Origin of the sequence: Janthinobacterium breve (assembly GCF_051380895.1) — a bacterium.
Classification (GTDB): domain Bacteria; phylum Pseudomonadota; class Gammaproteobacteria; order Burkholderiales; family Burkholderiaceae_D; genus Janthinobacterium.
Genome location: NZ_JBNYXY010000019.1, coordinates 1 through 50246, shown reverse-complemented (window position 1 = coordinate 50246; position 50246 = coordinate 1). Strand labels below are relative to the sequence as shown.

General features: G+C 63.6%; 40 protein-coding genes. 11 read left to right on the top strand and 29 right to left on the bottom strand.

Features of this window, described 5'->3' with window-relative positions; genetic code table 11:
• Positions 1-134: 134 nt before the first annotated feature.
• Complete coding sequence (locus ACQ4W0_RS28890) at positions 135-1283, bottom strand: helix-turn-helix transcriptional regulator (protein ID WP_436579856.1); 1149 nt, start codon at positions 1281-1283, stop codon at positions 135-137.
• A gap of 163 nt (positions 1284-1446) precedes the next feature.
• Between ACQ4W0_RS28890 and ACQ4W0_RS28885 the strand changes: the two genes are divergently transcribed.
• Positions 1447-2667: a hypothetical protein gene (locus ACQ4W0_RS28885; protein ID WP_436579855.1), complete on the top strand. Its 1221-nt coding sequence runs from the start codon at positions 1447-1449 to the stop codon at positions 2665-2667.
• A gap of 163 nt (positions 2668-2830) precedes the next feature.
• Positions 2831-3049, top strand: coding sequence for a TOBE domain-containing protein (locus tag ACQ4W0_RS28880; protein WP_034757699.1), 219 nt, complete (start codon positions 2831-2833; stop codon positions 3047-3049).
• A gap of 52 nt (positions 3050-3101) precedes the next feature.
• Here ACQ4W0_RS28880 and ACQ4W0_RS28875 read toward each other — a convergent pair whose 3' ends face one another.
• From ACQ4W0_RS28875 to ACQ4W0_RS28865, 3 genes are read right to left on the bottom strand one after another with little or no spacing between them, the layout of a single operon-like run.
• Complete coding sequence (locus tag ACQ4W0_RS28875) at positions 3102-3530, bottom strand: DsrE family protein (protein WP_436579854.1); 429 nt, start codon at positions 3528-3530, stop codon at positions 3102-3104.
• Positions 3531-3572: 42 nt separating this feature from the next.
• Complete coding sequence (locus ACQ4W0_RS28870) at positions 3573-4322, bottom strand: LytR/AlgR family response regulator transcription factor (RefSeq protein ID WP_436579853.1); 750 nt, start codon at positions 4320-4322, stop codon at positions 3573-3575.
• Positions 4319-5566, bottom strand: a complete 1248-nt coding sequence (locus ACQ4W0_RS28865; RefSeq protein WP_436579852.1) for a sensor histidine kinase — start codon at positions 5564-5566, stop codon at positions 4319-4321. Before ACQ4W0_RS28865 ends, ACQ4W0_RS28870 begins: the two co-directional genes overlap by 4 nt.
• Positions 5567-5982: 416 nt before the next feature.
• Between ACQ4W0_RS28865 and ACQ4W0_RS28860 the strand changes: the two genes are divergently transcribed.
• Positions 5983-6861 carry a serine hydrolase gene (locus ACQ4W0_RS28860; RefSeq protein WP_035826880.1) on the top strand — a complete coding sequence of 293 codons (879 nt, stop codon included), beginning with the start codon at positions 5983-5985 and terminating at the stop codon, positions 6859-6861.
• On the opposite strand, the gene ACQ4W0_RS28855 is transcribed toward ACQ4W0_RS28860, so the two are convergent.
• Positions 6862-7794 (bottom strand): DMT family transporter, encoded by a 933-nt coding sequence (locus tag ACQ4W0_RS28855; RefSeq protein ID WP_436579851.1) that lies wholly within the window; start codon positions 7792-7794, stop codon positions 6862-6864. It abuts the gene before it with no gap.
• 109 nt (positions 7795-7903) lie between these two features.
• On the opposite strand from ACQ4W0_RS28855, the gene ACQ4W0_RS28850 reads away from it, so the two are divergent.
• Complete coding sequence (locus ACQ4W0_RS28850; protein WP_436579850.1) at positions 7904-8803, top strand: LysR family transcriptional regulator; 900 nt, start codon at positions 7904-7906, stop codon at positions 8801-8803.
• 12 nt (positions 8804-8815) lie between these two features.
• Here the strand turns inward: ACQ4W0_RS28850 and ACQ4W0_RS28845 are convergent, their stop codons facing one another.
• Positions 8816-10741 (bottom strand): methyl-accepting chemotaxis protein, encoded by a 1926-nt coding sequence (locus ACQ4W0_RS28845; RefSeq protein WP_436579849.1) that lies wholly within the window; start codon positions 10739-10741, stop codon positions 8816-8818.
• A 197-nt stretch (positions 10742-10938) separates the two neighbouring features.
• Between ACQ4W0_RS28845 and ACQ4W0_RS28840 the strand changes: the two genes are divergently transcribed.
• Complete coding sequence (locus tag ACQ4W0_RS28840) at positions 10939-11601, top strand: thiol:disulfide interchange protein DsbA/DsbL (protein ID WP_436579848.1); 663 nt, start codon at positions 10939-10941, stop codon at positions 11599-11601.
• A gap of 1 nt (position 11602) precedes the next feature.
• On the opposite strand, the gene recD is transcribed toward ACQ4W0_RS28840, so the two are convergent.
• The 5 genes from recD to ACQ4W0_RS28815 all read right to left on the bottom strand — a co-directional run bounded on the left by recD (position 11603) and on the right by ACQ4W0_RS28815 (position 24801).
• Positions 11603-13576 (bottom strand): exodeoxyribonuclease V subunit alpha, encoded by a 1974-nt coding sequence (recD, locus tag ACQ4W0_RS28835; RefSeq protein ID WP_436579847.1) that lies wholly within the window; start codon positions 13574-13576, stop codon positions 11603-11605.
• Entirely contained in the window at positions 13566-17225 is a 3660-nt protein-coding gene (gene recB / locus ACQ4W0_RS28830) for an exodeoxyribonuclease V subunit beta (RefSeq protein WP_436579846.1), read from the bottom strand. The genes recD and recB overlap by 11 nt, the downstream gene beginning before the upstream one ends.
• The gene (recC, locus tag ACQ4W0_RS28825; protein WP_436579845.1) at positions 17222-20656 is read right to left on the bottom strand and encodes an exodeoxyribonuclease V subunit gamma; all 3435 of its coding nucleotides are present in this window, start codon (positions 20654-20656) and stop codon (positions 17222-17224) included. The genes recB and recC overlap by 4 nt, the downstream gene beginning before the upstream one ends.
• A gap of 75 nt (positions 20657-20731) precedes the next feature.
• Complete coding sequence (locus ACQ4W0_RS28820; protein WP_436579844.1) at positions 20732-23770, bottom strand: CHASE domain-containing protein; 3039 nt, start codon at positions 23768-23770, stop codon at positions 20732-20734.
• Between the two features lie 140 nt (positions 23771-23910).
• Positions 23911-24801, bottom strand: a complete 891-nt coding sequence (locus ACQ4W0_RS28815; RefSeq protein WP_436579858.1) for a LysR family transcriptional regulator — start codon at positions 24799-24801, stop codon at positions 23911-23913.
• A 108-nt stretch (positions 24802-24909) separates the two neighbouring features.
• On the opposite strand from ACQ4W0_RS28815, the gene ACQ4W0_RS28810 reads away from it, so the two are divergent.
• A complete protein-coding gene (locus tag ACQ4W0_RS28810; RefSeq protein ID WP_436579843.1) occupies positions 24910-25911 on the top strand; it encodes a cyclase family protein in 1002 nt (333 codons plus the stop codon).
• Here the strand turns inward: ACQ4W0_RS28810 and cobA are convergent.
• The 11 genes from cobA to ACQ4W0_RS28755 form a co-directional block, all read right to left on the bottom strand.
• Positions 25908-26684 (bottom strand): uroporphyrinogen-III C-methyltransferase, encoded by a 777-nt coding sequence (gene cobA / locus ACQ4W0_RS28805; RefSeq protein ID WP_436579842.1) that lies wholly within the window; start codon positions 26682-26684, stop codon positions 25908-25910. The two genes, ACQ4W0_RS28810 and cobA, sit on opposite strands and share 4 nt — an antisense overlap.
• 26 nt (positions 26685-26710) lie before the next feature.
• A complete protein-coding gene (locus tag ACQ4W0_RS28800; protein WP_436579841.1) occupies positions 26711-27901 on the bottom strand; it encodes a CmpA/NrtA family ABC transporter substrate-binding protein in 1191 nt (396 codons plus the stop codon).
• 157 nt (positions 27902-28058) lie between these two features.
• A complete protein-coding gene (locus tag ACQ4W0_RS28795) occupies positions 28059-28697 on the bottom strand; it encodes an ANTAR domain-containing response regulator (RefSeq protein WP_426072990.1) in 639 nt (212 codons plus the stop codon).
• Between the two features lie 71 nt (positions 28698-28768).
• Positions 28769-30268, bottom strand: a complete 1500-nt coding sequence (locus tag ACQ4W0_RS28790; protein ID WP_436579840.1) for a CoA-acylating methylmalonate-semialdehyde dehydrogenase — start codon at positions 30266-30268, stop codon at positions 28769-28771.
• Positions 30269-30282: 14 nt separating this feature from the next.
• Positions 30283-31080 carry a 5-deoxy-glucuronate isomerase gene (iolB, locus tag ACQ4W0_RS28785; protein WP_436579839.1) on the bottom strand — a complete coding sequence of 266 codons (798 nt, stop codon included), beginning with the start codon at positions 31078-31080 and terminating at the stop codon, positions 30283-30285.
• Positions 31077-31991: a myo-inosose-2 dehydratase gene (gene iolE, locus ACQ4W0_RS28780; protein ID WP_436579838.1), complete on the bottom strand. Its 915-nt coding sequence runs from the start codon at positions 31989-31991 to the stop codon at positions 31077-31079. Before iolE ends, iolB begins: the two co-directional genes overlap by 4 nt.
• A 1-nt stretch (position 31992) precedes the next feature.
• Positions 31993-33834: a 3D-(3,5/4)-trihydroxycyclohexane-1,2-dione acylhydrolase (decyclizing) gene (gene iolD / locus ACQ4W0_RS28775; RefSeq protein ID WP_436579837.1), complete on the bottom strand. Its 1842-nt coding sequence runs from the start codon at positions 33832-33834 to the stop codon at positions 31993-31995.
• Entirely contained in the window at positions 33831-35777 is a 1947-nt protein-coding gene (locus ACQ4W0_RS28770; protein WP_436579836.1) for a bifunctional 5-dehydro-2-deoxygluconokinase/5-dehydro-2-deoxyphosphogluconate aldolase, read from the bottom strand. Before ACQ4W0_RS28770 ends, iolD begins: the two co-directional genes overlap by 4 nt.
• A gap of 8 nt (positions 35778-35785) precedes the next feature.
• A complete protein-coding gene (locus tag ACQ4W0_RS28765; protein WP_436523842.1) occupies positions 35786-36571 on the bottom strand; it encodes an ATP-binding cassette domain-containing protein in 786 nt (261 codons plus the stop codon).
• A gap of 3 nt (positions 36572-36574) precedes the next feature.
• Positions 36575-37696, bottom strand: a complete 1122-nt coding sequence (locus ACQ4W0_RS28760) for an ABC transporter permease (RefSeq protein ID WP_101484474.1) — start codon at positions 37694-37696, stop codon at positions 36575-36577.
• A 171-nt stretch (positions 37697-37867) separates the two neighbouring features.
• Positions 37868-38872 (bottom strand): sugar ABC transporter substrate-binding protein, encoded by a 1005-nt coding sequence (locus ACQ4W0_RS28755; RefSeq protein WP_495542779.1) that lies wholly within the window; start codon positions 38870-38872, stop codon positions 37868-37870.
• A 289-nt stretch (positions 38873-39161) separates the two neighbouring features.
• Between ACQ4W0_RS28755 and ACQ4W0_RS28750 the strand changes: the two genes are divergently transcribed.
• Genes ACQ4W0_RS28750 through ACQ4W0_RS28740 form a run of 3 tightly spaced genes read left to right on the top strand, consistent with a single transcriptional unit; the run spans position 39162 to position 42058 of the window.
• The gene (locus ACQ4W0_RS28750) at positions 39162-40028 is read left to right on the top strand and encodes a MurR/RpiR family transcriptional regulator (RefSeq protein ID WP_289948774.1); all 867 of its coding nucleotides are present in this window, start codon (positions 39162-39164) and stop codon (positions 40026-40028) included.
• A complete protein-coding gene (gene iolG, locus ACQ4W0_RS28745) occupies positions 40021-41007 on the top strand; it encodes an inositol 2-dehydrogenase (protein WP_436579857.1) in 987 nt (328 codons plus the stop codon). The genes ACQ4W0_RS28750 and iolG overlap by 8 nt, the downstream gene beginning before the upstream one ends.
• A gap of 28 nt (positions 41008-41035) precedes the next feature.
• Entirely contained in the window at positions 41036-42058 is a 1023-nt protein-coding gene (locus ACQ4W0_RS28740; RefSeq protein ID WP_436579834.1) for a Gfo/Idh/MocA family oxidoreductase, read from the top strand.
• 14 nt (positions 42059-42072) lie between these two features.
• On the opposite strand, the gene ACQ4W0_RS28735 is transcribed toward ACQ4W0_RS28740, so the two are convergent.
• Both ACQ4W0_RS28735 and ACQ4W0_RS28730 read right to left on the bottom strand, forming a co-directional pair.
• Positions 42073-42444: a helix-turn-helix domain-containing transcriptional regulator gene (locus ACQ4W0_RS28735; protein ID WP_436579833.1), complete on the bottom strand. Its 372-nt coding sequence runs from the start codon at positions 42442-42444 to the stop codon at positions 42073-42075.
• On the bottom strand, positions 42441-42842 hold the full coding sequence (locus ACQ4W0_RS28730) for a type II toxin-antitoxin system RelE/ParE family toxin (protein WP_436579832.1): 402 nt from the start codon (positions 42840-42842) through the stop codon (positions 42441-42443). The genes ACQ4W0_RS28735 and ACQ4W0_RS28730 overlap by 4 nt, the downstream gene beginning before the upstream one ends.
• A 174-nt stretch (positions 42843-43016) precedes the next feature.
• On the opposite strand from ACQ4W0_RS28730, the gene ACQ4W0_RS28725 reads away from it, so the two are divergent.
• Complete coding sequence (locus ACQ4W0_RS28725; protein ID WP_436579831.1) at positions 43017-44234, top strand: hypothetical protein; 1218 nt, start codon at positions 43017-43019, stop codon at positions 44232-44234.
• A gap of 25 nt (positions 44235-44259) precedes the next feature.
• Positions 44260-45288: a ParB/Srx family N-terminal domain-containing protein gene (locus ACQ4W0_RS28720; protein WP_436579830.1), complete on the top strand. Its 1029-nt coding sequence runs from the start codon at positions 44260-44262 to the stop codon at positions 45286-45288.
• 72 nt (positions 45289-45360) lie between these two features.
• On the opposite strand, the gene ACQ4W0_RS28715 is transcribed toward ACQ4W0_RS28720, so the two are convergent.
• The 5 genes from ACQ4W0_RS28715 to ACQ4W0_RS28695 form a co-directional block, all read right to left on the bottom strand.
• A complete protein-coding gene (locus ACQ4W0_RS28715) occupies positions 45361-46470 on the bottom strand; it encodes an ABC transporter ATP-binding protein (RefSeq protein WP_436579829.1) in 1110 nt (369 codons plus the stop codon).
• Positions 46471-46479: 9 nt separating this feature from the next.
• On the bottom strand, positions 46480-47355 hold the full coding sequence (locus ACQ4W0_RS28710) for a carbohydrate ABC transporter permease (RefSeq protein ID WP_071077886.1): 876 nt from the start codon (positions 47353-47355) through the stop codon (positions 46480-46482).
• On the bottom strand, positions 47352-48236 hold the full coding sequence (locus ACQ4W0_RS28705) for a carbohydrate ABC transporter permease (protein WP_071077887.1): 885 nt from the start codon (positions 48234-48236) through the stop codon (positions 47352-47354). The genes ACQ4W0_RS28710 and ACQ4W0_RS28705 overlap by 4 nt, the downstream gene beginning before the upstream one ends.
• 113 nt (positions 48237-48349) lie before the next feature.
• Complete coding sequence (locus tag ACQ4W0_RS28700; protein WP_436579828.1) at positions 48350-49603, bottom strand: ABC transporter substrate-binding protein; 1254 nt, start codon at positions 49601-49603, stop codon at positions 48350-48352.
• Between the two features lie 243 nt (positions 49604-49846).
• The coding region (locus ACQ4W0_RS28695; RefSeq protein ID WP_436579827.1) for a carbohydrate porin at positions 49847-50246 on the bottom strand (400 nt) is incomplete at its 5' end.

The window sequence follows — 50246 nt, the reverse complement described above, 5'->3', positions numbered from 1 at the left end:
AACCGACCTCCTGAATGAAGAACGGCCCGGTCGAAAATTCGACCGGGCCGTCAAAGCCGTGCCTCAGCGTTACACTGTCCGGGTCTTGAAACGAGACCTTAACTGAACGGCATTAGGGACATGTCCCGGTTTTTTTATGGCGGCGCACCAGCGTCCCACTCCAGTGCGCTGAACAGGCTGGCGATTTCGCTGCTGCGGTGCGTGCCCGTCTTGGCCAGGATCGCCTGGACCTGGCTGCGCACGGTGCTGATACGCACGCCCTGCCGTTGCGCGTACTCGGCAGGCTCCATGCCGTCCGCCAGCGCCAGCGCGAGCGACCACTCGGCGCCCGTCAAACCGCATGGCCGCTCGATCACCCCGGACCAGTGCCGCCGTCCTGCCCTGAACAGTGGCCGCAGGGACAGCATGATCATCACCGCCCCATCACCGACACCGTGCTGCCCGATGCGCACGGGCAGCGGCAAGATACCTATTTCCAACGCCGGCCGTCCATCCTCATCGGTGGTATATAAGGGCGCGGGACGCGGGCAGGCCAGTCCTGCGCACGCTTGCCGCACGCGATGCGCCAACTGCTGCTGCACCGAGCTGACGCGCACATCCACGCTACCACCACGTACGGCAATCAGGGACCGAGCCTGGGGCGTGGCAGCCAGCAGCCGCTGCGCCGCCATGTTCATGAAGACCACCCGCAGGCTGGCGTCGACCAGCAAGATGGCGCGGGGCAAGGCATCGAGCCCAGCCCAGCCCAGCGCGCCATGCGCCTGGGCCTGCTGCGCCGTATCGCGCAAACGCAGCACATTCGGCAAATGCGCGAGCACGCGCTGCAGTTGGCCATGCGTGCGCCGGTCAAATCGGCCCTGGCCGGCGGCGCGGTGCGCGGACAGTATGGTGAGCGCACCGTTGTCGCGCACGACGCCGCTGCACGAATAGCGCACGCCTGCGCGCAAATAGAAGTCCTGGAAATACTCGCTGCGCGCCACCGCCTGCTCGCTGAAATAATCTTGCATCAGATGCATGTGCCCGGGTGGTGCGCGCGTGAGAACCGCATAACCGGGATCGAGCGCGTGATAGTAACGGCGATAACCGTGCTCCCACGCTTGCTCGTCCAGGCCCGTGACACAAGCGCGCGAGGGCGCCGTTCCCGCTTCCGCTTTCAGGAAACAACAGGCTACGTCGCCACCAGCGAGACGCGCGAATCCCCGCAGGGCCGCGTCCCACTGCGCCGGCTCCAGTGCCGCCCGGTAAAAAGCGGCAATGACGGGATCGGCATCCTCCTTGTCCATCCGTTCCCCCTGCCTGAAAAAAAATCGGCAAACCGCTGCCACATCCTTCACTTGAAGGATGTGCGGAAGCAGCCCGGCACGCACCATGGCATGGATGTCGCCTGCCATGCGCACCGCCATCGCCCGTGCTTTCCCAACTTCGCCCTCACCAAGGAGTAACATCATGCTTACAATCGATACCGGTCGCCGCAAGCTCCCCCTGTTTCGCCCCTTGCACCTGGCAGTCGGCACCTCTGCCCTGCTGGCGCTGTCCGCATGCGCCAACCTGAACACCATCCACCGCACGACTGACTTGCCGAACGACGGCAAGGCCATCCACCTCGATGCGGCCCAGCGCGTGATCCATGTCACGAAAGACGGCAAGGCCTGCGCCGAACCCACGCCGGATGCCCTGCAATCGTACGCTTCCGCATTCGGCGGCACGCTCAGCGCCGGTCCCGATGGCGCCTCCATCTCGAATGCCCTGCGCGCCAATGCCGCCAGCGTGGGACTGCACTCCCAAAGCATTACCCTGATGCGTCAGCAACTGTTCAACATCTGCGAATACGCACAAAACAAATGGCTCAATGACGCAGACGTCATGCTGCTCATGGAGCGTTCGCAAGACCTCACGCTGGGTATCCTGGCCATCGAGCAACTGACTGGCGCCGTGGTAGCGCGCCAGCCTGTGCTGTCGGACCATGCCGACGTGGCCGCAGTGGCGAAACAGCGCCTGCAGGCATCCCAGGATGCCCTGGCAACGCAAGCCAAACTCGATCTTGCGATCAAGAAAGAACAATCCATGCAAACCAATGCCGATGCGCAAGCCATGTCAGCGCCCCCTGCAACGGCCGGCATGGCTACGTCGGCAAGCCAGGAAGTCCGCATGCTTAAGACAGCGCAGGATGGCGCAAGTTCTGCCGGCGTCAGCACGGCGTTGGCGCAGGCACGCGCCGAGCGGGCCGGACTCGAAGCGCAGCTGGCAGACCAGCTGGCGCAAAGCCAGGGTGGCGTGAACGCTGGCAACGACATGCCGGCGCCGCTGTCTGCCAGCACCATCAATGCCAGCACGGCAGCGCAGCTGGCCAAGGCCAGCACCGATATCGTCAGCATGATTTTGAAGAAGGGGCACTTGACCGATATGTGCATCACCTTCATCAATCATCCGAAGAAGTCCGTGGAGATGTGGGAGCACTACAAGGAAGTGATGAACCAATGCAAGGCGGTGCTGAAGGCGGACTTACTCCCCGGCACTACTCAGCCATATAGCGTCACCATGCGCGTGCCCACGGAAGACATGACACCCTTGCCTGATGCGGAGAACTGGACGCCCGTTCTTACTCCAAAGAATCGCAAGCCAGGCGCCGGTACGGCACTGTCCGAAAGCCGCCAGGCGAAAGACTAGGCACAGCTGGCGGCCACGCATAGGCGGATAATATGCTTGCATCAGCACTTTCGCACACGTTCCGCATATCGATATGCGCATCGATTCGTGGTCAAAAGCGTGCGCGCGCCGTACTCTGGCCTTGTCGCGCCGCATGGCGTATTACGGGCACAAAGGAACTATCATGGCTATCTCGGAAGTGAATGTACGCAACCAGTTTCGCGGCAAGATCAAGGAAATCATCTTTGGCCCCGTGGTGTCGGAAGTGGATGTGGAAACGCCGCACGGCATCGTCACCTCGGTGATCACCTCGCGCTCGATCAAGGACCTGGACCTGAAAGTGGGCAGCGAAGTCATCGCCCTCGTGAAATCGACGGAAGTGTCGATCGCCAAGATCCAGTAAGCATTGCGCTCACTGACGCCGCGCCCCTGGCCATCCGGCAGCGGCGCGGCCGTCAGGGCTTGATATACACATACCCTTCCTGCCACTGCAAGCGGCTCAGCTCGGCCACGCCCGACGGCACGATGACGGCTTCGGGCAGCACGCGCTGGCGGTCGATGTTGCGTCCTTGCAAGGTGTTGTTGCAGACACGAAAGCTCACGCCGCGCCTGGCCAGCTCGCGCACCACCACGTCATAGGGAGTGCCATTCTTGTCGATGGCGCCATCGAGCAGGAAATCGATGCCAGGGCCATGCGCCACGAGCACGATGGTGGCGTTGGGGCTGGCGTCCAGGTGATTGCGGATATTCTTCAGCGCAGCCGCGGCATTGCTGGCGTCATTGAGGTGATACACCACCTTTTCCTCCTTCTGCGCCGCGTTGGCGGCAGTGCAGGCGAGTAAGGAAAGAAGGATGGCGGCAAACCAGCGGCGCAAGATTGTCATGAGAGTTCCATAGGGTGGCAGATTAAAAACATTGCCATCATATCAATCCCTGAACAAATACGTAAACGTACGGCTGACGGGCAGCTTTTCCGTGCTGCCACGCAGCAACACCTGCATGCGCTCGGCGTCGATGCGTTCGGCCGCTTCGATGACTTTCACGTTGACCATGGTGCCGCGGCGGATTTGCCAGAATTGTTCCGGATCAAGCCCGCCCAGCAAATCCTTCAGAGGCGTGCGCACCAGCGCTTCCGAGCCGGCCAGCACCACGCGCGTGTACTTGGTATCGGCCTGGAAGAACAGCACGTCGTCGATGTCGATCAGGCGGATCTGCTTGCCCACGCTGGCCTTGATCCATTTCAGTTTTTCGCGCGGCGGCGCCGGCAGCGCGGCGCGCAACGACTGCAGCAGGTGGGCCATGTCGGCCGGCTGCGCACCCAGCTTGTCGTGCAGGCGGGCCAGCGCGCGCTGCAAGCGTTCGGCCTGTACGGGTTTCAACAGATAGTCGACGGCGCCCGCGTCGAAGGCATCGACGGCGTACTGGTCGTAGGCCGTGACGAACACGACGTGGGCACGCTTGCCGATGCGCTCGGCCACTTCCAGGCCCGACAGGCCAGGCATGCGGATGTCGAGGAAGACCACGTCCGGCTCGTGCTCGAGGAAACCGTCCCAGGCGTCGTTGCCGTTTTCCGCCGCCAGCACGATGCGCGCCTCGGGCCAGGCCAGCGCCAGCATCGTCTGCAAGCGTTCGCGCATCAGCGGCTCGTCTTCGGCGATCAGGATGGTGGCCTTCATGCGGCAAGTTCCATCGTATTCATCGGTAACACGATCTCGGCAAGCACGCCCTCCTCCTCGCCATTTTGCACGTGCAGGCTGGCTCCGGCCGTAGCCAGCTGCAGGCGGCGGCGCACATTCTCCAGGCCCAGGCCACCGCCGGGTGCACTGGCCGCGCCCGGGCTCAGGCCCACACCCGTATCCTGCACGCGCAAGCGCATGGCGCCGTCCACGTCCGGCACTGCCGAGACAACGATCTCGCCCCCGCGCAGCGATGGTTCGATACCATGCTTGATGGCGTTTTCCACCAGGGTCAGCAAAATCATGCTGGGCACCTGCGTCTGCGCCAGGCCCGGCGGCAAGTCGAGGCGGAAGGACAGGCGTGGGCCCATGCGTACCTGCATCACTTGCAGATACGCTTGCACCACGTCGAATTCCGTTTGCAAGGGCACCTGGTCGGCGCGCATCTCGGCCAGGCTGGCGCGCAGGAAGGCGATCAGGTTGGCCGTGAGCGCGGCGGCCTGCGCCGCCCCCTGGGCGCCCTGCTCGGCCAGTTGCTGCACGGCGCCCAGGGTATTGAACAGGAAATGCGGTTCGATCTGCGCGCGCAGCAGCCGCAGCTGGGATTCGCTCAGTTCGCGCGCCAGGCGGTCGCGCTCGGCATCCTGTTGCAGCTGCAGGGTCAGTGCTTCGTACTGGCGGTTGCGCCAGATGGCCACGATGGTCATCGGCACCATATAGACCAGCCCGGCCGTGAGCGCCGCCCAGCCGCCCACGCGCGCGCCCCGCTCCAGCGCCACGCCGATGGAACTATTACCTTCCAACATGGCGCGCAGCACGCCAATCGCCACACCTGCCAGGGCAGGAACCAGCAGCAGCAACAGCACCTTGAGCTTCCGCTGCGCCAGCTTGCGATAATTGAACCAGACGCCCAGCACGCCCCAGGCCATCGCCAGCCCAATGCCATTGCTGATGGCCAGGCCCTTGATCCAACCCAGCTTGTCGGGGAACACCAGATGCAGCGCGCCGCCGATCATGCTGAACAACAGCATCAGCTTGGCCAGCACGACATAAAAGCCGGCGCCGCGATATTTCAGCATAAAGTCATGAAACTGCTGGCGCTCGATCGGCGTCAGGGTGATCAGCCGCAACGCCACCCAGCGCCGCCAGCCAGGCGGCAACTGGGCCGCCGTGTCCGGATGCGCAAGCACCCTGAGGGTTTCATCGTCGTAACAGCGATACCATCCGGCAAATTTTTTCCACATGCTGCGTTTTCCCAGTCGTGTCAATCAGGCATGAACGCAGTCTACGGTGCCCCTCTTGCAGGGCATAGCGTGGGGCGACGAAGCACGAAGGGGCAGGCATCAACGACGAAGCGCGCGTTGCCTGCCAGACCATCGCTGCCAATCTTGCTGAAATAATACGAAGTTTCCATAACGAAATCAATAAATGCGCAACAATTTTCACTAGGGCAAGAATAGCCCCATTTATTTGCCAAATTGCCCGCAACGCCGCCTGTCGCGGGCCTATACCGTAGACATCGCTTGATCTTTAATGGTATTGTTTAAGCTTGGCAAATATTGCCTCCGAGATACACGCCGCGTCCCTGCGCGGCCCGCTTCCGGATTTTGCGCGCAGCGCCCTTGATGGCGCCCCAAAACTGCTTTCCAAATACAATCCCATGCTCAAAAAAATGTTCGCCGCAGTGCTGATGACGCTTTCGACAGCGGCCATCGCCGTGCCTTTCGGTTCCCAGTCGATACTGGTGGTCGAAGATGGCACAGGCAAAGTCTTGCTTGAAAAAAATTCCAACGTGGTGGTGCCCATCGCCTCGCTGACCAAGCTCATGACGGCCATGGTGGTGCTCGACTCCAAGGCCAACATGCAGGAAGAGATCAGCATCGACCGCGAGGATGTCGATACCTTGAAGCACAGCACCTCGCGCGTGCCCGTGGGCGCCACCCTGAGCCGTCATGACGTGCTGCAACTGGCGCTGATGTCGTCCGATAACCGCGCCGCCGCCTCGCTGGCGCGCACCTTCCCCGGCGGCCCGACGGCGTTTGCCGTGGCCGTCAACGCCAAGATCAAGGCCCTGGGCATGCGCCAGACCGTCATCGAAGAGCCGACGGGCTTGTCGCCGAACAACCAGTCGACGGCAGCGGACCTGGTCAAGATGGCCGTGGCCGCCTCGCGCTACCCGGAAATCAGCCGCATCACCACCGATTCGAAGGACGTGATCCAGATCAAGGGCCGCGACGTGGAATACCACAACACGAACCGCCTGGTGGGCGCCAAGGGCTGGGATATCGGCCTGTCGAAGACGGGCTACACGAATGAAGCGGGCCGCTGCCTGATCATGCGCATCAAGTCGGCCGGCAAGTTCGCCACCATGATCTTGCTCAACGCGCGCGCCAATTCCGTGCGCGCCATGGACGCCGTCAACATCCGCCGCATGCTGGCGGCCGAGAACGGCATCGAAGAGCCGAAAGTAATGCGCGCTTCCGTCAGCCGGCACAAGAAGGCGCCGGCCAAGCCCTCGAAACGCCGCCGCGCAAAGTAATTATTTCGCTTGCCGGTTGGTCATCACCACACCGGCTATCGTCACCGCGCCACCCACCAGCATCGAGGCGAGCACGGGTTCGCCCAGCAGCGCCGCCGCCAGCACGATGCCGAACACGGGCACGAGATTGTTGAACACGGCCGTGCGCGACGGTCCCAGCGCTTTCACGCCCTCGTAGTACCAGACAAAGCCGATCACCGTGCCGAACACGCCCAGGTAGCCGATGGCGGCCCACACTTGCCAGCCGAAGCTGTGCCACGGCACGGTGGGGAACTCCACCACTGCCCCCACCAGCAGGAAAGCCAGGCCCCACATAGCCGCATACGTGGTGGCGGCAATCGGGCTCAGCCCCTTCAGCGCCACCCGGCCGATCAGGGTGTAGGCGGCCCAGCTGGAAATGCCGCAAAACATGAATACTTCGCCCATGCCGATGCCGCCGCCCGTGCCATGCAGCACGCCGGCGAGATCGCCGCGCGTAATGACGATGGCCGTGCCGCAAAACGCCAGCATGATGCCCAGCCACTTGAAGGAACCGAGCCGTTCGCGGAACAGCATGGCCGAGGCCAGCGCCGTGACGATGGGGTTCAGGGCCACGAACAGGGCCGTGCGCCCGGCCGGCATGCGCGACAGGGCCGCCAGGAAGCACAGGTTATACAAGAAGATGCCCGTCAGGCCCAGCGCCGCCGTCGTCATCAATTGCTTGCGGTCCAGGCGCGGCAAGCCCCCTTCCAGCTTCCACGCCAGCACGACGAGCAGCAGCACGGCCACGCCGAAGCGCCCGCTGGCAGCCGTCATGGGCGGCATCTGCTGCGCCAGCACGCGCCCCGCGATAAAGGTGCCGCCCCATAACAGGGCGACGAAAATCAGTTTGAGGTAGACGAGCGGCGATTGCACGGAAGGCAAGGCGGCTGAAGGTACGGCTGAAGTGCGCATGGAAAGTCCTATGATGTCGCTTGTGCAGCGGACGCTGCACATATATATTAATACTAATATTAACTCATGAAATAATGAGTAAATACTCATAACTCAAAGAAACCACACCATGACCTTCACGCAACTGGAAATTTTTACCCTGGTGGCCGAACTGCACGGCTTTTCCGCCGCCGCCGCGCAGCTGGGCATCAGCCAGTCGGCCGTTTCGCATGCCTTGAAGGCGCTGGAAAAGGAAATGGGCGTGGACCTCATCGTGCGCCATCAGGCCTCGGCCGAGCTGACGGACGTGGGCCGCCAGCTACTGGTGCGCGCGCGCGAAATCCTCGGTTTGTCGGAAGCCATGCGCCAGGAAGCGGCCGACGTCCTGGGCCAGCGCCAGGGCAGCTTGCGCATCGGCTCCTTTGGCCCTACCTCGTCATTGAATCTGCTGCCGGCCATCACGGCGCAATTCCGCCTGCGCTATCCGGGCATAGCCCTGCGCATCGACGAAGGCGCCGACCACGAGGTGGTGCAATGGATACGCGAGCGCCGCGTGGATGTCGGCTTCGTCGTGCTGCCCGACGAGCGCTTCGACACGGCGCCGCTGGTGGAAGACCAGATGATGGCGCTGGTGCCGCGCAGCCATGCGCTGGCGCAGTACCCGTCCATCACCCTGGCCCAATTGTGCGAAGGGCCGTTCATCATGTCCGAGGCGGGCTGCGCCTGCCTGATCGAGCCCCTGTTCGCCAACGCGGGGCTGCAACCGCACGTGCCCTACCGCATCAGCCAGGTGATCACCATCCTCGACATGGTCAGCCGCGGCGACGGCCTGTCCATCGTGGCCGAACTGGCCCTGCCACAGCGCCTGCGCGAACAGTACCCGGACTTGCTGGCCCTGCCCTTGAATCCGCCCGTCAGCCGCAAGGTGGGCCTGGCCGTGCGCGACCGGCGCCAGAACACGCCGGCCACCAACGCTTTTTTTGAGGTGGCCAGACAGATGGCGCCGACCCTGGCACCCCGGCGCGCATGACAGTTTAAAAGTTTAAAACGTCTCCCACTCCTCGCTGCGCTCGGGCTTGGCGGCGGGCGTTTTTGCGGGACGGCTGGCGATGCGCGGCGCGATGGATGCACGCACTACAGGCCTGGCCGGCTGCTGCACGGCGACCCGCCCTTCATCGAGCTTGAACACGCCCACCACCTGCGACAGGCTGCTGGCCTGGTCTTGCAGGCTTTCGGCGGCGGCGGCCGCCTCTTCCACCAGGGCCGCATTCTGCTGCGTCACCTGGTCCATTTGCGCGATCGCCTGATTCACCTGTTCGATGCCGGAGCTTTGTTCGACGCTGGCGGCCGTGATCTCACCCATGATGTCGGTCACGCGGCGCACGCTGTCGACGATTTCCTGCATCGTCGCGCCCGCCTCATCGACCAGGCGCGCGCCCGAATCGACCTTGCTCACCGAATCGTCGATCAGCAGCTTGATTTCCTTCGCTGCGCCAGCGGATCTTTGAGCCAGATTACGCACTTCCGTCGCCACCACGGCAAAGCCGCGTCCCTGCTCGCCCGCGCGCGCCGCTTCCACGGCCGCATTCAAGGCCAGGATATTCGTCTGGAAGGCGATGCCATCGATCACGCTGATGATGTCGACGATCTTCTTCGACGAGTCATTGATCGAGGCCATGGTATCGACCACCTGCGCCACCACTTGCCCCCCCTTGCTGGCCACGCCGGACGCCGATTGCGCCATCTGGTTGGCCTGGCGCGCATTGTCCGCATTCTGTTTCACCGTGCTGGTCAACTCTTCCATCGAGGCGGCCGTCTCTTCCAGCGAACTGGCTTGCTGTTCCGTGCGCGACGACAGGTCCTGATTGCCGGCGGCGATTTCCATTGAGGAGACCTTCACCGACTCGCTGGCCGTGCGGATTTTCACCAGCACGGCGGCGATCTTGTCGATGAAGCGGTTGAAGGCGCCGGCGATCTGCGCCAGTTCATCCACGCCGGCAGCGTCGAGGCGGCGCGTCAAATCGCCTTCGCCGGAAGCGATATCGTCGAGCGCGTCGCGCACCAGTTCCAGGCGCTTGAGCATTTTAAAGACCAGCAGCGACAGCAACACCGCCGCCGCACCGGCCAGCAGCACGGCCGTGACGGTCGCTGTCGTCAGCATCGTCTGCAAGGCTTGCATGGCTTCCTGCTGGTCGAGCACCACGGCCAGCAGCCAGTCGGTGCCGGCCACGCGCGTGACGTACAGCATGCCATCGCGCGCATTCAGGCGCACGGCATCGCTCGTGCGCGTGCTTTCCAGCCGGTTGACCTGCGCGGCCGACAGCGCCGCATCGATTTTGGCCAGCGGCTGCAGGCTCAGTTCCTTGTCCGCATGGGCGATGATGGTGCCGCTCTGGTCAACCAGGAAGGCAAAGCTGTGCGGCGTCGGCTTGATCGCCACCACGTTGGCGATCACCGTGTCGAGCAGCACGTCGGCCCCCGCCACGCCCAGCAGCGCCTCTTTCGGGCCGACGGGCGCCGTAAACGACACCACCAGCTTGTGGCTGGCCGCGTCCACATACGGCGGCGTGAGCATCGGCACGCCCGCCTTGACGGTGTCCGTGTACCAGGCGCGCGCGGTGGGATCGAAGTCGGCCGGGCGCCCCGGATGGGTAAACACGGAGCGCTTGTCCGCGTAAGCGATGAATACTTCGGCAAAATCGCCGGCCTTTTCCGCGATCTGGAAAGCGCGCAGCGGATCGGGTGTCCCGGCCGACATGACGACGGACGCCATGACCTTTTTCTTGCCATCGACCCATTGCGCCAGCACGGCCGACTGGCTGTGCAGCAGTTGCTGCAGCTGCTGGTCGGACGACGCCAGCATGCTGCTGCGCGTGGTGATGTAATTGGCGACCGACAAGGCCAGCATGGACAGCACGACGATGGAAACGCAAATGAGCACCAGACGCGTGCGAAGGGAAGACAACATGACGGACTCCTGTTTTGATTTGATGGTGTGACACAGCGCTGTCGCCTTGCCACCTTGCCCTTGTATTTTTACACAAAAATCGGAACATTATTATTCAATATTCGGAATAATTAACGTTTATTCCATCAAAGCAACACCATCCTCTGTTGACGCTCTACCACGATTGCCTCATAGTTAAGTTTTAATGAGGAGCTTCCATGCGTTTGCACCACGTCATACTGGCTTGCGCCAGCTTCGCCGCCGCCAGCGCCTTTGCCTCGCCGCAAGCGCCCGTGCCCGGTGCCGACTATCTGCTGCTGGCCACGCCGCAACCGGTGCAAGCGGCGCCGGGCAAGGTGGAAGTGATCGAATTTTTCATGTACCACTGCCCCGCCTGCAACGCGCTGGAGCCGAGCCTGGCGCGCTGGGTCAGGGAGAATGCCGCCACGGTGTCATTCCGCCGCATCCATTTGCCGCACACGCCGGCCAATGATCCGGAAGCGCATTTATTCCTGACCCTGGAAGCGCTGAAGAAGGAAGAGGCGCTGCACGCGCAAGTCATGCACACCTGGCATGTGGAACGCAAGCGCCTGGCCAGCGACAGGGACAATCTCGATTGGGCGCTGAAAAATGGCCTGGACAAGGCCGCCTTCGAAGGCGCCTATCAGTCGTTTGGCGTGCAGACCAAGCTGAAAAACCTGCCCCGCCTAGCCGCCGCCTACCAGGTCGACAGCACGCCCACCCTGATCGTCGGCGGGCGCTACCTGACCAATCCAGCGATGGTCGCCGGCGCCAACCCGGGCTTGCCGCGCCAGGACGTGGAGCAGGCGACCCTGCAATTGGTGCAGGCGCTGGTGGCCAAGGCCAAGCTGGCGAAGTAAATCAGCCGATCAAGCCACGCAGCCCGCTGGCGCGCTGCGTGCGACGCAAGATCGCGTCGAACAGCACGGCTTGCGTGGGCGAGACGAGGGTAAAAAAGTCGCGCGCGCGCGTGATGCCCGTGTAGACCAGTTCGCGCGCCAGCATGGCGCCGCCTTCCTGCGGCAGCACCAGCACCGTGTGGCGAAATTCCGAACCTTGCGACTTGTGCACCGTCATGGCGAACGCCGTTTCCACGTGACGCAGGCGCGTGGCCAGCACGCTGCGCACGTTCTCGCCCTCCAAAAAATACACGCGCAGGGAACCTGGCCGCGCCGGGTCGCGCAGGGTCAATCCGATGTCGCCATTGAACACGCCCGTGCCATAGTCGTTGCGCGTGACCATCACGGGACGGCCCACATACCACTCGCTGCGGCGTATCAGCCCTTCCTTTTCCAGCCGCAGCTCGATGGCCGTGTTCAGGCCCGCCACGCCCCACTCGCCTTCGCGCACGGCGCACAGGATGCGGAACGCTTCAAAAGCGTGCAGCACGGCGCGCACCCAGTCGTCATGCCGCGCATACGCTGCTTCACCGGCATTCACCAGTTCCAGATAGGGCTGATAACCGCCCGGTGCATCCATACGCCCGCGCAAGGCCAGGCGGAGCACGTCTTCCTGCTGCGCCGGCACGCTCCACGCCAGTTGGCCGCCGCTATCGCTGGCGAAACATGCTTTGGCCAGATCGGGCCTGCCGCCATTCACGGCCAGCGCCAGCTCGCCAATCGGGCCGCTGAAACGGTGGCTGTGGCGCAGCATCACCGTCTGCTGCGCCAGCGCGCCAGCCGAACCTGCGAAGGCGGCTGGAATGGCCACACCGCTGGCCGTCTGCGCATACGCGATCGTGGCCGGCGTGTAGCCGCCCGCCTGCGCGTCGTGGCACAAGTCGCCCAGCACGGCGCCCGCTTCCACCGACGCCAGTTGGTCCTTGTCGCCCAGCAGGATCAGGATGGCCGTCGGCGGCAAGGCGTCGAGCACCGAGGCCATCATCTCCAGGTGCACCATCGACGCTTCATCGACGATCAGCACATCGACGTCGAGCGGATTGCCCCCGTGGTGGGCAAAGGCGCGCGTATCGGGTCGCGCTCCCAGCAAACTATGCAGGGTGCGCGCGGCGCCCATGCGCCGCGCCAGTTCCAGCAAGGGCAAGGCATCGCCCGCCTTCGCCGCCAGCCCTTCGAGCGCCTTGTCGATCGACTGTTTCAGGCGCGCGGCCGCCTTGCCCGTGGGCGCGGCCAGCGCGATGCGCAGCTGCTCCGGCTGCGGCGAGACGGCAAAAAGCAAGGTCAACAGACTCGCCACCGTGTAGGTTTTTCCTGTCCCCGGGCCGCCCGTGATGATGGCCACCTTGCCGCGCAGGGCGATGGCGCACGCCACCTTTTGCCAGTCTGGCCCACCGTCCTGCGTGGGCTGGTCGAACAGGATATCCAGCCATTGTCGCACCTGCGCCAGCGGCGGATTGCTCAGACTCTGTGCGCGGACGGCGATTTTCTCGCCCACCAGGGTCTCGTCGCGCCAGTAGCGGCGCAAATACAGACGCTCGCCATCGAGCACCAGCGGCTGGCGCACATCGGGCGCACCCACCTGCCACACCTGCGGCGCGCCGGCCAGCAGCGTGCACCAGCCATCGACGCTGTCGGGCAGCGGGCCGGAAACGTCCAGCACGGCATGCCACAGCTCCTCGCTCCAGCCCAGCAGTTGCGACGGTTCGCTGCCCAGATCAAACAGCATCAAACAGCTGTGCCCCCGCCCTTCCAGCTCGGACAGCACCACGCAGGCCACGGCCACGGCGGGCGAATTCGGCGCCGCCTCGTCCAGGCTGGCGATGAAGCGGGCAAAGACGGCGCTCAGGCGGCGCAGATGGCCCGATTCGGCCACGCCGTCAAAGTGAGTCAACAAGGCATCCATCTGCAAGGCATCCATCTGCTCATTATGCTGCATGGTGTTCCGTTTCTTCTAACAGTTGATCGAGGCCATCCAGCAGTTCCAGCTGCGGCGCCAGCCAGTAGCAGCCATGCGTGTCCACATTCGCGATACCGCGCAGGAACAGGAAGATGGCGCCGCCCAGGTGCTCGGCCGGATCATACGCATCACCGAGCCGGCTTTTCAGCAACCGGTGCAGGGCCAGCATGTAGATGGCGCCCTGGATATCGTAGCGGTGCTGCGCCATGCCGGCCGCCAGCGCTTGCGTGTGGTAGGCGGCGTCGTTGGCGCCCAGCGCATTCGACTTGTAGTCGAGCACCCAGTAGCGGCCATCCTGTTCGATGACCAGGTCGGCAAAACCTTTCAGCATGCCGTGCAACTGGCGTCGCGGCAGCACGGGGCGCGGCGCGCCATCGAGCAGCAAGCGCGTGCACAGCTGGTCGAGCGCGCCCGTGGATAAATGCTCGCTGGGGAACCAGAACTCCATCTCGGACAGGGTGCTGTCCAACTGCGACAGCGAGGCATCGATCAGCGGCAGCGGCGTGATGGCGATTTCCCGGAGCCAGGCGATGGCATCTTCCTGGCGGTGCCCCCAACCCGCCCGTTCGCAGCGCGCGGCCAGGCGCGTGTTGAAATTGTCGTCATTGACGCAGTCAAAACCTTCGCTGCCCATCCACTCCAGCTGCTCGTGCAGGAAATTGCCGGGCACGGAACCGCGCGGGAAGCGGTGCCATGGCGCGTCGCCCATTTGCATCGGCGAGGCCACGGCTACAGCCGTGCCATCTTCCAGCAGGGTTTCTTCCAGCGCCCGCTGCGGCACGTGCGCGGCAGCCACGGCGCCGATCTGGCGCGTGAGCGAAGTAAAGCTGCCTACCGACCAGTCGCGCTCGAATTCGCCCGTGAACACGGGGGCGGGACGCAAGGCGGGGCGGCGCTCGATGCGGTCCAGCACCGTGCAGGCACCGGGCTGCGCCAGCGCGCTCACATAGATGGCATCGCAACTGCCCGCCACCTGCTGCCAGCGCAGCAGCAATTGCTCCGACGGCAGCTTGTCGCCGCCCGTCAGCAGGTAACCGAGCGCCGATTCGTGCAGGGTATTCTCGCCCGCCTTGCGCGCCGCCTGGGCGGCCACGCCCAGCCACAGGAAGTGGCGCGCGCGCGTCAGGGCCACGTACAGCAGGCGCAAGTCTTCCTCGATGCGCGCCTCTTCGACCGCCGCCATGGCCTCGTCGGACAGCGACAGGTCGAGGCGGCGTTCGCCATCCTCGCCCGCATACTCGAAGAAGCTGCGGTTGCGTTTATCCACCTTGCGCGCCGTGACGGCAAACGGCAGATACACGAGCGGGTATTCGAGGCCCTTGGATTTGTGCACGGTGATGACCTTGACCAGTTCCGCATCGCTTTCCAGGCGCAGCACGCGCTCGTCGCCGCCCTCGCCTTCACCGGCGATCTGCTCGGCCAGCCAGCGTATCAGCGCCTGCTCGCCATCGAGCTGGCGGCTGGCCGATTGCAGCAGTTCGGCCAGGTGCAGCAGATTCGTCAGCCGCCGCTCGCCGCCCGTCTGCTGCAACAGCATGGCCGGTAGCTGCAGTTCGTGGATGAAGCGGCGCAGCATGGCCAGCACGCCCTGGCGCTGCCAGATCAGGTGCAGGGCCTTCAGTTGCTCGACCCGGCGCTCCCATTCCAGTTCATCGCTCGACAGGCGCGCCAGCTCGCCCAGCGACAGGCCGATGGTGCGCGTGGCAAACGCGGCGCGCGCCAGCCCCCCGTCAAGCGGATTGGCCAGCGCCGCCAGCCAGCGCAGCACGTCTTGCGCTTCCTCGCTGTCGACGACGGAATCCTTGTCGGACAGGTAGACGCTGGCGACCCGGCGGCGCGCCAGCGCGCGGCGGATGGCTGCCGCTTCCTTGCGGTCGCGCACGAGGATGGCGATATCGGCCGGCTGCAGCCGCACGTAGCCGTCGGGGCCAGCGAAACCGGCTTGCGCATCGCCCAGCATGGCGACGATGTGCTCGGCGCAATGCTGCGCGAAATACTCACGGTAGCTGTCGCCGCGCAGTCCTTCATCGCTGGCGCAGGCGGCCAGCAGCGCCGGCAGCGGGCCGCTGGCGTTCACCAGGTGCTCATCGCGGCCCTTGGCGTCGACAGCCTCGAACGGCAGAGGATTGTCGCCGTTTTTCCGGTAGCGGAAGGCACCGGCAGGCACCTCGGCGCGCTCGGCGTGCAGGAACAGCTGATTGACGGCCGCCACCAGGGGCGCCGTCGAGCGGTAGTTGGTGCCCAGCTGGTAGTGGCGGCCGTTTGTCGCACGCCGCGCCGCCAGGTAGCTCTGGATGTCAGCGCCGCGAAAGCCGTAGATCGACTGTTTCGGGTCGCCGATCAGGAACAGTCCCAGCGCCGGCTCGTTGTCGGCAATGCGGTACAACAGGTTGAAAATCTGGTACTGGGCTGGCGCCGTATCCTGGAATTCATCAACCATCGCCAGCGGGTATTGATCGATGATGCGCTGGCGCAGGGCCGCGCCATTCTCGCCGGCCAGCGCATCGTGCAGGCGTTGCAGCATGTCGGCAAAGCCGAACTGGCGCGACTGGCGCTTCAATTGATCCATGCGCCGCGCGATGGCCGCCGCCGCATGCAGGTGCAGCTTGTGCGCCAGCGGCGTGAGGGCCGCCAGGGCACTCCCCAGCGCCTCGGTATGCTCGAAGCACTCGGGTACCTGGGCCGTGAAACTCTTGGCAAATGCATCCTCGATGCCGAACGGCGTCAAACGCTCCCACGCCTTGGCCGTGATGGCCGGCTGTAGCAAGAGCGGGTCTAGCGCCCACTTGCGCAAGCCGTCGAACCACTTCGCCAGGTTGTCCGGCTTCATCTTGACGCCGTTAAAACACTTGGGATTGATGGCGCGCTGGTCGTTGATCCAGGCGGCCATCCGGTCGGCGCGCTCGACCCAGCCCGCTTTCAGGGTGGCCAGCTGCGCGGCCAGCGCCCGCTGTTCGCGCGCGATCAGCATGGACAACGGTTCCTCGTCCGCCATGCCCATGATGTCCGCGCGGCGCGCCAGCTCGCGCGCGCCTTTTTTCAAGGCGCCCACGTCGGGCCAGCAGGCCAGCAGCACGTCGAGCGCCTGCGGCGGCAAGGGATACACTTGCTGGCGCCAGTAATCATGGGCCGCATCCTCAAACAGAGCTTGCTCGTCGCTGAGCAGTTCTTCATCGAACAGGCTGCCGCTGTCGAACGCGTGCTCGCGCAGCATGCGCTGGCACCAGGCGTCGATGGTGAAGATGGCCGCTTCATCCATGGTCTCGGCGGCCAGCATCAGCCGGTGCGCGGCCTTTTGCCGCTCGCTCTCGTCAGGATAGGACTCCAGCAAGGCGTCGAGAAACGGGTCGCTGCCGCCGGATTCATGGCGAAAATAAGCGGCCGCCTCGATCAGGCGTTCGCGCACACGGTTCGACAGTTCGCGCGTGGCAGCGCGAGTAAACGTCATCACCAGGATATCGGCCGGCAGCAGCGGACGCGCGAAACGGCTGTCGTCGTCACCATGGCCCAGCACGAGCCGCAGGTACAGCGCGGCGATGGTCCAGGTCTTGCCGGTGCCGGCCGAGGCTTCGATCAGGCGCGAGCCGTGCAGGGGGAATGCCAGGGGGTTGAGCAGATGGCTCGTCATTGTTCTTCTCCCGCGCCATCATCGGGCGCGCTGATCGGGTCGATCGTGATGTGTTGTTGCAGCCAGTCGGCCAGCGGGCCGTACAGCTCGCGCGTGCAGTCTTCCCATGCCTCTTCGGCGGCCAGCGCGGAAAACTCGGGCCACAGGCGCGCCAGGCACAGTTCTTCGCGCTCGCCAGAGATTTCAAAGCCGCCGTCATACACGGCGCGCGGGTCGCCCTGCTGCACCAGCGCCAGTCCTGTCTTGCACGCCGTGGGCAGCGGATGGTTCATGCCTTCGCGCCACAGCGCCAGCAAGGTGGCCAGCGCTGCGCGCGACGTGGCCGGGTCGAGCGGCGCCATGCTGACGATGGCGTCGCGCGCCACCAGGTAGCCGGTGACGGGAAAGCCCAGGGCGGCGGCGGCCAGCTGGCGCAGCCACATCAGCATCAGCTTGTCGCCGCGCGCCAGGCCGCCCTTGTCCGTGACTTTCGAGGAAATCTGCATCAGCCAGGCCGTCTCCTGCCCGTTGCTGCACAATTTATCGAGCCAGTCGTCGATCTGCAGCTCGCCGAAGGGCAAATTGATGGCGCGCTTATCGGCGGCCAGCGGGAACGAAGCGCGCAGCGACAGCCACGCGCTGCGCACGGGCACCAGCGCCTCGACCAGCTGCGCCTGCACCTGCTGGCCGATCAAGCCGATGGGCAGCACGCCTACACGCGCCAGCTTCTCTGCGCGCGCTTCCAGGCTGGCGCGCACGTCACCCGCCGCTTCCACGGCGCCGCCATCGTCCAGCATGGTGTCTTCCAGCAGATAGCGCTCGAGCGCATTCAGGCCAAACGGTTCTTCATCCTCGCCCAGCATGGCAGCATCGGCAAAATACACGCTCAAGCGGCGGCGAAAAAAATACTTGACGGGCTGGCGCAGGAAGCTGGCCAGCTCACCCAGTTTCAAGCGCGTGCCGGGATCGAGCTCGTAAGGGCCCAGCGGCAGCACGGCGGCCTGCGCCTCCGCATCGGCCGCATCGGCATCGGTATGGACCACGCGCCATTCGCGCGCATACGTGAGCAAGCCATCGGCCTCGAAATAGCGGCGGCTGAACGGCTGCAGCGCATGCTCGGTGGTGAGCGACACCAGGTGCCGGTCCAGCGACCAGCCGGCGGCCAGGTAATCGCGCAGCTGCGACACCAGCACGGACGGCGGCTGCTCGGAATTGTCACGCACATTGCGCCCCACCCAGCTCACGTACAGTTTGTCGCGCGCAGCAAGCAAGGCTTCCAGCATCAGGTAGCGGTCATCGTCGCGGCGCGAGCGGTCGCCCGGGCGCGCCATGCCGGGCAGCGCCAGCAAGTCGAAATCGGCCTTCTGGGCGCGGCGCGGGAAGTCGCCATCGTTCATGCCCAGCAGGCACACGACGCGGAACGGCACGGCGCGCATCGGCATCAGCGTACAGAAAGTCACGCCGCCGGAAACAAACTGGTGGTTCAGGGTCGGCTCGTCCAGCGCGCCCAGCCACGCCACGCGCAGCACGGACAGCGGCACCTGCTCGACAAAGCCCGCATGCTCGCAGGTTTCCAGCCAGCCCTGCAAGGCGCCTTCCAGCTGCGCCAGGGTCAAACGGTCGCCCTCGTCGTCGGCATCGAAAAAAGCCGCCAGCAGCGCGCGCGCCTGCACGCCCCATTCGGCTGGCGTGCGCGCGCCGGCCAGCACGGTGCGCCAGTGCAGCAACGCCTCGACCAGCTGCGCCAGCGAGCCCGCCAGCGCCGCATCGAGGCCGCCCACTTCCGCGTACGGCTCGATGCCGCCAAAGCTGGCGCCACTGCCGCTGGCATAGCCGAGCAGCATCCGCCGCACGCCGAAAATCCACGCATTCTGCTCGCCCGCCGCGCCCAGCCCCAGGCCGGCGCGGTGCGCCTGGTCCAGGCCCCAGCGCACGCCCGCCCCTTCGATCCAGGTACCCAGAGTGGCCAGGTCGTCCGCCTGCAAGCCGAAGCGGGCCGCCAGCGCGGGCACGTCGAGCAGGTCGCGCACCTCGCTCTGGCGGCAGCGCTGCTGCGGCAGTTGCAGCAGCCACTCGAGCGCGACGAGCAGCGGGTTGACGCTGCGGTCCTTCACGTCGCCGATCTCGAACGGGATGAAACGCTCGTCATTGCGCCGGTATTGGCCGAAGACGGCGTGGATGGCGGCCGTGAAGGTATCGATGTCGGGCACCATCACCACCACGTCGCGCGGACGCAAGCCCGTCACGGCGCTGTGCGCAAACATGGCCAGCAGCTGGTCGTGCAGCACTTCCACTTCGCGCTGCACGCTGTGCGCCACATGAAATTCGATCGAGCGGTCGCCGGCGTCAGGCGGCGTTTGCGCGTGCTCGGCCAGCGGACGCAGTTCGCGGATGGCCACCTGCACCTGCTGCAGCAGGGTCTCGCCCGTTTCCTCGCCAAACAAGTCGATGCGCAGGCTGTCGTCGCGTCCTTCGGCTTGCGCGTGTTCGTCGAATTCGTCGAGCATGCGGATGAAATCGCGCCCTTGCCTGCCCCAGCTGGCCAGCAGCGGATGGCTGTGCGCATGCAGCGCTTCGAGCGGAATCTGCGCCAGGTCGTGGCCATTGCGCTGCCGCTGGCGTTTGTTTTCCGCGCGCAGCAAGTCGCGCCCGTCGATGATGTCGCCCCAGTAAAACTGGCACGGGTTGGGCACGGCCAGCACCACCTGCGTGTGGCGCGCCAGCGCGGCCAGCGCCTGCAAGGTCTGATACGGCAGGGCCGATACGCCAAACAGCACCACGCGGCGCGGCAGCTTGCCGGCAGGCGCATCGCCGGCGGCGATCGCCGCCAGGAAGGCGTCGTGGATGTCGGCGCGTCCCGTGGCGCGCTCGAAGGCGTCGACGTCCAGGCCCACGGCACGCCACAACTGCGCCTGCCAGCGCTGATCTTCCTTTAATGCGACGGATACACCACGCGCCGTGCGCAACTGGTCGCGCCCCGCGGCCCAGTCGGCCAGCCAATCGGCGCGGTAGACCTGGTACTGGTCGAACAAATCGGCCAGGCGCTCGGCCAGCTGCAGCCGGCGTTCACTATCGCCATCGGCAAGGAAGTAGCGCAGCGGCGCGAATACCTGGTCGGCCAGCAAAGAGGGTAAAAGACGCATCAGGCGCCAGGTCAGCGGGGATTTATCGAACGGCGACACGCGCGGCACGCGCTCGCGCCCCAGCATGCCCCGGTAGCTTTCCCACAGCAGGCGCGCCGGCAAGGCGATGCGCGTGGCGGCACAGACGCCCATCTCCTCGGCCAGGGCGATCTTCAGCCATTCGGCCACGCCGTTCGACTGCACCAGGAAGATATCCGTTTCCAGGGGCGCCAGCGGATGCTGGCGCAACCACTGGAAGACGGCGGCGCGCAGCTGTTCCAGCTGGTTGCCATGCAGGATGAGGAGGCCGGGCGTGACGGGAGTATGCATGCTGATCCGATGGGTTGCCGCGCCTCCGGCCGGGTGGCCAGAGACGTCAAAGGCATATTATCGCCGCTGCCTGCATCAGGGGGCGTCGCTGGCGACAAATTCCAGTGAAATTTGTTCTGCCACCTGCGCCAGCGCCGGCTCCAGCGCCGCCAGCAAGGCGCGCGCCTGCTGCAGGTCGCCGCCCAGGCGCAAGCGTTCGATCGACGTGCACAGGCTGGCGAAAGCATGGGCGCCCACGGCCAGCGCCGACGATTTGCTGCGGTGTCCCAGGTCTGCCAGGCGCCCCAGGTCTTCCAGCGCCATGGCCTGCTCCATTTCAGCGATGCCGTCGCGCGCCGTATCGAGAAACAGCTGGGTATATTTGCGCATCTTCACGGCGTCATTGCCGAACGTAAGCGCCAGGGTGGCCAGGTCGAGGATGGCCGTGTCGCGCAATTCCAGCGCGGCAGCCGATGGCGGCGCTTTCGGCACTGCCGCCAGCCTGTCGCCCGCATGCGCACGACCGATGCTGCCGATGCCGCCGCGCAGGCGGAACCATTTCGCCAGCAGGTGAAACAGCAGATTCGGGGCGATCGGCTTGGTCACGAATTCATCCATGCCCGCCGCCAGGCAGCGGGCGCGGTCTTCGCTGCCAGCATTGGCCGTCATGGCGATCACCAGCAGGCCGCTGAGCTTCGGGTCGGCGCGGATGCGACGCGTCGCCTCGAAGCCATCCATCTCCGGCATCTGCACGTCCATCAGCACGCAGTCGTAGCGCTGGTGGGCCAGCAATTCCAGCGCTTCGCGGCCATTGCAGGCAACGCAGACGGTGGCGCCGGCGTCTTCCAGCAATTCGCAGCCCACCTGCTGGCTGAAGACGTTATCTTCCACCAGCAGGATGGATGCGCCGCGGATCACCCCCAATACTTCGGGCTCCACCTCGGCGATGCGCTCGTCGCCCGCTTGCGCGCTTTTCTCCAGGCGCGCCGTGAACCAGAAGGTGCTGCCCTGGCCCGGCTGGCTGTACACGCCCACCTTGCCGTCCATGAGTTCAACCAGCTGCTTGCTGATCACCAGCCCCAGGCCGCTGCCGCCATACTTGCGCGTGGTCGAGGGGTCGGCCTGGTGAAAGGAGCGGAACAGTTGCGCCACCTCTTCCTGCTTCATGCCGATGCCCCGGTCCTGCACCTCGAAGCGCAGCATGGCGTTGCTGGCGCGCTCCTCGGACTGGCGCACGCGCACGAAGATGCTGCCATTGTCGGAAAACTTGATGGCGTTGCTGGTCAGGTTCAGCAAGACCTGCTCCAGGCGCAGCGGATCGCCGCGCCATCGCTGCGGCAGCTCGGCCGCGATATCGAACTGCAGCGCCAGGCCCTTGACGGCAGCCGCATCACCGAGCTGGCTGGCGATATTCGCCAGCAGGGTGTCGAGACGGAAGTCCAGCACTTCCAGTTCCAGCTTGCCCGCCTCGATCTTGGAAAAATCGAGAATGTCGTTGATCAGGCCCAGCAAATGCTGGCCCGAATGGAAGATTTTTTGCAGATAATCGCGCTGGCGCGCATCGGCCACCGATTTCAGCGCCAGGTGTGCCATGCCGATGATGCTGTTCATCGGCGTGCGGATTTCATGGCTCATGTTCGACAGGAAGTCACTCTTGGCCTGACTGGCCGCGTCGGCCTGCTCCTTCAGGCGATGCAGTTCCGTCACGTCGGTGGACAGGCCGATCAGGCCCGTGACGGGACCAGGCAAGCCCAGCGGCACCTTCACGCTCCACAGGTGATGCACCTGGCCCTGCGCATCGACGAAGCGCTCTTCGCCGACGAACTTGGCGCCGCTGTCGAAGACCTGGCGTTCGGTCAGCTGCGCGGCAGCAGCCGCATCGCCGAGCATCAACTCGCCATCCTGGCGGCCAATCAACTGCTCCACCGGGCGGCCCAGTATCTTCGCCGTGCGCGCATTCACGTAGCGGTAGCGCAGGTCGGCATCCTTCATGTAGACGTAGGCATCGACGCTGTCGAGCACCGTATCGAGCAGCGTGCGCTGCGCCACCGCGTTGCGGCGCGAACGGTACAGGGTAAAGATATAGCCATAAATGAGCAGGGTGCCGGCCACGCCCACGGCCAGCGCCAGCCACGGGAAATAGCGGTCGAAGCCGCTGTACAGCTCCGCCTTGCGCACGCGGAAATGGGCTTTCCACAGGCCGCCCTGGTAAGCCACAGGCAGCACCTGGTCGAAATAGGCGGCGTCGCTGCCCGGTTGTGGCGGCGGTGTCGCCAGGTCGCCGTCATCGTTGAACAGCAGGCGGTCCTGCGGCGTGATGACCAGAACCCCGTCGGCCGGCAAAGGGTCGGCCGCGCTGTACAGGGTCAGGTGCAGCGGTTCCAGGGCGCTGCGTTCGAGCGCGCTGTGCACCAGTTGCGCCACGCCAAAGCCGATGCCCACTGACCCCTGGTAGGCGGCGCGGCGCTCGGCCACGCTGCCTTGCGGCGTGCCATTGCGGTACACGGGCAAGCGCATGCCCAGGCCCACATGCGCGGGCGGTCCCTTGATCATGATCACCTGGCCCGACGCGCTCACTTCGCCGCTGTCGCGCGCCTGCGCCAGGGCCTGCGCCACCAGCGGGTTGGCGCCGATATCGACGCCCATGCGCTCGGCCAGCAGGGAATCGGGCTCCAGGTAAGTGAGCACGGTGTATTCCGCCCGCTCGCCGGGCGGGCGGATGGTGAATGCGGGATAGCCGCGCGACGCCAGGCTGGAATCACTGCGTACATCAGCGACATAGGCCGCGCGCTGCGCCTGCGTCAGCGCCACCGCATAATTGACCGATTCGATGGCGGGGAACTGGCGGGCTATATCGAGACCGGCCACGTAATCGTGGAACTGACGGCGCGTCAGCTGCTCACTGGTGCGAAACAGCGCTTCGAGGCCACGCAGCAAGTCGGAATAGCTTTTCACGCGCGTGGCCAGGCTATGCTGGGCGCCGTGCGTGAGATTGTCGAAACGCTGTTCGGCGTCGTCATTGACCGTGCGCGCCGCGCCCGCATACAGGGCGCCGCCCACCGCCAATGCCAGCAGCAGGCCACCCGCCCAGATCCTGATACCCGCTACCGTCCCGCCCTTGCTCAAAGTGTGCATTGTCAATCGCTTATTCGGGTTGCTCGAATGTGCGGCACAGGCCACCCAACAGGTACGAGGATACTATCAAAGCCTCTGCGCGACGCATCTGACCACGAAAAAAAGCGCGCACTGCAGTTACACTGGAAAACACCCAACGCCTAGGCCGCCTGCAGCGCCCCGGCCAGGAAGTCGCAAAAGGCGCGCACCTTTTCCTGCACGTGGCGTCCATCGGGCATCAACGCATACACGCCGCGCCTGGCCATGCCATGCAAGGGCAGCACGCGCACCAGGGCGCCGCTGGCCAGCAGGGGCCTGGCGACGAAGGACGGCAGCGCGCCCACGCCGATGCCCGCCACCAGCATATCGGCCAGCAGCAAGCTGCTATCGGCGGAAAAACGCACGGGCAGGACGATGCTGCTCGCACCTTCAGGGCCGGCCAGTTGCCAGATGCCGGGACTGTCGGCCAGACGGTAGGCCAGGCAATCGTGGCCGTGCAAGTCCTGCGCCTGCCGGGGCGTGCCGCGCCGCGCCAGGTAGGCGGGCGATGCGCAAATCATCTGTTCGACATCGCCCAGGCGGCGCGCCACCAGGGTCGAATCGGCCAGCGCGGCGCGGATGCGCAGCGACACGTCATAGCCCTCGCCCACCACGTCGCGCAGGCGGTCGTCCAGGGTCATCTCGATGCTGACTTCCGGATAGCGGGCCATGAAGACCGGCAGCAGCGGCGACAGCACTTTCAAGCCAAACGACAGCGGCGCATTCACGCGCAGCCGCCCCGCCACCTTGCCGGCACAGCCGCGCGTGGCCAGTTCCAGGGCGTCGATTTCATCGATCAGGCGGCAGCATTCAACATAGTAGGCGCGCCCGCCGTCCGACAGACTCATGCGCCGCGTGGTGCGCACCAGCAGTACGGTGCCCAGGCGCGCCTCCAGCTGGCGCACCTGCTTGCTGATGGCCGCCGCCGACTGGTTCAGGTCCAGCGCCGCCTTGCTGAAGCTGTCGCGCTCGACCACCTTGCGAAACACGCGCATGTGCGCCAGGACATCCATCATTCTTTCCTTACAGTTGAATATCTTATTATTTTATCGCTGATTATCATTGAAATGGAAAATAATATGATGATGGCTTCTTCATTCATGTCACGCAAGGAGTACCTCATGTTTACCTTCCCTTCCCCGTTGAGCACCCTGCCGCTGCTGCTGGCCCTGCTGGCTGGCACAGTGCAGGCGGCCCCTGCCACCGCCGCCCTGCCTGAAGTGGGCATCAGCCCCTGGGGGCCGAAAGACGAAATCGGCCGCCTGAACCTCATGACGCAGGCCTCGCGCGCGGCCATCCTGGCGCGCATCGACGGCGGCAAGAGCTATGACCTGGCCGTCGATTTCCATATCGGCATGCCCAGCTGGCAGGCGGCCGGCGATCCGCCCTACCAGATGTGGATGACACATACGCCGAAGGGCAACGTCGTGGCCGACTCCATGAACGTGGGCGAACAGATGAACCGCCACGTCAGTTACACGGGTTCGGCCGTATCCATGTATGCGCACATGGGCACGCATATCGACGCGCTCAACCACTTTGGCTTGAACGGCAAGATCTGGAATGGTTTTACAGAGGAACAGTATCTGGGCGACCGGGGCTGGACCGTGACAGGCGCGGAAAAACTGCCGCCCATCGTCGCCCGCGGCGTACTGATCGACGTGGCTGTGGCCAAGGGACTGTCGCAGCTGCCCGACAATTACCGGGTCACGCGGCAAGACTTGCGCGCCGCGCTGGCCCACCAGAAAATCACGCTGGAAAAGGGCGACGTGGTGCTGATACGCACGGGCCGCATGCAGCACTATGAGCAGGCGCAAGCCTATATGGCCAATCCCCCCGGCCTGTCGCTCGATGCGGCAAAATTCCTCGTGGAAGATGGCGGCGCCATGGTGGTGGGCGCGGACAACCTCAGTTTCGAGGCGTTTCCGTCCGAAGTGGCCGGCAACTACCTGCCCGTGCACACCTATCTGCTGGCGCAGCAGGGCACGCCCATCCTGGAACTGGTCGACCTGGAAGCCTTGTCGCGCGACAAGGTCTACCAGTTTGCCTTCATCGGCGCCTCGTTGAAATTCCGTGGCGGCGACGCGGCGCCCATCCGTCCCGTGGCGCTGCCGATACGCTAGCGTCCGACGGCAGCGGCCAGCAAGGTGCCGGCGCCATGGTCATCCCAGGCATCGGCACAGCGCACCACCTCACCCACGACGATGATGCTGGGACTGCCCAGGCCACTGGTCAGCAAGTCGTGCGGCAAGGCCTGCAAAGTACTCAGCAATTGGCGCTGCGCCGGCAAGCTGGCCGATTGCACCACGGCCACTGGCATGCCGGGCACCATGCCGCCGGCCAGCAAGCCCGCCTGGATGGCCGCCACCCGGGCCACGCCCATGTAGATGACCAGGGTCAGGCCGCTTTGCGCCAATGCCGCCCAGTTCGGCTCCGACGCGCTATCCTTGCCATGGCCCGTGACGAAGATCGCGCCCTGGCTCCAGCTGCGGTGCGTCAGCGGCACGCCAATGGACGATGGTGCGGCCAGGCCGCTGCTGATGCCGGGGATCACCTCGACGGCCACGCCGTGGCTGCGCAGGTAGGCGCGCTCTTCGCCGCCGCGTCCGAACAGGCAGGGGTCGCCCCCTTTCAGACGCACCACATGCAGGCCGGCGCGCGCTTCGGCCAGCATCAGGCGCTCGATGAAGGCTTGCGGCGTGGAAGCGCAGCCGCCCCGTTTACCCACCTCGACCACGCGCACGCCAGGCGCCGCATGCGCGAGGATGGCTGGGTTGACGAGGTCATCGATCAGCACCACGTCGGCCCGCGCGATGGCTTTTGCTGCCTTGATGGTCAGCAAGTCCGGATCGCCGGGACCGGCGCCGACCAAGGTCACGCTTCCAAGTTGCGCCATGATGCAGTCTCCAGTCAGAAATTCAGTCAAAAACAATGGCCGATGGCAAACGACGCCGCATACGCTTCCGGCGCGCTGCCGTCCCATACCACGCCGTCGCACAGGGTAGCACTGCGCATGGGGGATGGCGGTACGGGGGTAGCCGTCATCTCCGCCGCCTGGCGGTACAGCTCGATGCAGTTGACTTGCCTTGCCACTGCCAGGTAATCGGGTTCATCGCGCAGCAAGCCCCAGCGCCGGTGCTGGGTCATGAACCACATGCCGTCGGACAGGAAGGGGAAATTCACGGCGCCCTCGGCGTAGAACTTCAAACCGTGCGCCTCGTCCCAGGTCTTGCCCAGGCCATCCTGGTAGTGACCGAGGATGCGCGGCGTCAGCATTTCCTGCGGCGTATTCAGATAAGCGGGCTCGGCCAGGGTAGCCGCCATGGCCCGCCGGTTGGCGTCGCTGGCGTCGATCCAGCGCCCCGCCTCAAGCACGGCGGCGATGAGGGCGCGGCAGGTATTCGGATGCTGGCGCGCAAACGCGGCGCTGGTGCCCAGCACCTTGCCCGGATGGTCGGGCCAGATGGCGCCACTGGTGGTGGCCGTCACGCCCACGCCATCGACGATGGCCTTGTAACCCCACGGTTCGCCCGCGCAAAAGCCATCCATCTGGCCTGCGCGCAAGGCCGCCACCATCTGCGACGGCGGCACCGTCATCACGCGCGCGTCGCGCAGCGGATCGATGCCATGCGCGGCCAGCCAGTATTGCAGCAGCATCGCGTGGTTGCCGGTCGGGAAAGTATGCGCAAACGCAAACGGCCGCGCCGCGCCGCGCATGTGCCGCGCCAGTGTGGGGCCATCGTGGGCGCCCTCGCGTGCCAGCGCCGCCGACAGGGTGACGGCCTGGCCGCTGTGATTGAGGTTCATCAATACGGCCAAGTCGTGCTGTTGCCCGCCGATGCCCATCTGCACGCCATACACGAGACCGTACAACACGTGGGCAGCGTCGAGTTCGCCATTGTTCAATTTGTCGCGCACGCCGGCCCACGACATCTCCCGGCTCAGTTCGATCTTGATGCCGTATTTTTCATCCAGGCCCAGCTTGGAGGCCATCACCAGCGAGGCGCAATCGGTCAGCGGCAAGTAACCAATGCGTATCGTTGTTTTTTCCGGATGCAGGGACCGCATCACCTGGGCGCTATGCCCTGCCTCTTTGCCCACTTGCTCTGTCATACCATTCCTTGCTGATAAGTACTGTTTTTCCGCGCCACCATGGGCAAGGCTCTCCCCGTCCAGCAGCAAGGACCGTGCCCGTGCACATCCTGCTCAAGGCGCCAGAAAGTGCACCGGAATGGTGCGCTGCACCAGCATGTATCAGGAAATGGACGCTTCATCCCAGCAAGTCCTCCACGTCAAGGATGCGCTGGGCAATTTCCGCCAGTTTCAGCTTTTTATTCATCGCCATGCTGCGCAGCCGCTGGTAAGCCTGCTCTTCCGTCAAGCCCTGATGCGTCATCAACAAGCCCTTGGCCCGCTCGATCACCTTGCGTTCGAGCAGCTTGTGTCGCGTGTCGAGCAATTCGGCGCGCAATTTTTCTTCCTGGCGGAAGCGCGCCAGCGCCACGTTCAGCACAGGCAAGATACGCTCGGCCTGCAAACCGGCGACGATATAGGCGGACACGCCGGCCGCCATGGCCGCGTCGATGCTGGCCGTGGCGCCGTCTTCGGTAAACAAGACGATGGGACGGCGCTCGTCGCGCGTGGCGATGACGATGTGCTCAAGCACATCGCGCGCATCCGATTCGGCATCGATGATGATGAGGTCGGGCTGCAGTTGCGCAATGCGCTCGGGAAGGTAGAGGTCGGCTGGCAGCGAGGCGACGATGTCAAAGCCCGATTCCAGCAAGCCGATGCGCAAGGCATTGCCGCGCAGCACTTGGGCAGCCAATGCCGCATTCTCGTGCACACCGTGCTCGACAATGGTGTTGACGACAACGATGCGCAAAGGCTGGGTACGGCTGGACGTCATGGGAGCAATCTGCAATGGCTAAACAATTAACCATTGCAGTAAGCAAGAAACGAACCAGCTGGTTTTGCGTTTTACTTGAGGGTCGGCATGGCAAATTCGGCGCCGGCGGCCGTGGACGCGGGCCAGCGCTGCGTGACGGCCTTCTGTTTCGTGTAGAAACGCACGGATTCCGGGCCATGCGCATGGTGGTCACCGAACAGGCTGCGCTTCCAGCCGCCGAAGCTATGGAAGGCCATCGGCACGGGGATCGGTACGTTGACGCCCACCATCCCCACCTGCACCCGATGCGTGTATTCGCGCGCCGTGTTGCCATCGCGCGTGTAAATCGCCGTGCCATTGCCATATTCGTGGGCGTTGACCAGCTCCAGCGCGGTGGCGAAATCAGGCACGCGCACGATGCACAGCACGGGGCCGAAAATTTCTTCCTTGTAGATCGTCATTTCGGGCGTCACATGGTCGAACAGGCTGCCGCCGAGGAAAAAGCCGTTTTCATGGCCGGGCAAGACGAAACCGCGCCCATCACAGATCAGCTTGGCGCCTTCCTTGACGCCGGTGGCGATGTAGCCGGTAATTTTATCCTTGTGCACTTGCGTCACCACGGGGCCCATCTCGGCCTTCAAATCCATGCCTTGCGTGATCTTCAAGGCGGCGATGCGGGGCACCAGCGCTTCCACCAGTTGATCGGCCACATTGCCGACGGCCACAACGACAGAAATGGCCATGCAGCGCTCGCCGGCCGAGCCGAAGGCGGCGCCCATCAGGGCATCCACCGTTTGCGCAATGTCCGCGTCGGGCATGACGACCATGTGATTCTTGGCGCCACCCAGCGCCTGCACGCGCTTGCCCTGCGCGCAGCCGGTGGCATAAATGTATTCGGCGATCGGCGTAGAGCCGACAAAACTGACGGCACGCACGTCCGGGTGGTGCAGCAAGCCGTCCACGGCTTCCTTGTCGCCCTGCACCACATTGAAGACGCCGTCAGGCAAGCCCGCGTCCGTCAACAACTGCGCCAGCAGCAGGCTGGCCGACGGGTCGCGCTCGGACGGTTTTAATACGAATGTATTGCCGCAGGCAATCGCCATGGGGAACATCCACATGGGCACCATCACGGGAAAATTAAATGGCGTGATGCCGACGCAGACACCGAGCGCCTGGCGGATCGACCAGGCGTCGATGCCGCCAGCCACCTGTTCGCTGTACTCGCCCTTCATCATTTGCGGGATGCCGCAGGCAAACTCCACCACTTCGATGCCGCGCGTCACTTCCCCTTTCGCGTCCGTAAACACCTTGCCGTGCTCGGCCGTGATCAGGGCCGCCAATTGATCCGCATGTTCTTCCAGCAATTCCTTGAACTTGAACATGACGCGTGCGCGGCGCAGGGGCGAGGTTTGCGACCAGGCGGGAAAGGCCGCGTGGGCGGCGGCCACGGCCGCGTTCAGCTCGCTTGGCGTGGCCAGCGACACCTTCGCCGTGACCGCGCCTGTGGCGGGATTGAAGACGTCGGTCGTACGCTCGGAGCGCGAAGCCATGGGGTTGCCACCAATAAAGTGGCCGATCTGTTGCGTTGTCATAGCGGGATCCTCGATTATTTGGTATTCATCAGCCACTCATGGGCCGGGTCGTTTTTAAAATGCCACACGCGTTTCGGGCCGGCCATCACGTTCAGGTAATAGCCATCGTAGCCATACGGCACGGTCACGGGGTGGTAGCCCCTGGGCACCATCACCACGTCGTGGTTTTCCACGGCCATGGCTTCGTCGATGAAACGGTCATCCGTGTAGACTCTTTGATACGCAAAGCCCTGCTCCGGATTGAGGCGGTGGTAATACGTTTCTTCCAGCGAACTTTCCAGAGGAATATTGTCGCTGTCGTGTTTATGCGGCGGATAGCTCGATGAATGGCCGGACGGCGTCACCACTTCCACCACCAGCAAGCCGTCGGCCTCGGCCGTTTGCGGCAGGATGTCGCACACATAGCGGGTATTCGCACCCTTGCCGCGCACGGAACGCGTCATGCTGGCCGGTTCGATCAGGCGCGCCGGGCGATGCGTGGTGGCTGGGGCGCTGCACAGGGCCACTTCCGCAGCGCTCACGGCCGTGATGCTGACCTGTGTTTCCAGTGGAACATACACGGCATACGGCGAACGCTCCTCGAAGACGCTCTGGCGATTGCCGATGGCTTCCCAGGCTTGATCGCCCGCCTGGACGGTGACCGTGCCCGTCAGCACGACGATGCACAGTTCGCGGCTGCCCGTCTCCAGGCTGATGTGCTCGCCAGCCGCCAGGCGGTGGGCGGCAAAGCCCACATGCGTCCAGCCGGCCGACTCGGGCGTGACTTCCACGATGGTGGAACCAGGCCGGGCCTTGACCAGCAGCGGGCTCATGCCGCCTCCCGGCCCAGGCGGGGAATGGCATCGACGAGGTGAGCCAGGTAATCGTGGCCCATCTTCGCGTAGGCATAGCTGGGCGCGACGGCCGGGTCTTGCTCCGCTTCCACCACCAGCCAGCCCTCATAGCCGTGCAGATACAGGCGCGTCAGGATCGCCGGAAAGTCGATGCTGCCATCGCCGGGCACGCTGAAGGCGCCATTGATGACGGCCTGCAAGAAACTCCAGTGGCCATTGCGGGCCAGTTTCACCACGTTGGGGCGCACATCCTTGCAATGCACGTGGCAGATGCGTTCGATATGCTTGTTCAGGACGGCCAGCGCATCGCCACCGGCAAACGTGATATGACCCGTATCAAACAGCAAGCCCACTTCCGGCCCCGTCAAGGCCATCAGTTGATCCACGTCAGCCGGGGTTTCCACGTAGGCGCCCATGTGGTGGTGGTAGGCCAGACGCACGCCGTGCGCCAGCAGGTGGGCGGCAAACGCCGTCAATTTGTCCGCATAGGCCTGCCATTGCTGCTGGGTCTGGAAACGCGGGCGTTTGTACAGGGGGCGGGCTTCGCCCTGGATGGCGTCGGCCACTTCGCCGTAGACCATGACGCTGGCGCCGCTGTCTGCCAGCAGGCGCAGATGCGATGCCACGGAGGCGATCTCTTCTTCCACCGACCGGTGCGCCAGGCGGCCCGAATACCAGCCGGAAATACATGCCAGGCCATACTTGCCCAGCACGGCGTTCAGGGCCGGGGCATCCTTGGGAAACTTGTTGCCCAGCTCGAAACCTACATAGCCGATCTCGGCGCCCTCTTTCAAGGCCGTCTCCAGCGGCGTTTCGCCGCCCAGGCTCGGCAAATCGTCGTTCATCCACGAGATCGGGTTGATGCCGATCTTGACATTCCAAGTGTTCATCTCAGTTCCTTTGTTTCAGGCGATCGGTTTCATAACGGGCGCGGGCAAGCTGCACGCCGGGTTGCGTCGACACTTCGGGCACGGCCACTTCCCACCAGCAACCACCCTCTTCGGTCGTGCGCGTGTCGTCCGTATTGATGCAGATCAGATACGTGCGGGAAGCTGCCCGGGCGCGCAGCATGGCTTGCTCCAGTTCGGCGATATTGCCCACGTGTTCGGAGAGCGCGCCCAGCGACTGCGCGTGCAGGGCAAAGTCGATCACGGGGGCGCTATCGGGCAACATATTATTGAACGAGGCATTGCCACATGCCTGCTGCAGGCGGTTGATGCAGCCATAGCCGCGGTTATCGAGCACGACGATGATGAGTTTCTTGTCCAGCATGACGGAGGTGGCAATTTCCGAATTCATCATCAGATAGCTGCCATCGCCCACCATGACGATCACCTCCGATTCCGGCTTGGCCATCTTGACGCCCAGGCCGCCGGCGATTTCATAGCCCATGCACGAATAGCCGTATTCCATGTGGTAGCCGCCCGGCGTACTGGTACGCCACAGCTTGTGCAGTTCGGCCGGCAAGGTCCCGGCCGCGCAGACGACGATGTCGCGGGTGGTGGAGTCCCTGGATGAACGCTGCACGGCGCCGATGACTTCGCCGTCGTAGGGCAAGCCGGCCACCTCGCGCTGGCCCGTAATCGCCGCCACCGTGTTGCGCCAGGCGTGGCCCGCCTGCTGTGCCCGGTCCAGCCATAGTCCCGCGCTGTTCCAGCTGCCCAACAGCGGCGACAGTGCCTGCAAGCCGAGTGTCGCGTCCGCCTGCAAGCCCAGGCCACGGCGTTTCAAGGCGTCAAAGGCATTCACGTTCAGACTGACCAGTTGCGCTTGCGCAAACAGGGAGTTTGAGCCGGTGGTGAAATCCTGCAAGCGCGTGCCGATGGCCAGCACCACGTCCGCTTCCGCCGCCAGCGCGTTCGCGGCGGACGAGCCCGTCACGCCGATGGCGCCCAGCTGCAAAGGATGGTCCCATGGCAAGGCACTCTTGCCCGCCTGGGTTTCCGCCACGGGAATGCCGTGCCGCTCGGCAAACGCCTGCAAGGCGGCGCTGGCCTTGCCGTACAGCACGCCGCCACCGGCCACGATCAGCGGCTGTTTCGCATTTTTCAATAGTAGCGCCGCTTCTTCCAGTTCGGATTCCACCGGCGGCACGGCGCGGAAACGCACGATGCGCGGTTCGAAAAAATCGGCCGGATAGTCATACGCCATGGTTTGCACGTCTTGCGGCAGGGACAAGGTCACGGGGCCGCAGGTGGCCGGGTCCGTCAAGGCGGCTATGGCGCGTGGCAAGGCCGTGAGCAACTGTTCCGGATAGATAATGCGGTCAAAATAACGCGACAGCGGCTTGAATGCATCGTTGACCGAGACGCTGCCGTCGCTGGCATCTTCCAGCTGCTGCAGCACCGGGTCCGGTGCGCGCGACACAAATACGTCGCCCGGCAGCAAGAGCACGGGCAAGCGGTTCACGTGCGCCAGCGCGGCGGCTGTCAGCAAATTGGTGGCACCGGGACCAATGGAACTGCTGACGGCCATCATGCGCCGGCGCATGTGGGCTTTCGCGTAGGCAATGGCCGAGTGCGCCATCGCCTGTTCATTGTGTGCGCGATAGGTGGGAAAGCTGTCGCGGTACTGGTACAGCGCTTCGCCCAAGCCCGCCACATTGCCGTGGCCAAAGATGGCAAAGGCGCCGCCGAACAGAGGAGTCAAGCCACCCTCGCCATCCTCGGTACGCAATGCCGACAGATAGCGCACCAGCGCCTGCGCCATGGTCAAACGTATTGTGGCGCTCATGCTGCACGCTCCAGGTGCTTGCGCGTGCGTTGCCACAAACTAATGAGCTGTTCGAAGTTGGCGCGCACGGCGGCGATCAGGGCCGCATCGTCAAGGTCGCCGGCCAGCCAGCGGCGGCTCGGTTCCTGGAAGATGGTGCGGCCTACCATGAAGCCGCGGCAGGTCGTGCTGGCACTGGCTTCTTCGAAGCTGGCGGCCAGGGCAGCAATCGGCGCGTTCAAGCCCAGCAAGACCACGCCACGGCAATACGGATCGCGCTCGTGCACGAGGGCATCGATGGCTTGCCATTGCTGGGCCGACATGCTTTCCAGCTTCCACCATTCCGGATAGATGCCCAGGTTGTACAGGCGCTTGACGGCGCGCAAGACGGTATCGTCGCCCTGCGGCAGGGATTCCGACGGTATGACTTCCAGCAACAGTTCGTGACCGCTCACTTGCGCCGCGTCATACAGGGCCTTGATCTGCGCTTCCTGTTCCAGCCGGTTTTCCACGGCATCGTCCGGGTGCAGCTGCACCAGACATTTGATCACGTGTTCCTTCGGCCAGCTGAGCAAATGCGAACCGATGGAGCGGCCCCAGTCGAATTGCAGCGGGTTCGATCCCGGCAATTCCACGGGACGCCCTATCCACCAGCCGCGCCCTGTCGCATCGTTGAGCGCGTCGACGCCATAACGGCCATCGATCAGCACGCCCGTCTTGCCGGACAACTGCAAGGCCGTTTCCGTCTGCGCCACGGCTTGCACCATCAATTGCTTCAAGGCTGAGATACGCGATTCGGACGCGCCCGTTTGTTGCGCCAGCTCAAAGAATTGCGTGCGGTGGTCGAAGGCAAACACGCACAATTCATCCCATTGCTTGCGCGCCACTGTCGTGCGGTGCAAGCGGGACAAGGTGGCGTCCTGGTCCGGCTGCGTCAGCTTTGCCGCATTGGCCAGGAAATAGTCTAGCTCGACGGGCGACGGCATGGCCGGCGCACAGCCGTGGCGCGACACGACCAGCGCGCCGCAACCATTCGCGTAGCGGCAGCACGCTTCGTAATCTTCGCCGCGCAGCCAGCCTTTCAGGAAGCCGGACAGAAAGGCGTCGCCTGCGCCCAGCACGTTTAGCACATCCACGCGCACGCCACGGTAGTTATACGCGGCGTCGAGACTGTGCGGGATGGTCGCGTCGATGACGGCGCTGCCCAGCGGGCCCCGCTTGACGACCAGGGTCGCCAGGGTGGCGGCCCGCACGGCGCATAAGCTGGCCATGATATCGGCACCGCCGCCGGCAATCATGAATTCCTCTTCCGTGCCGACGATCAGGTCGAACTGCGGCAGGATCGCTTGCAGGTGGCTGGTCACGCCGTCGTTCGAGACGAAACGCGTTTCGCCGTCCGCCTTGCCCGACAAGCCCCACAGCACGGGCCGGTAGTCGATGTCGAGCACGGTGCGCACCTTATTGGCACGCGCCAATTTGAGGGCCTGCATGCTGACGGCGTGCATGGCAGCCGTGGAAAAATGCGTGCCGGTGATCAACAGCGCTTTGCTTGAGGCAATGAAGGCCGCATCCACCGACGCCAGGTCGATGGCCATGTCGGCGCAATTGTCGCGGTAGAAAATCAGGGGGAAAGTGTTTTTATCCTTGATGCCCAGCATGACGAGGGCGGTGAGCCTCTCGCGGTCGATGCCAACGTGACTGACGTCGCAGCCCTCTTTCGACAAGGTATCGGTCAAGAATCGGCCCATGTGGTCGTCGCCCACTTTCGACAGCATGGCCGATTTCAAGCCCAGGCGGGCCGTGCCGAAGGCGATATTCGCCGACGAGCCGCCCAGGTACTTGGCGAAACTCGTCGCGTCTTCCAGCGGGCTGCCGATTTGCTGCGCGTACAGGTCCACCGCCAGGCGGCCCAGGCAAATCACGTCGAGCGCGCGGCCCTGGGCAAATTGTGTCGGGTTATTCATGGTTATCCTTAAATCGTGACACCGTCGAGTTCAGCCATCAGCGTTTGCATTTCCGCACCGCCCGCCATCATGTCGAGTACTTCATCCTTGGAAACAGTTTCCTTGGTGTAAGTGCCCAGCGACTTGCCCCGGTTCAACAGGGTGAACGAGTCGCCCACGGGGTAGGCGTGGTGCACATTGTGAGTAATAAAGATCACGGACAAGCCCCGTTCGCGCGCCTTGTAAATCAGTTTCAGCACATTGAACGACTGCTTCACGCCCAGCGCGGCCGTCGGCTCGTCGAGGATCAGCACGCGGGCGCCAAAGTGGATGGCGCGGGCAATCGCCAGGCATTGCCGCTCGCCGCCCGACATGGTGCCCACGGCCTGGTGCGGGTCGCGCACCATGATGCCCATTTCGGCCAGCTTGTCGCGCGCCGTGGTGGCCGCGTACTCCATATCCATCACGGGCAGCACGCCAAACATTTTCCTGATCGGTTCGCGGCCCATGAAGAAATTGCGCGCCACGGACAGCAATGGCACCAGCGCCAAGTCCTGGTAGACGGTAGCCACGCCCAGGTCGAGCGCCTCTTTCGGCGAATTGAAGCTGACGCTCTTGCCATCGACCAGGTAGTCGCCGCTGGTGGGCCGGTGCACGCCGGCCAGGGTCTTGATCAGGGTCGACTTGCCGGCGCCGTTGTCGCCCAGCAGGCAATGCACTTCGCCCGGTTTCAAGCGCAGGGTGACGTTTTGCAGGGCGATGACGGAGCCGAAACGTTTGCTGATGTTTTCCAGCGCAAGGATGTATTCGCTCATGGCTTATCTCGCTTCCGTGACACGCGCACGGACAAAGTTGTTGAACAGTACCGCGATCAGCAGCATGACGCCGAGGAAGACGCGGAACCAGTCCGAATTGATATTCGTATAAGTAATGCCGATCTGCACCACGCCAAAGATCAGCGCGCCGAAGCAGGCGCCGACGACGGAACCGTAGCCGCCCGTCAGCAAGGCGCCGCCGATGACGGCCGCGATGATGGCTTCGAATTCCTTTTGCATGCCACGATCGGCAGCAGCCGATCCCACGTCAAAGACTTGCAGCGTGGCAAACAAACAGGCGCAGAAGGCGGTGAAGACAAACAGCGATACCTTGATGGTTTTGACGGGCACGCCCACGTTCTTGGCCGCGTTGGCGTCACCGCCGACGGCGAAGATCCAGTTGCCGATGCGGGTGCGGGCCAGGACGAAGCCGGATACCAGCGCCAGGCCGGCCCACCAGACGATGACCTTGGGGATGCCCTTGACCAGCGGCGCGCCATTGTCGAGCGCCGTGATCCAGCCTGCCTTGGCCATCCAGGCGAACAGCGAGGTGCCCACTTCGCCATGGAACAGGGTCAGGGCCAGCCAGTCGTCGGCGGCCAGCGCGCCGATGCCGCTGACGATGGTGCGGTTGGCAAACATGATGGACAGCGCCAGGGTCAGGCCGCGCAGGATGAACAAAAAGGCCAGGGTGACGATAAACGAAGGCAAGCGCGTCTTGATGACCAGGTAGCCGTTGAGCCAGCCCAGCGCCATCGAGCCGGCAAAGGCGAACAGGATGGCGGCCCACACGGGCCAGTGGAAGTAGACGGAAGGGATGGCGATCATCATGCCGGCAAAGCCGATCATGGAGCCGATCGACAGGTCGAATTCACCGGCGATCATCAGTACGCAGGCGCCGATGGCGATGATGCCCAGGTAGGCGGCCACTTGCGCCCAGTTGATCACGCCGTCGAGGTTGAACATGCCGGAGTCGCCGGCCGTCAGGATGAAGAAGGCGAACACCAGGATGGCACCCGAGATCGAGGCGAATTCCGGACGGCTGAACAGCCGCTTGAGCCAGCTGACCTGCCCCACGCGCTCATCGGCGCCCTGCTTTTGCGGCGGCGTGCCCGAGGCGGCCATGCCACCCGGTTCCACGCTTAATTTCACGGTACTCATGCTATGTCTCCCTTGTTTTATAGCAACCTGCCAGCCTCGACAACAATTCCAGGGCGGCAGGACCCGCGCGCCGGCAAGCATGGCCTGCGCGCGGGGACAACGACTAAGGTATTGATTGAATTGAAAAGCGGGGGCTTAACGGAACTGGCCGGCGTATTTCTCCACCTTGCCGATATTGTCCTTGGTGACATACCCGGGACCGGAACCGATATGGCGCGGGCCATACGATGGTGCCAGCCCATACTCGGCCAGGCGCGCCTTGAACTTGGCGTTATTGATCAGCTTTTCGCGAATCTTGGCCAGGTCCGTGGTCTTGTCCTGCTTCATGATGGCCAGCACGGCAACGGGGATGTAGCCTTGCAGGTAGGGTTGCTGGTCGATGGCGAACTGGATGCTGCCATCCTTGATGCCTTTCGAGATTTCATCGGACAGGTCGAACGTGGCGAACCACATCTTGCCCTTCAAGCCCATTTTTTCCAGCGCCTTCAGCGAGGCGTGGGCCGAGGTGGGTCCCAGCGCCAGCACGGCCTGGGTTTTCGGGTTGTTGCGCAGGTAGGCGCTCAACTTGCTTTCGATGGTGGTCGGGTCTTCGCCCGCATCCAGGGTGGCGGCCTTGAAATCGACGCCGATGGCTTCGGCAAAGCCGCGGCAACGCTCGAACGACGACGGGTTCGTCGCGTAATGGTTGACGCAGACGAAGGATTTGATGCCGGCCGCCTTGGCTTTTTCGCCGGCGCCCTTGCCTGCCTCGTATTCAGGCTGGCCCACGTGCATCACGGCGCCCAGCTGCTCGCTTTGCGCCAGGGTGCCCGAATTAATCGTGATGAAGGGGATTTTCTTCGCCGCCACCAGGCCCAGCGGTTTTTGCAGCACGCTGAAGTCGGCGATGCTGACAATCACGCCGTCGTAGTTGCGGGCGGCCGATTGCTCGACCAGGCGCGCCATGTCGGCCAGGTCGCCATTCGGCGGATTGCGGTAGTCGACGGTGACATTGAAGTCTTCGCCTGCTTGCTTGACGGAATTTTTGATCGTATTCCACCAGGAATCGGAATCAGGCGCATGGCTGATCAACACGAATTTCTCGCCCGCCGCGTGGCTGGCGCTCATGCCCAGACCCAGTCCCAGGCCGAGGCCCAGCATGGCCAGGCTCTTCAGAAATCCCTTACGCTTATTGCTTTGCATGAATGTCTCCTTGAAGGATTAATTTTTATAGTTGCCAGCTTTTGTCGCGTGTCAGCGGGGAACCGGAAAACCGGCAAAACCCGATGCACTGCGCACAGCTTAGGCCACAAAAAAGACAAATGCAATAAAATTTTCAAAATAAATATAAATAGAAAATCATTTCTATTTTCTGGATTCACTCCTATAATTCTCGCCAGAACCAGCCGCACCAATGACGCGGCCCGGCAAGCACACAGAGGAAAAAACCATGGCAGCCACCGCCCCCATCGAACAACTGATGCAGCATATTGCCGCCGAGTACGACAATCTGTCGCGCCAGTTAAAAGTCATCGCCCAATACATTGAAAAGCACCGGGCCAGCCTGATGCTTGAGCGCATCAGCGACATCGCCACCGCTTGCGACGTGCAACCATCGGCCATCGTGCGCTTCGCGCAGCGTTTCGGCTACACGGGCTTTTCCGAAATGCAAGATGTATTCCGCCAGGCTTATACGGACCAGGCCGGCGCCACGCCCGACTACCAGCAGCGCATCCGCAAGCTCATTTCCACGCGCGACGCGGCGCTCAGCGCAGGCGACCTGACGCGCGAATTCGTCGGCGCCAGCCGTGCCGGCCTCGACGACCTGGCCGCAGGCCTCGACGATGCGCAGCTGGAAGCGGCCGTCAACCTGCTGTTGAAAGCAGACAATATCTATGTGATCGGCGTGCGCCGATCGTTTCCGATCGCCTCCTACATCGCCTACGCGCTGGAACATACGGACAAGCGCGTGCACCTGATTAGCGGACTGGGCGGCATGCACCGCGAACAGATGCGCAGCGTGCGCGAACGCGATGTGGCGATCGCCATCAGTTTCTCGCCTTACGGCAAGGAAACCCAGCAGTGCATCAAGGCGGCGCAAGACAAGGGCGCCAAGGTCCTGGTGATTACCGACAGCAAGCTGGCCCCGCTCGCGCGGACCGCCGACGCGCTGTTGACCGTCACCGAGGGCAGCGCCTTCGCCTTTCGCTCGCTGACCAGCACCATCTGCCTGTGCCAGGCGCTGTTCATCGCGCTGGCATACAAATTAGAGCTCGACATCGAAGAAATCCACACCCCAGGAGAACATGATGATTGAAGTAGCGTTGTTCGGCGCCGGACGCATCGGCAAAATCCACGCGGCCAACCTGGCTGCCCAACCCGGCGTGCAGTTCAAGTACGTGGTCGACGTCAACCAGGAAGCGGCCGCCGCCCTGGCTGGCCTGCATGGCGGCAGCAGTGCCACCGTGGAAGCGGCGCTGGCCGACCCGGCCATCAAGGCCGTCGTCATCGCCTCCAGCACGGACACGCACGCGGACCTGATCCTGCGCTCGGCCGCCGCCGGCAAGGCCATCTTTTGCGAAAAGCCCGTCGATTTGACGCTCGACCGGGCGCGCGCCTGCGCCGCGGCCGTCAAGGAAGCCGGGGTCATGTGCATGCTGGGCTTCCAGCGCCGCTACGACCCCACCTTCAATGCCGTCAAGACACGCATCGAAGCGGGCGAAATCGGCACGCCGGAGTTGCTCGTGGTTACCAGCCGCGATCCGGGCCCGCCACCCGTCAGCTACATCAAGGTGTCGGGCGGCATCTTCAAGGATATGCTGATCCACGATTTCGACATCTTCCGCTGGATACTCGACGATGAAGCCGTCAGCGTGCACGCCACGGGCAGCTGCCTGGTCGACCCGGCCATCGGTGAGGCGGGCGACCTGGACACGGCCGTCGTCACCATCCGCACGGCGAAAGGACGCTTGTGCCAGATCAATGCCTCGCGCCGCGCCGCGTATGGCTACGACCAGCGCTTCGAAGTGCTGGGCAGCGCCGGCATGCTGCAGGCGGGTAACCACAAGCCGACGGAAGTGACTGCGTATGGCGCCGTCAATGTCAGCGTGGACAAGCCGGAAGATTTCTTCCTGGAACGTTATCGCGTGGCCTACGCGCAGGAAATGGCGCATTTCTTTGACGCCCTCAGCCACGGCACGCCGCTGCGCACCACCGTCCACGATGGTTTGAAGGCGCTGGAACTGGCCGAGGCCGCTACCCTGTCGTGGCGCGAACAGCGCGTCGTCACTTTATAAACCAATAATAAAAATATCTGGAGACACCATGTCATCCCCAACATTAAAAGTCGGCATCGTCGGCCTGGGCCGGCTGGGCCAGCGCCACGCCATCAACCTGGCGCAGCGCGTGCCAAACGCCGAAGTCGTGGCCGCCTGCAGCCCCGTGCCAGTCGAGCTGGACTGGGCCGCCAGCCAACTGGGCATCACCACCGGCTATGCCGACTACGACGCCCTGCTGACCCATCCGGGCCTGGACGCCGTCTTCCTCGTCACGCCCACCTCGCTGCATGCTGACCAGATCATCGCCGCCCTGCGCGCCGGCAAGCACGTGTTTTGCGAAAAACCGCTGTCGCTGGACCTGGCCGATTGCCTGAAGGTGGAGGCGGAAGCGGCGCGCCACCCGCAGCTGACCGTCATGATCGGCTTCGTGCGCCGCTTCGACGCCAGCTACCATGACGCGCAGCAAAAGATCGCCCAGGGTTTCATCGGCAAGCCGTATCTGGTGCGTTCGCAAACCTGCGACCAGAACGACCCCAGCGGCGCCTTCATGCGCTTCGCCCCCACCAGCGGCGGTATCTTCCTCGATTGCAGCGTGCACGATATCGACCTGGCGCGCTGGCTGCTGGGCAACCCCGTGCCCAAACGCGTGTATGCGAGCGGCACGAATGCCATCCACACGGGCTTGCAGGCGTTTGGCGACGTCGACAACGGCCTGGCCACGGTCGAGTTTGCCGATGGCAGCATGGCCAGCTTCATGGCGTCGCGCACCATGGCGCATGGCCATGAAACCCTGACGGAAGTGTTCGGCACGGGCGGCCGCCTGGCCGTGGGCAGCAATCCGCGCCTGAACCGCGTGGAAATTTCGGATGCGCACGGCGTGCGCAATGAATGCACGCCGGACTTCTATGCCCGCTTCGCCGACGCCTTTCTGATCGAGGCGCAGGAGTTTACGGATGCGGCGCTGGGCCGGCGCATCTTGTCATTGACCTTGCACGACGCGACGGAAGCGACGCGCATCGGCCTGGCCATGACGCAAGCGATGCGCGAAGCACGGCCCGTGGAGTTTTAAGCCAAAGGACGGACTCAGGCAGCCGGCGCGGGAAATGGACGTTCGGGCTGCCTGGGTTCCACCGCCAGGCGCAAGCCCATGGCATCGAGGATGGCCGCCAAGGTGCTCAGGGAGGGATTGCCCTCAGGCGACAAGGTGCGGTACAGCTGGGTAGGATTGAGCTTGGCCGCCTGCGCCACGGCGGGCACGCCGCCAAAGGCGCGCGTCAACTGGCGCAGCACGGTCAAGAGTTCTCCATGCTCGCCATCGACGAGGATATTGTTGATCAATTCAAGGGCGAAAGCGGGATCGTCGCGGTACAGCTCAGCCATCGCCTCGTCATGCGAGCGGTCTCTTGCTGGCTTGCTCATGACCTCTTTCATGTCCTCTTGCATGTCCTCTTTCATGGCCTCTCTCCTTCCAGTCGCGCCAGCAGGCACAGACGTATTCGATATCTTTCGACTGCGTGCGCTTGTCTCCACGCGCTTGCGCCACCGCACAGCAATAAAATGATCTGCCCGCCGGCAAGGGCGTAGCAAATACGGTAACCGGCGCCCACATCGATGCGCAACTCCCACACGCCATCGTGGCAGAACTTGTGGTCGCCAAAGTTGCCCGCCATCAAACGCAACACGCGCCGGACTACGGCCACTTTAGCCGTGCTATCACGTTGCCGCTTTAGCCATTCTGTATACAAATCCCTGCCCGATGATGTCAGGTAGTGCCGGATCCCGTACATCGTATTCGTCCATAAACGAAGAAAAATCAAGGGGAAAATCACATGTACGCATAAAAAGAAGACCACGCCATCTTGCTACCAAAACCGCGCACGCAGGCCGCGAATACCGGGTTCACTGAGCTACATCAAGATGCATTTCTCTCATTATTATAAGGAAATGATGTTGCGGGCGCGGGCCGCACCTACGCGCCGATGCGCTATACAATAGGCGCCTGTTCAACCGCCAGGAAACATGCCGCCATGACGCAGCTCGACAGCCCCTCTCCCCTCCTCGCCGGCGTGGCCGAACGCTACGTGAAGCTGGTCCTCGCCATGGGCCAGCACGATGCCTCGTATGTCGACGCCTATTACGGCCCGCCCGCATGGCAGCAAGAAGCGACAGAACAGCAACAGGATTTGAGCGATATCAAGGATGGCGCAAACGCGGCGCTGGCCCTGCTGGCCGACGAACCTTGCCTGCGCGCCCTCAACCTGCGCAAGCAGCTGCATGCCGTGCTGGCGCGCGCGGAGATGCTGCAAGGCACACGTCTCGATTTCGATACGGAAAGCGCGCGCTTGTACGATGCCGTCTCGCCCCACCACAGCCGCGCATACTACGAAGAATTGGTGACGCAGATCGACGCCCTGCTGCCAGGCGACGGCACCGTCAGCGAGCGCGTCAACGCCTTGCGCGCGCAACTCGTCATTCCCGCCGACAAGCTGCATGCCGTGATGGATGCAGCCATCCGCGCGGGCCGCGAACGCACCTTGCAGTACATCGCCCTGCCCGAAGGCGAAGATTTTGTACTGGAATTCGTCAGCGACAAGCCGTGGAGCGGCTACAACTGGTATAAGGGCAACTACCAAAGCGTGATCCAGATCAATACTGACTTGCCCGTGTACATCGATCGCGCCGTCGACCTCGGCTGCCACGAAGCCTATCCGGGCCACCACGTCTACAATGTGCTGTTAGAGCGCGACCTGGTGCGCGGCAAGGGCTGGATGGAATACTGCATTTATCCGCTGTATTCACCGCAATCGCTGATCGCCGAAGGCACGGCCAATTACGGCATCGAACTGAGTTTTACGGATGAAGAACGGCTGGCTTTCGAACAGCAGGTGCTGTACCCGCTGGCTGGCCTCGACCCTGCGCTGGCGCCCCGCTACGCGCAGCTGAACGCGCTGCTGGCCAAACTCGGCTATGCCGACAACGACATCGCGCGTCAGTACCTCGAAAGCAGCCTGAGCCGTGAAGAAGCGCTGGAATGGCTGATCAACGTACGCCTGTACCCGGCCGAGAAATCCACGCAGCGCCTGCAGTTCTACGATGCCATGGGTGCTTATGTCATCAATTACAACCTGGGCCAGGACATGGCGAAAGCCTATGTCGGGCGCCATGGCGCCACGCGCGCCGAGCACTGGGCAGCGTTCCGCGACCTGATGTCCTCGCCGCGCGTGCCCAGCGCGCTGCTGGAATGAGGCGCCAGCGATAAAGGAGAGTCGCATGCACACCACGCACACTGCCAGCGCCCTGCTGCTGGCTCTTTCTTTCAGCAATGCGGCGTGGGCCAAGGATGTGGCCGTCGCCACGGCACCCGCGCTCAGCGCGCGCCAGCAGGCGTTGATGGCGACAGCCGTGGGCAGCGCCGCCCATCCGCGCATCCTGCAGGTGCGCCTCGATGAACTGCATCCCACCCAGCCGGCCATCGGCTACGACCAGGTGTACTACAAGCTGGGACGCTATGCGGCAGAAGAAAAGCACATCGCCGACATTGCCAAGCCGAAGAAATTTTCCGACCTGTGCGAGGCCAATGGCCAGGGCGACGTCTTGCCCGGCACGGCCAATGCAGCCGGCGCCACCCTGGCCGCGCCGCCGGCCGGCTACCGCTGCAAGGCGGCCGTGGGCAGCCGTCCGGGCGACATGAAGAGCGTCGTCATCGGCCCGCGCGGCAGCGTGTACCTGACCGATGGCCACCACACGTTTTCCACGTTCTGGGAGGCCGATGGCGGGCGCAATCATCCATTGAAGGTCTGGGTCAAGGTCAGCGACAATTTCAGCGCCTTGAGCGTAGCGGCCTTCTGGGCCCGCATGCGCGAAGAAAACAAGGTATGGCTGAAAAATGGCCGGAACCAGGCCATCACGCCGCAGCAACTGCCAGCCGCCATCGGCTTGCGCGCGCTCGGGGACGACCCGTACCGCTCGCTCGTCTACTTCACGCGCGAAGTGGCTTATGCGCCGCCCGCGCAAGCCACGGAATTCCTCGAATTCTACTGGGCCGACTGGCTGCGCCAACAGGCCGGGGTCGACCTGGCAAGGACCGACAGGGGCGATGTCGCCAGCTACCTGGCCACCATCCAGACCGCATCGGCCGCAATGGCGGGCCTGAAAGCCACGGACATTGTCAGCGGCGGCAAGACGGCGCAAGCGCTGGGCTGGACCGGCGTCTTCAGTCAGGGGGCGCTGGACGAGCTGGTCACGCCAACGGGCAAGCTCAGCTACGCCATCGCGTACAAGAAATCGCTGGCAAGATAAACCCGCCGGTATAAACAACAACGGCCCGCCTGTCACCTGGACCAGCGGGCCGTTTTCTATGGCAGGTGCCGCTTACGCGATGCGCTCGCCATTGGCCGGATCAAACATGGCCGCCTTCGACAAGTTGAACGACAGCTGCATGGTCTGCCCCGGCAGTACTGCTTCGCGCGGATGCGTGCGGCAAGTCACGGCGGCGCCATTCAAACGCGTCGTCAGCAAGGTATCGGGGCCGGTCGGCTCGACCAGGTCGATCAGGCAGCCCAGTTCCTGGCCCACGTCGCCGTGCGCGCTGCTCATGTCCGTGATCTGCTCCGGGCGCACGCCCAGGATCACGTCGCGGCCCGCATAGCTGCGCAGCTTGTCGGCGTCGAAAGGCAAGGCCAGGCGCATGCTCTTGCCCGCATTCTCGATGGCGACAAACACCTCGTTACCCTCGATGACAGGCTTGACGGTGACGAAGTTCATCGACGGCGAGCCGATGAAGCCGGCCACGAACAGATTCGCCGGATTGTCGTAGATTTCCTGCGGCGTACCCAGTTGCTGCACCACCCCATCCTTCATGACGGCGATCAAATCGCCCATGGTCATCGCCTCGATCTGGTCATGCGTGACGTAGACAATGGTGGCCTTCAGGCGCTGGTGCAGCAGCTTGATCTCGGCGCGCATTTCCACGCGCAGCTTGGCGTCCAGGTTCGACAGCGGTTCGTCGAACAGGAACAGCGACGGTTTGCGCGAGATGGCGCGGCCCATGGCCACGCGCTGGCGCTGGCCGCCCGACAGCTGCGCCGGGCGGCGATCCAGCAAGTGCGTGATCTGCAGGGTTTCGGCGACGCGGGCGACGATTTCTTCCTGCTCCGCCTTCGGCACTTTTTTCACATTCAGGCCAAAGGCGATGTTCTCGCGCACCGTCATCGACGGATACAGCGCGTAGGACTGGAACACCATGGCGATGTCGCGGTCCTTCGGCGGCAATTCGTTGACGACCTTGCCGTCGATGAGGATTTCGCCCGAGGTGACGCTTTCCAGGCCGGCCACCATATTGAGCAGGGTTGATTTGCCGGAGCCGGAGCCGCCGACGAGGATCAGGAACTGGCCATCCTTGATCTCGATGTCGATGCCCTTGAGGACTTCGACGCCATTCGTGTACACCTTGCGGATACCGCGTATCGATAAACTGGACATATTATTTCCTTAACCTTTGACTGCGCCTGCGGTCAGACCGCGCACAAAATAACGGCCTGCGACCAGATAGACCAGCAGGGTAGGCAGCGCGGCAATCACCGCAGCCGCCATGTTGACGTTGTATTCCTTCACGCCCGTGGACGTGTTGACCAGGTTGTTCAAGCCCACCGTGATCGGCTGCGAATCGCCGCTGGCGAAGACGATGCCGAACAGGAAGTCGTTCCAGATCTGCGTGAACTGCCAGATGATGCAGACGACGAAAATCGGACCCGAAATCGGCAGCACGATCTTGCGAAAGATCAGGAAGAAGCCCGCGCCGTCGATGCGCGCCGCCTTGATCAATTCTTCCGGCACGCCAATGTAGTAGTTACGGAAGAACAGGGTCGTGAAGGCCGTGCCATACACCACGTGCACGAAGACGAGGCCCGTGGTGGTATTGGCCAGGCCGAATTCGCCCAGCAGGCGCGCCATCGGCAGGATCACCACCTGGAATGGGATGAAGCAGCCCACCAGCAAGGCGGCAAACAGCATTTCCGAACCGCGGAAGCGCCAGTGCGCGAACACATAGCCGTTGAAGGCGCCCAGGAAGGTCGAGATCAGCACGGCGGGAATCACCATCTTGATCGAGTTCCAGAAGAACGGCTGCATGCCGTCGCAAGTGACGCCCGTGCAGGCGGAAGACCAGGCCTTGGACCAGGAATCGAACTGCCACACGTGCGGCAATGCCAGCAGGTTGCCGCTGCGGATCTCGTCGAGCGACTTGAACGACGTCGACAGGGTCACGTACAGGGGAACAATGTAATACACCGCGAACAGGATCAGCAGCAGGTATAACACCACCCGTCCCAGGGTGAGTTTGTTGTTACGTGTAGGAGTGTGTGTCATCTCATCGCCTTTGCGCTGCGCGTTTCCAGGTACATCAGCGGCACGAGCACGGCCACGATGGTGGCCAGCATCATCATGGCCGATGCCGAGCCCAGGCCCAGCTGGCCGCGGGTGAAGGAAAACTGGTACATGAAGATGGCCGGCACGGACGACGAGTTGCCAGGTCCGCCAGCCGTCAATGCGATGACCAGGTCGAAGCTCTTGATGGCGATATGCGCGAGGATCAGCAGCACGCTGAAGAACACGGGACGCATGGCGGGAATCACGATGCGCCAATAGATCGTCGGCAAGGACGCGCCATCGACTTGCGCCGCCTTGATGATTTCATCATCGATGCCGCGCAGGCCGGCCAGGAACAGGGCCATGACAAAGCCCGACGACTGCCATACGCCGGCGATCACCACCGTGTAGATGGCCATGTCGGAATTCACCAGCCAGTCGAAGGTGAACGACGTCCAGCCCCAGTCGTGCATGACCTTTTCCAGGCCCAGGCTGGGATTGAGCATCCATTTCCAGGCCGTGCCGGTGACGATGAAGGACAGCGCCATCGGATACAGGTAGATGGCGCGCAGCGCGCCTTCGGCGCGGATTTTCTGGTCCAGCAGGATCGCCAGGAACAGGCCGATGGCGATGCTGCAACCGATGAACAGGACACCAAAGATGCCGAGGTTCTTGAGCGAGGTCCACCAGCGCTCATTGTCGAACAGCTCGACGTATTGCACCAGGCCGGCGAACTCGTAGTTCGGCATCAGCCGCGATTCGGTCAGCGACAGCCAACCGGTCAAAAAGATAAAACCATAGACGAACAGCAGACTGGCGATGAGCGTGGGGCCCAGCACCATCTGCGGTATCCATCGGTCGAATTGCTTGCGTATGGACATAGGAGAGCCGTAGAGAGAACTGCGTGTGGCGCCGGCCTGGTCGAACGCCAGGGCGGGCGCCTGCGATGCATGCAATGCAGCGGGCGCCGGTGGGAATGCCGGCGCCGTCGTGATTACTTCACTTTTGCCGCTTTGGCCAATGCTGCAACCGCGTCTTTCGAGCTCATGTTGGTATTCATGAACTTGGCGATGACGTCGGTCACGGCGCCTTGCGTGGCCGATGGCAGCGCCATGCCGTGGGCGAACGATGGCACCAGGCCGCCGGTCTTGTTGGTGGCGTCCATGTCTTCCATCGATTTCAGGGCGCAAGCGTCAAACTTGTCCTTGGAAACGCCGGAACGCACGGGGATGGAACCCTTGTTCAGGTTGAAGATCGACTGGAACTTCGGATTCATGATGGCATTGGCCAGGGCGATCTGCCCTTTCTTCGCATTCGCATCCTTTTGCGTGAACATGGCAAACGAATCGATGTTGAAGGTGTAGGCCTTGTCCGTGCCAGGAGCTGCCACGCACAGGTAGTCCTTGCCCGGCACCTTGCCGGCGGCCGTGAACTCGCCCTTGGCCCAGTCGCCCATGAACTGGAAGCCGGCCTTGTTGTTGATAACCATGGCGGTGGCCAGGTTCCAGTCGCGGCCGGCCGCATCCTTGTCGATGTAGGTCTTTACCTTGCCCAGGGTGTCGAACACCTTGAGCATGGTCGGGCCGGTCAATTCCTTCTGGTCCAGCTTGAGGATGGCCTTTTTATAGAACTCGGTGCCGCCCACGCCCAGCGCGACCGATTCAAACACGGTGGCGTCCTGCCATGGCTGGCCGCCATGGGCAATCGCGATGCCGCCCGATTGCTTGATCTTCTCGGCCGCTTCAAAGAACGCGGGCCAGGTGGTCGGGGTGGTGGCCACGCCGGCTTTTTTCAGCACTTCCGGATTGACCCACATCCAGTTGACGCGGTGGACATTCACGGGAGCGGCAACGTAGTGACCTTTGTATTTCATGATGTCGGCGACCACTTTCGGCAGCACGGCATCCCATTTGCCTGGAATGGCGGCATCGTCGATATTGGCCAGCACGCCTTCCGCGCCCCACTCCTGGATCGATGGACCCTTGATCTGGGCGGCCGTTGGCGGGTTGCCGGAAATGACGCGGGTTTTCAGTGCGGTCGCGGCGTTTTCGCCAGCGCCACCAGCCACGGCGAAGTCTTTCCAGCCGAAGCCGCTTTCTTTCACGATTTGCTGCAACTGGCCCACGGACTTTGCTTCGCCGCCGGAGGTCCAGTAGTGCAACACTTCCACGTCGGTCGCAAAGGCGCTGCCAGCGAATGCCAGGGTGGTCAATGCGGCCAGTTGGGTAATCTTGAATTTCAGTTTCATCTCCACATTCCTTTTTTGATCAAGCTTTTAGGGGGCTTCGGCATACGGGGCCGAAAAAGGTGATAGTGCGCCTGTACCGGCGCTCTTGTGCTCAGACCCGCTTGCAAACGGGCATCATCTTCAGTGAAAAGACGGCGCCGTGATCCATGACATGCTTACATTGTATTTATATCACGGGACGGCGCCAAAAACGCATCCGCGAAGGATGCGCCAGGTTGATCTAGACTGACAACGCCTGCAAACTTAGAACCAAGTTTCCACTTGGAAACCATAGGAGGTGCCGCTGGTATTGTTGTTGTACACAGGACCGGAGTTGTTCGACGCGTTGACCGAAGCGGTAGCCGCATCGTTCCATTTGCCGTAGGTAACAAAAGCGCGCAGCTCGGGACGCGACCACAGGCCAGGACCGGCGGAGATCGTCGGCGCGATGGTCAGCTTGGTCAGGCGCTTGGCCGGCAGGCCGCCCGCTTGCGTCACGCGATCCGTGCCCAGTTCCGTCACCAGCTTGAAGTTGTTGGTGAACGCGTACACGGGACGCACGCCGACCGAGGTCCAGGTCGAGGAACCGGTGGCGTTCGACTCGTCTTTTTGCCACAGGGCGACGAATTCCATGCCGAAGTTTTCCATCGGCTGGATCGCCATG

What these genes read in the sequence shown, in the direction of transcription:
- ACQ4W0_RS28760 (WP_101484474.1), bottom strand. Translation starts at nt 37,696, where the DNA reads ATGGCCGCCTCGGGCACGCCGCCGCAAAAGCAGGGCGCCGATGAGCGC.
- ACQ4W0_RS28810 (WP_436579843.1), top strand. Translation starts at nt 24,910, where the DNA reads ATGTTTACCTTCCCTTCCCCGTTGAGCACCCTGCCGCTGCTGCTGGCC.
- ACQ4W0_RS28865 (WP_436579852.1), bottom strand. Translation starts at nt 5,566, where the DNA reads ATGTGGAAAAAATTTGCCGGATGGTATCGCTGTTACGACGATGAAACC.
- ACQ4W0_RS28890 (WP_436579856.1), bottom strand. Translation starts at nt 1,283, where the DNA reads ATGGACAAGGAGGATGCCGATCCCGTCATTGCCGCTTTTTACCGGGCG.
- ACQ4W0_RS28850 (WP_436579850.1), top strand. Translation starts at nt 7,904, where the DNA reads ATGACCTTCACGCAACTGGAAATTTTTACCCTGGTGGCCGAACTGCAC.
- cobA (WP_436579842.1), bottom strand. Translation starts at nt 26,684, where the DNA reads ATGGCGCAACTTGGAAGCGTGACCTTGGTCGGCGCCGGTCCCGGCGAT.
- iolB (WP_436579839.1), bottom strand. Translation starts at nt 31,080, where the DNA reads ATGAGCCCGCTGCTGGTCAAGGCCCGGCCTGGTTCCACCATCGTGGAA.
- recB (WP_436579846.1), bottom strand. Translation starts at nt 17,225, where the DNA reads ATGACGAGCCATCTGCTCAACCCCCTGGCATTCCCCCTGCACGGCTCG.
- ACQ4W0_RS28815 (WP_436579858.1), bottom strand. Translation starts at nt 24,801, where the DNA reads ATGGATGTCCTGGCGCACATGCGCGTGTTTCGCAAGGTGGTCGAGCGC.
- ACQ4W0_RS28795 (WP_426072990.1), bottom strand. Translation starts at nt 28,697, where the DNA reads ATGACGTCCAGCCGTACCCAGCCTTTGCGCATCGTTGTCGTCAACACC.
- iolG (WP_436579857.1), top strand. Translation starts at nt 40,021, where the DNA reads ATGATTGAAGTAGCGTTGTTCGGCGCCGGACGCATCGGCAAAATCCAC.
- ACQ4W0_RS28740 (WP_436579834.1), top strand. Translation starts at nt 41,036, where the DNA reads ATGTCATCCCCAACATTAAAAGTCGGCATCGTCGGCCTGGGCCGGCTG.
- ACQ4W0_RS28845 (WP_436579849.1), bottom strand. Translation starts at nt 10,741, where the DNA reads ATGTTGTCTTCCCTTCGCACGCGTCTGGTGCTCATTTGCGTTTCCATC.
- ACQ4W0_RS28870 (WP_436579853.1), bottom strand. Translation starts at nt 4,322, where the DNA reads ATGAAGGCCACCATCCTGATCGCCGAAGACGAGCCGCTGATGCGCGAA.
- recC (WP_436579845.1), bottom strand. Translation starts at nt 20,656, where the DNA reads ATGCATACTCCCGTCACGCCCGGCCTCCTCATCCTGCATGGCAACCAG.
- ACQ4W0_RS28860 (WP_035826880.1), top strand. Translation starts at nt 5,983, where the DNA reads ATGCTCAAAAAAATGTTCGCCGCAGTGCTGATGACGCTTTCGACAGCG.
- ACQ4W0_RS28705 (WP_071077887.1), bottom strand. Translation starts at nt 48,236, where the DNA reads ATGTCCATACGCAAGCAATTCGACCGATGGATACCGCAGATGGTGCTG.
- iolE (WP_436579838.1), bottom strand. Translation starts at nt 31,991, where the DNA reads ATGAACACTTGGAATGTCAAGATCGGCATCAACCCGATCTCGTGGATG.
- ACQ4W0_RS28750 (WP_289948774.1), top strand. Translation starts at nt 39,162, where the DNA reads ATGGCAGCCACCGCCCCCATCGAACAACTGATGCAGCATATTGCCGCC.
- ACQ4W0_RS28755 (WP_495542779.1), bottom strand. Translation starts at nt 38,872, where the DNA reads ATGCTGGGCCTCGGCCTGGGACTGGGTCTGGGCATGAGCGCCAGCCAC.
- ACQ4W0_RS28800 (WP_436579841.1), bottom strand. Translation starts at nt 27,901, where the DNA reads ATGACAGAGCAAGTGGGCAAAGAGGCAGGGCATAGCGCCCAGGTGATG.
- ACQ4W0_RS28710 (WP_071077886.1), bottom strand. Translation starts at nt 47,355, where the DNA reads ATGACACACACTCCTACACGTAACAACAAACTCACCCTGGGACGGGTG.
- ACQ4W0_RS28725 (WP_436579831.1), top strand. Translation starts at nt 43,017, where the DNA reads ATGACGCAGCTCGACAGCCCCTCTCCCCTCCTCGCCGGCGTGGCCGAA.
- ACQ4W0_RS28855 (WP_436579851.1), bottom strand. Translation starts at nt 7,794, where the DNA reads ATGCGCACTTCAGCCGTACCTTCAGCCGCCTTGCCTTCCGTGCAATCG.
- ACQ4W0_RS28700 (WP_436579828.1), bottom strand. Translation starts at nt 49,603, where the DNA reads ATGAAACTGAAATTCAAGATTACCCAACTGGCCGCATTGACCACCCTG.
- ACQ4W0_RS28765 (WP_436523842.1), bottom strand. Translation starts at nt 36,571, where the DNA reads ATGAGCGAATACATCCTTGCGCTGGAAAACATCAGCAAACGTTTCGGC.
- ACQ4W0_RS28875 (WP_436579854.1), bottom strand. Translation starts at nt 3,530, where the DNA reads ATGACAATCTTGCGCCGCTGGTTTGCCGCCATCCTTCTTTCCTTACTC.
- ACQ4W0_RS28790 (WP_436579840.1), bottom strand. Translation starts at nt 30,268, where the DNA reads ATGACAACGCAACAGATCGGCCACTTTATTGGTGGCAACCCCATGGCT.
- iolD (WP_436579837.1), bottom strand. Translation starts at nt 33,834, where the DNA reads ATGAGCGCCACAATACGTTTGACCATGGCGCAGGCGCTGGTGCGCTAT.
- ACQ4W0_RS28715 (WP_436579829.1), bottom strand. Translation starts at nt 46,470, where the DNA reads ATGTCCAGTTTATCGATACGCGGTATCCGCAAGGTGTACACGAATGGC.
- ACQ4W0_RS28885 (WP_436579855.1), top strand. Translation starts at nt 1,447, where the DNA reads ATGCTTACAATCGATACCGGTCGCCGCAAGCTCCCCCTGTTTCGCCCC.
- ACQ4W0_RS28770 (WP_436579836.1), bottom strand. Translation starts at nt 35,777, where the DNA reads ATGAATAACCCGACACAATTTGCCCAGGGCCGCGCGCTCGACGTGATT.
- recD (WP_436579847.1), bottom strand. Translation starts at nt 13,576, where the DNA reads ATGCAGCATAATGAGCAGATGGATGCCTTGCAGATGGATGCCTTGTTG.
- ACQ4W0_RS28720 (WP_436579830.1), top strand. Translation starts at nt 44,260, where the DNA reads ATGCACACCACGCACACTGCCAGCGCCCTGCTGCTGGCTCTTTCTTTC.
- ACQ4W0_RS28880 (WP_034757699.1), top strand. Translation starts at nt 2,831, where the DNA reads ATGGCTATCTCGGAAGTGAATGTACGCAACCAGTTTCGCGGCAAGATC.
- ACQ4W0_RS28735 (WP_436579833.1), bottom strand. Translation starts at nt 42,444, where the DNA reads ATGAAAGAGGACATGCAAGAGGACATGAAAGAGGTCATGAGCAAGCCA.
- ACQ4W0_RS28840 (WP_436579848.1), top strand. Translation starts at nt 10,939, where the DNA reads ATGCGTTTGCACCACGTCATACTGGCTTGCGCCAGCTTCGCCGCCGCC.
- ACQ4W0_RS28820 (WP_436579844.1), bottom strand. Translation starts at nt 23,770, where the DNA reads ATGCACACTTTGAGCAAGGGCGGGACGGTAGCGGGTATCAGGATCTGG.